Genomic DNA, 55,328 nt, shown 5'->3' on the forward strand with positions numbered 1-55,328 from the left:
GCTGGCCACGGTCGATCAGCGCGTGATAGGCCGTGCCATGCGCGGCGAGGAAGGTCGCTCCTTCAGCATAATCGAACGTCGACGGCATCCGCGTGAGCTGCGACGGCGCAGCCACCGCCTCGTCGCTGAAGGCGCCATGGCGCATCTTCACGATGACCTTGTCGCCAACCCTGACGTGACCTGCGTCATTCACCTCGACCACGTCGCCGGCGGCCTCCATGCCCGGCGTGAACGGCAATGGCGGCTTGAGCTGATACTCGCCCGCCGCCATCAGCACGTCGGGAAAGTTGATGCCCGCGGCGTGGATCGCGACGCGCACCTCGCCCGGCTTCAATGGTGCGGACGAAAATGTTTCCAGCCGCAAGCGCTCGGGCGGGCCGAGCTCGCGGCAGACGACGGCTCTCGGCATCAGGCTGCCCGCTCCTTCTTGCGCTCCAACGCCTCGCGGATCAGCGGCAAGCGGTCATTGCCGAAATACATGTCGGTCTTGTCGATGAAGATGGTCGGCGAGCCGAAGCCGCCGCGCGCCATCACTTCGTCAGTGTTGGCCTTGAGCTGGTCCTTGATCGCCTGCTCACTGACGCCGGCGAAGAATTTTGCCGGATCGATGCCGACCTTGTTGCAGATCTCGGTCAGCACCGCATCCTGCGAAATGTCCTTGTCGTCGCCCCAATAGGCCTCGAACACCGCGCGCGCGAATGGCAGCATCTTGTCGTTGCCGAGCCAGATGCAGCCGCGCATCGCCTTGACACTGTTCACGGGAAATACAGTCGGCGGCATCTTGATCGCAAGGCCAGCCGAGCGTGCCCAGTCGGAGAGGTCCTTCTTCATGTAGCGCGCCTTCAGCGGCACCGGCGTTTCACGCGAGGCATAGACGCTCGGATTGACGGTGTTGAAGATGCCGCCGACCAGGATCGGCCGCCAGGAAATCTCGGTGCCGAACTCCTTTGCCAGCGGCTGGATGTTGTGGAAGGCGAGATAGGTCCAGGGGCTGGAGCAGTCGAAGAAGAATTCGATCATGATGGCGTTTCCTGTTGTGATATCGCTTGTGTCCATTTTCGTCATTCCGGGATGCGCCGCAAGGCGCAGGCCCGGAATCCATTGATCCGCATACACCAACCGCGAAATGGATTCCGGGCTCGCGACTTCGTCGCGCCCCGGAACGACGGGTAGTGACTGCTTCCCCAACATCTCCTTGGCGCGCTGGCCGAACATGTTCTTGCGCGCGTCCTCGTCGAACGGTTCCTTGACGAACTTGCCGATCGCGAGCCCCGCCTGCACCTGCGGCCGGGCGCGCACCAGGGCGTACCAGCGCTTGATGTTCGGGTAGTCGTCGAGCGTAAAACCCTGCGCCTTGTGGGTCATGGTCCAGGGAAAGCAGGCGATGTCGGCGATCGAATAGTCGCCGGCGATGTAGGCGCCGGTCTTGCCGAGCTGACGGTCGAGCACGCCATAGAGCCGCGCCGCCTCGTCGCGGTAGCGCTCGATCGCATAGGGGATCTTTTCGGCGGCGTAGAGCGCGAAATGGCCGTGCTGGCCGAGCATCGGCCCGAGCCCGCCCATCTGCCACATCACCCACTGGATGACCCCCGAGCGGCCGCGCATATCCGTGGGCAGGAAGCGGCCGGTCTTCTCCGCCAGGTAGATCAGGATCGCGCCGGTCTCGAACACCGAGAACGGCTCGCCGCCGTCGGCGGGCGCATGGTCGACGATCGCCGGAATCCGGTTGTTCGGGCTGATCGCCAGAAATTCCGGGCGAAACTGCTCGCCGGCGCGGATATTGACGGGGATGACCTGATAGGGAAGCCCGAGTTCCTCCAGCATGATCGAGATCTTCCAGCCGTTCGGCGTCGGCGCGTAGTGGAGGTCGATCATGGTTTCCCCAAAGGTCCCGTCATAAAGACGTTTGTTGTTCTGTACCTCGATCATAAGACATGGCAGACAGGCGCTCAATCCGAACCGAGGGAGGCCAGACATGCTGTTTCCGACCACGATCGCAGGCTCCTTGCCGAAACCGGAATGGCTGGCCGAACCCAACACGCTGTGGGCGCCGTGGAAGTCGCAAGGCGACGAGCTTGTGCGCGCCAAGCGCGACGCCACCCTGCTGGCGCTCAAGCTGCAGGAAGATGCCGGAATCGATCTCGTCACCGAGGGCGAGCAGGCGCGCCAGCATTTCGTCCACGGCTTCCTGGAAAAGGTCGAGGGCATCGATTTCGCCCACAAGGTCGAGATGGGCATCCGCAAGGACCGCTATAAGGCCATGGTGCCGCAGGTGGTCGCGCCGCTGCAGCTCAAGGGCCGTGTCCATGCCGATGAAGCCAGCGTCGCCCGCACCCACACGACGCGCAAGCTCAAATTCACCCTGCCCGGCCCGATGACCATCATCGACACCATCGCCGACAAATATTACGGCGACCGGGTCAAGATGGCCTTCGCCTTTGCCGAGCTCCTGAATGAGGAGGCGAAGGCGCTGCAAGCCGATGGCGTCGACATGATCCAGTTCGACGAGCCCGCCTTCAATGTCTACATGGACGAGGTCCGCGACTGGGGCATCAAGGCGCTGGAGCGCGCCGCCGAGGGACTGACCTGCGAGACCGCCGTGCACATCTGCTACGGCTACGGCATCAAGGCCAATACCGACTGGAAGGAGACGCTGGGCAGCGAGTGGCGGCAATATGAGGAGACCTTTCCTGTGATCGACAAGAGCGCGATCCAGCAGGTCGCGATCGAATGCCGCAACTCGAAGGTGCCGATCGAACTGCTCGCGCTGCTGCCGGGCAAGATCGTCCAGGCCGGCGTGATCGATGTCGCAAGCGACGTGGTCGAGACCGCGGAAGACGTGGTCGCGGTGATCGAGGCGGTCGCGAAATTCGTGCCGAAGAGCAACATCGTCGCCACGACCAATTGCGGCATGGCGCCGATGCGGCGCGACATCGCGGAAGCCAAGCTGATGGCGCTCGGCGCAGGCGCCAAGCTGGCGCGGCAGCGGCTCGGCTGATGCAGCCCCGTAGCCCGGGTGAAGCGCCAGCGTAACCCCGGAACGCTCGTAGACGCGGACGCGGCTGTCCCGGGTTACGCGTTCCGCTCCACCCGGGCTACGGGTTGTGTCGCGCTCGGATGCAGCACGGGCTGATAGCCGGCGGCGAAGGCACGAACCGTCGATGGCGGCGTCAGCAGCAGCGCAGCATCCGTATCGATGTTGCCGCGCGCGTAGCCCGCAAACGACCAGCGCAGCGGCGCGCCGCTCACGACCAGATAGCTCTCCTCACCGGCCTGCACCATTGCGCCGTCGGGGAGTTTCGCGAGCGGCGTCGGCAGCGGATGCAGCCGCTTCCGGCCGCGGTCGAGGCGCTCACGGTGCAGCACGGCGTCGATCTCGAACGCGTGGATGTCTTTCGCGCCATTGCCCTGCTCCCACGCGGCGCGAAACCGGTTGGCATCATCGCGGCGGCAGAAGAAGCATGGGCGATGGCCGGCCGCAAACGCAGTCGCTTCATCGAGAAAGAACAATTCGGTCCAGCTTCGCCCGCCCATCACCTTGCGGCGCCGGCCGCGGAATTCGCACACGCATGTCAGCCACGCCGGGCTTGACCAGCGCTTTTTCAGGAGTGTCCTGGTGGCGGGATCATGGATGATGCCGCGGTTGCCGGTGAACAACCCGCGGTGCGGCGTGGTGACGATCTCGCCCGTTGGGGTGACGCGGTTCTGCAGGGGCATTGGAGCGCTCACGATACCGCAATCATTTCTGGTGGCGAATGGCGAGTAGCGAATGGCGAATAGTCCCCCTATTCGCCATTCCCCATTCGCTATTCGCCTTCCATCACGCCGCGCCGTCGCGGATCGGAGGTTGGAACGAGAGCGCGGTGTCCCAGGGGAAGAAGATCCAGGTGTCCTGCGACACCTCGGTGATGAAGGTGTCCACCAGCGGCCGGCCCTTCGGCTTGGCGTAGACGGTGGCGAAATGGGCGTCGGGCAGCATCTCGCGCACCATCTTGCCGGTCTTGCCGGTGTCGACGAGATCGTCGACGATCAGGAGCCCCTTGCCGGTGCCATTGCCGAGCTTGGCGGTTGTTTCCGAAATGCCCTTCAGAACCTGAAGGTCGCCCTGCTTGGTGTGGTCGTAGCTTGCGATGCAGACGGTGTCGATCACGCGCACGCCGAGTTCGCGCGCCACGATCGCCGCCGGAACCAGGCCGCCGCGGGTGATCGCGATCACCGCCTTGAACGGCCCGACCTCATTGAGCCGCCAGGTCAGTGCCCGGCAGTCCCGGTGGAACTGGTCCCAGGACACCGGGAAGGCCTTGCCTGCCCGTTCCTGCGCGCTCAGTGCGTCCCCTGTCATCGGGTCCTCCTATGTCTTCGGATCTAGGCGCGATTGTCGATCGCGGTATTACGTCTCCTGGCGATCAACAACACGATCAAATCGAATGCTGCCACGATCAGCCAAGTGAGCATGAGAGGGACGGTCAAGAAATGCAGAGCAACGCTTACCAGAAACAATCCAGCTGCCTTGCTGCCGCATCCCTCCCATTTTAAATCAATCACGACGCAGCCGCCGAACCAAGCGTGGATCGCAAAACCGGCTACAACAAGTGAAGGCAGGAGGAGAACGACAAGGAAAATCCTGCGAACCCATATCATCGCCTTGCACCGCTCGATCGCCGGATCGGCCGACTACCTGACCACGTTGAGTCCTGCCAGCATCTCCTTCACTGCGCCCATTGCGGCGGCGAGCTTGTCCGGGTCGCGGGAGCGGACGACCAGATTGGTGTTCGGCCGCTGCTCTTCGTCCATGAACGGATAGCTGCCGATGATGGTGTCGGGATGGGCGATGGCGATCTCCCTTAAGGGCCCGCCGATGTCGCCTTCCCGCGCGTTGGCGCGGACCGAATCGGACAGCATCCGCACGCCCGATTTCAGCCTCGGCGCGACGATATCCATCATCGCTTGCATGATGGTCGGGATGCCCGCCATCACGACGACATTGCCGAGCTTGAAGCCGGGCGCGAGGATGGTCGCGCTCTGGATCAGTTCGGCGCCATCAGGGATGCGTGCCATGCGCAGCCGCGCCTCGTTCAGGTCCTGGTCGCTCCAGCGCTCGCGGAAGCGCGCCACCACCTCCGGATGGTGATCGATGCCGACGCCGAACGCCTTTGCCACGGCGTCGGCGGTGATGTCGTCATGGGTCGGGCCGATGCCGCCGGTGGTGAAGACGTAGCTATAGCGATGGCGCAGCGCATTCAGGGCTGCGACAATATCGTCCTCGTCGTCGGCGACGACGCGCACTTCCTTCAGGTCGATGCCGATATTGGTCAGGTATTCGGCGATGAAGCCGATATTCTTGTCCTTGGTCCGGCCGGACAGGATCTCGTCGCCGATCACCAGAAGGCCCGCCGTGACGATCTCGCTCATGGTCTCTTCCTCACCCTTTTCCGCCCCCGGGCCCCGCCGACGCAGCGCCTTGAAGTCGCGGGTCTTTGCTGCCGAAATAAGCAGGTGGCAGCCGGTTTTTCGAGCAGCCCCTTGAGACACCCATACCAAATGTCGCCAGCCAATGCATATCCCGCTGGCCCGCCCCTTGCTACCATCCCGTCAAGTCATGCACTGTGGCGTATGGCTTCGGAGGACGTTCGGGATTTATGGCAGTTGCATTCGATGAGATGAACGGCCAGGGCGGCGCCGAAATCCGCCAGGCCTACCAGGAGCTCTCCCGCTGGTTGTCGGAGACGCCGCCGGATGCGCTGGAATATCGCCGCCAGGAGGCGGAGCTCCTGTTCCGCCGGATCGGCATCACCTTTGCGGTCTATGGCGATGCCGAAGCCCAGGAGCGGCTGATCCCCTTCGACGTGATCCCCCGCATCCTGTCGGCCAAGGAATGGACGCTCCTGGAAAAGGGGCTGAAGCAGCGCGTGCTCGCCCTCAACATGTTCCTGCGCGACATCTATCACGGCCGCGACATCCTGCGCGCCAACATCATCCCGGAAGACATGATCTTCCAGAATCCGGTGTTCCGCCCGGAGATGAACGGCCAGGACGTGCCGCACGATGTGTATGTGCATATCGCCGGCATCGACATCATCCGGACCGATCCGGAAAACTTCATCGTATTGGAGGACAACGCGCGCACGCCCTCGGGCGTGTCCTACATGCTGGAAAACCGCGAGATCATGATGCGGCTGTTTCCGGACCTGTTCGCCCGTCACCGTGTCGCGCCGGTGGAGCGCTATCCGGACGAGCTGTTGGCGGCGCTGCGCTCGGTCGCGCCGCGTGGTGCCGCGGCCGAGCCGACGGTGGCGCTGATGACGCCCGGCATCTACAACTCAGCCTATTACGAACATTCTTTCCTCGCCGACAAGCTCGGCATCGAACTCGTCGAAGGGCGCGACCTCATCGTCAAGAACGATGAAGTCTTCATGCGCACGACCGAGGGGCTGAAACGCGTCGACGTGATCTACCGCCGCGTCGATGACGATTTCCTCGACCCCCTCACCTTCCGCCCGGACTCCGCGCTCGGCGTGCCCGGGCTGATGTCGGCCTATGCCGCCGGCAATATCACGCTCGCCAATGCGGTCGGGACCGGGATCGCCGACGACAAGGCGATCTATTCCTACATGCCCGACATCGTGAAATTCTATCTCTCCGAAGAGCCGATCCTGAAGAACGTGCAGACCTGGCGCTGCCGCGAGCCGCAGGATCTTGCCTATGTGCTCGACCATCTCGACGACCTCGTCGTGAAGGAAGTGCACGGCTCCGGCGGCTACGGCATGCTGATCGGGCCGGCCGCGACGAAAGCAACCATCGAGGCGTTCCGCGACAAGCTCAAGCGCGAGCCCGAAGGCTTCATCGCCCAGCCGACATTGGCGCTGTCGACCTGCCCCACCTGCTCCGAAAAAGGGCTGGCGCCGCGCCATGTCGATCTGCGCCCGTTCGTGCTGACCGGCAGCGAGCGCGTCACCATCGTGCCGGGCGGGCTGACGCGGGTGGCGCTGAAGGAAGGCTCGCTCGTGGTCAATTCCAGCCAGGGCGGCGGCACCAAGGACACCTGGATATTGGACGAGTAGAGGGTTTAGCTTTCGCATGCTGTCGCGCACCGCCGAAAACCTGTACTGGCTCGCCCGCTATGTCGAGCGCGCGGAATATCTCGCGCGCACCATCGACGCCACCTTGCGCGTCACGGCGCTGCCGGCCGCCTATATCGGCAAGACCAACGAATGGGATTCGGCGCTGATGACCGCCGGCGTCGGCCAGAGTTTTTACAACCACTACCAGGAAGCCAACGAGGCGAACGTCGTCGAATATCTGTCGTTCGCATCAGACAATCCTTCCTCGATCAAGAACTGCATCGAGGCGGCCCGGCTCAATGCGCGCTCGGTGCGGACAGCGCTGACCAGCGAGATGTGGGACACCATCAATGCCGCCTGGATCGAGCTGCAGGCGGTCTGGTCCAAGGGCACCGGAAGTCGAGAGGATCTGGCAAAGTTCCTGCGCTTCGTGCAGGAGACATCGCTGCGTTTCGACGGCTCGGCCTATCGGACCATGCTGCGCAATGATGCCTATTGGTTCTCGCGGCTGGGCGTGCATCTGGAGCGCGCCGACAACACCGCGCGCATTCTCGACGTGAAATATCACGTGCTGCTGCCCGAGGAGGAGCATATCGGCGGCCCGCTCGACTATTACCAGTGGACCTCGATCCTGCGCTCGGTGTCGGCGCTGACGGCCTATCACTGGGTCTATCGCGAGACGCTCAAGCCCTGGCTGATCGCCGACCTGTTGATCCTCAACGACACGCTGCCGCGGTCGCTGGCGAGCTGCTACGGCAACCTGGTGCGCAACCTCGACCAGATCGGCGTCGCCTATGGCCGCCAGGGTGCCGCCCAGCGCCACGCCCGCGGCATCCGCAACAGGCTCGAGCACAGCCATATGGACGATATCTTCCAGCACGGCGTGCATGAATTCATCCAGGAGTTCATCGCAGACAATTCACGCCTGGGTGAGATCATAACGAGGCAATATCTGATTTAATGGGCTAAGATGCCCGCAGCCACACGCCCGCCCGTCATGGCCGGGCTTGTCCCGGCCATCCACGTCTTGCTATGCCGGCCAAGTGATGAGGACGTGGATGCCCGGGACAAGCCCGGGCATGACGATCCCAACCTGATGTTGGTACGCCATGCGCCTGCGAATTGCCCACACCACGACCTATCGCTACGAGCCCCAGGCTTCCGGCGTGATCCAGATCCTCCGGATGACGCCGACGAGCCATGACGGTCAGTACGTCGCGGACTGGCAGATCGACGTCTCGACCGACAGCAGGCTCGACACGCATGAGGATGCGTTCGGCAATGTCACGCATGTGCTGACCCACGGCCCGCTCGCCGACCTCACCATCCATTGCGAGGGGCAGATCGAGACCCACGACACCGGCGGCGTGCTGCGCGGCACCGACGAGCGCTTTCCGCCAAGCCTGTTCCTGCGCCCGACCGCGCTCACCGAGGTCAATCCGGCGATGGCCGCCCTCACCCGCGAGTTGCGCTCGGAGGCCGATGGCGATGTGCTCGGGTTCCTGCATGCGCTGATGGTGCAAATCTACGAGGGCTTGGCGTTCGACGAGGACCCGACCAACAGCGGCACCACGGCGGCGGAAGCGTTCGCGCTGAAGCGCGGCGTGTGCCAGGACTACGCGCATATCTTCATCACCTGCGCGCGCTCCGGCGGCGTGCCGGCCCGCTTCGTCTCCGGCCACTTCTTCCGTTCCGACGGCACGGTCAACCAGGCCGCCGGCCATGCCTGGGCGGAAGCCTATGTGCCTGGTCTCGGCTGGATTGGCTTCGATGCCGCCAACGGCATCTGCACCACCGATGCCCACGCCCGCGTCGCCGTCGGTCTCGACTATCTCGGCGCCGCCCCGGTGCGCGGCACCCGTTATGGCGGCGGCACCGAGACGCTCACCGTCGCAGTCAAGGTCGAGCAGGCCGGCCGTCCCGGCCAATGGCAATCGCAATCGCAGTCGCAGTGAGAGACGCAGGCAGGGCCTCATCGATTCGCGCATCGTTGAACTACTCTCGCGCGACCAAGATTTCCCGCGATAGCTACCAACTATTCCCAACCAGATAGTTGAAATGGGCATAGCGATACCTGCAAGGCAGCAAAGTGTTGCGGTCAATTTGCAACAGCTTGCGGCATTTCAGCGCGATTGTATCTCGTCTGATGTTCTCGCGTGCGAGTACGTGTGTGCCAGATTCAAAAGCATCGCCGATCAGTTAGCCGATATATTCGAAGCCTTCTAAGAATCATCCCGCATCCGGTTTCGAAAGATTCAAAAGCGCGACAACTCGACGCGGACAGTGTCGACACCTAAGACGCGTGCGGGTGCGAACGTCGCGTGAGGTCAAGGATCAACTCCGCCAGCGCAGCGATCGCCGGATGGGGCACTGACATGCATTGGACTGCACACGATCTCGCACGTCGTGTTATTTTGTTTTCGCAATTTAACGTATTCAATGGTTCTGCAAGCATGCTGGCGCTCGGCGCCCTGCTGCTCTCGGGTTCGCCCGTGGACGCGCAGACCGCCGGCCAATCCGGAGCGTCTCCATTGCCGCCCGTGACGGTCGATGCGCCGACGCGCCCGCAGCGCGCGGCACCGCAACGCAGGGCGGCCGCTTCGCGGAGTGGAGCGAGCCAGCGCCGCGACCGGCAAGCCGCCAATCCTTCGGCGCAATCGCAGTCAAGGCCTGCGACGGTCTCAACCGCGGAGCGCGTCAACGCCGGCACCAACGGCTTCGTCGCAAGCCGGGCCTCGGGCGCCACCAAGACCGACGCGCCGATCATGTCGACGCCGGGCTCGGTCGCCGTGATCACCCGTAGCGAGATGGATGTTCGCCAGGCGCAGAGCATCCGCGATCTCCTGCGCTACGCGCCCGGCATCTATTTCAGCAACGATACCGACTTCCGCTACCAGCAAGCTAACGCACGCGGATTCGCCGTCGAGCAATATCTGGACGGCCTGCGCCTGCAGGGCGGGCCGTTCGGCGCGCCGCGCATCGATCCCTATCTGCTCGAGCGCGCCGAACTCATCACCGGCCCGGCGTCGATCCTTTACGGCGCGGCTTCGCCCGGCGGCATCCTCAACCTCGTCAGCAAGCGCCCGACCGAAAATCCCTTCGGCGAGGTCCAGCTGCAAACCGGCACGTTCGACCGCATCCAGGGCGCGTTCGACGTCGGCGGCCCCGTGGACAAGGAAAAGACCCTGCTCTACCGCGTCACCGGCATCGGACTTAGCGCCAACACCCAGGTCGACAATATCGGCGAGGAGAAATACGCGATCGCGCCGGCCTGGACCTGGCGGCCGGATATCGACACCACCATCACCTTCCTCACGAGCTATCGGCAGGACCCGAAGGGCGGCGCCTTTGCGCTGCTGCCGATCCAGGGCACGCTGGTGCCGGGCACCTATGGGCAAATTCCCCGGAACTTCTTCGCCGGCGACTTCAACTATGAGAGCCTGAAATACAAGCAGGCGACCATCGGCTACGAATTCGAGCACCGCTTCGACGACATCTTCACGGTGCGCCAGAACGTGCGCTATCTGCACAACGAGCTCAATTACATCGAGGTGCAGCCCAGCGCCTTCACAACAACGGGCGCCGGCCCCACCCTCCGCCTGGCCGACGGCCGCACCATCAGGCGAAACTATTTCTCCACCAACGAAAACCTCAACACCTTCGCGGCAGACAACCAACTGCAGGCCAAGTTCAACATGGGCTCGCTGCAGCACACCGTGCTCGCGGGCTTCGACTATCAGCGTTTCGACTTCAATAATCTGGCACGCTTCGCCCCCACCAACACGCTCGACATCGTTGCGCCAAACTACACCCAGAACATCGCGGTCCCGACATCGGCGTTCCAGAACCTGGACCAGCACCTCGAGCAGCGCGGGGTCTATGTGCAGGACGAGGCGAAGCTCGGCAAGCTGACCGTGCTCGGCGGCATCCGCTACGACTGGGCCGAAGGTAATACGCTCAATCTCGGCACCCGCGTCCTCAACAATGACGAGAAGTCGAGCGGCCGCATCGGCGCGATCTACAATTTTGACGTCGGGGTTGCTCCTTACGTCAGCTATTCGACCTCGTTCCAGCCGACCAGCGTGGGTGTGCTGTCCAACGGCCAGCCCTATAAGCCGACCACGGGCGAGCAGGTCGAGGTCGGCGTCAAGTACCAGCCGGTGGGCTACAACCTGATATTCACCGCCGCGGTCTACGATCTGAAGCAGCAGAACGTGGTGAGCGCGATTGCCGGCCCCGGCATCCCGCCCAACTCCACCGCCCAGGTCGGCGAGGTCACCTCGCGAGGCTTCGAGGGATCGGTGGTCGGAAGCCCCCTGCCCGGCTTGAGCCTGCGCGGGCAATACTCCTACCTCGACAACCGGATCACCGCGCCACTGGACGTCGACTACGGCAAGGTGCTCGCCAATACGCCGATGCACACGGCCTCGCTGTGGGCCAACTACGTGGTGCAGAATGGTCCGGCGGTCGGCTTCGGCTTCGGCGGCGGTGTCCGCTACATGAGCGACATGTACACGACCAACGCCAACAATCTCACCGTGCCGACCATCGTCGCAAACAGCCCCCTGCTGGCCAACATCATTCCCGCCAGCACGACCTTTGACGCGGCGCTATCCTATGATTTCGGGATGCGGTTCAATGAGCTGAAGGGGTTGAGCGCGGCGCTGAACGTCAACAACGTGTTCGACCGTAGCTACGTCTCGCTCTGCACGGCGGGCGGTTGCCGCTGGGCGGTCGGCCGCACGGTGTTGGCAACAATGACCTACCGATGGTGATGGGATGACCGCGCAGTCCGTGAAATGGTGGTCGCTGGTCCATAAATGGACCAGCCTTGTCTGCACGCTGTTCATGCTGATGCTGTGCATCACGGGTCTGCCGCTGATCTTTCACGATGAGATCGACGACCTTTTTAAGCCGGAGATCGCCGCGCGCGAACTTCCACCCGATACCCCGGAAGCCTCGCTGAGCAGGCTGATTGACGCGGCAAAGGCGCGCCATCCGGAACGCTACGTCCAAATCCTGAACTGGGACGACGACCACGCCAATGTCGTCAACGTCTTCCTGTCGCAGACGCCGGTGCCACCGCCGGGACAGCGCTTCTTGAAGCTGTCCTTCGATTCGCGGACCGCCGAGATCCTCGGGGAAGACGCGCAGCAAGGCGGGCTGATGCGGACCATCCGCATCTTCCACCGCGACATGCTGATGGGACTGCCGGGCGAGTTGTTCCTCGGCGTCATGGGCCTGTTGTTCGTGGTCGCCGTCGTCTCCGGCGTCATGCTCTACGCGCCCTTCATGCGCCGGCTCGATTTCGGCGAGGTGCGACGCGCCCGCGCGCGGCGGACCAAATGGCTCGACCTGCACAATCTGATCGGCGCGGTGACGCTGGTGTGGGCGTTCGCCGTCGGCTTCACCGGCGTCATCAATACGATATCACTGCCGCTGTTCAACGCCTGGCGTGCGCAGGTGATGCCGGAATTGATCGCGCCGTATCTCGGCAAGCCGCCGCTCTTGAAATTCGCTTCCATCGATGACGTCGTTGCCACCGCGCGCCAGGCGCTCGGCGACAACACGCCCGTCAGCCTCGTGCTGCCGACCGAAGCGCCGTTCGGCACGCCGCGCCACTTCATCGTCTGGACCAAGGGATCGACGCCGATCACCTCGCGCTTGTTCACGCCGGTGCTGGTCGATGCAGAGACCGCGCAACTCGTCACCGCGAAGGGATTGCCGTGGTACTTGCGGACACTGCAGGTGTCGCGCCCGCTGCATTTCGGCGATTACGGCGGCCTGCCGCTCAAGATCATCTGGGCGCTGCTCGATCTCGCCACCATTGTCGTGCTCGCGAGCGGCATCTATCTCTGGCTCGGCAAGCGCAGGCCGGCTGGTGCGGCAAGGCAAGCTCCATCCTCGCCGGCCGCCGCGGCGGCATCGCTGGCGGGTTCGTGAATCGTCTCCGGCGGAGCGTCGACCGCGCTGATCGAGATCGCCGCACGCCCCACTCGCGGAAACGTTAGCGCCGCGTTACAGCCGTAATCCAGAGCGACCTCGCTGAAACCATGCGGTAGCGCCGCGTCTCCATTCTCTCGTGCGACACCTTTACCGCAAGAGAGGTCGAGACAAATGCTCCATCAAGACCAATTTCGTGACCTTCGTACCCTGACGGCGCCGGACAGCAACAAGACCGTGCTGGCCGGCATCCGGAACCTGACTCCCGAGATCACGGCTCGCGCCGCCGAGATCGAAGCTGCCCGCCGCATTCCGCCCGACCTGGTCGATCGGCTCAAATCGATCGGCATCTTTCGGCTGTTCGTGCCGAGGGGCTATGGCGGAATGGAACTTGCCTTGCCGGAAGGGTTGGAGGTCATCCGGGCTCTGGCCCGGCTTGACGGTTCGATCGGGTGGATCGCGATGGTGGCTGGCGGGGGCAGTCTTTTCGCGACCTGGGGAGCACGTGAAACCTACGAGCGCATCTATCGGAACGGACCGGACGTACCCATCTGCGGATCCGCGCAGCCGGCTGGAACGGCCGAGCCTAGGGCGGGCGGCTTCCGGGTGAGCGGCCGATGGCCATTCGCGAGCGGCTGCAAGCACGCAGAGTGGATGGCTGGGTTCTGCATCATGACCGACGAAAACGGCAAACCGCTCGCCGGTCCGCACGGGCAGCCGGTGGTTCGCGGCTTTGCGTTGCCGGCGCAGAACTGGGAAATCGAGGATACCTGGCATGCGGCCGGTCTGAAGGGAACCGGCAGCCATCACATTGTGCTGCGCGATGTACTGGTTCCCGAGGCCAACTTCTTCGATGTCGAACGCGGCATGCCTTGCGTGCCGGGTCCGCTCTATCCGGCGGTCAGGCAATTGGTGCCGATATTTCACGGTGCGGTCGCCGTCGGCATAGCTGAAGGCGCCGTCGACGAATTGGTGGCGCTGGCCCATACGGGACGGCAGCAGTTCCGGGCAATCACGCCGATGCGCGACTCCGAGATATTCCAGTTCGAGCTTGGCCGCATTTCCGCTGATGTCAGGGCAGCGCAGGCCTTTTGCGAGGCGCAGACCGCAAGCCTTTGGCACCACGCTTTGGCGGGAACGCTGAACGACGAAGGCCTTGTTGTCGAGAGCACGCAGGCCGCGACTTGGATCGCCGCCACCTGCGTTCGGATAGTCGACGCGTGTTTCGCGCTTGCCGGAAGCAGCGCGGTCTATGAGACTTCGCCGCTGCAGCGGCGCCTGCGCGACGCGCACGTCGCCGCGCAGCACGCCGCTGTGCAACAACGGCAGTATGTTGCTGGCGGCAAACTGCTCCTTGCAGGCTCGGCGCAGGATGCCGGACAGGCATGATGATGATAGGCTACGCTAAACCATATTTGCCGTCACCATCTGGCTGAAGGGCCCCGGGAGCGCGCATCGATCATGAATCTGAATCGACGTCACTTCGTCATCGCCGCTCTCGCCAGTCTGGCGTCGCTCGACCGCGCCGCCGCAGTCGAGCGATGGCAGACCCTGCCGGCGACACCGGCACCAGTTGCCGGGCGCAGCGCGCAAGCGCAGGTGAACGGTATCAGCCTGTATTACGCCGAACTCGGCGAAGGAAGCCCGGTGGTCTTTCTCCATGGCGGGCTTTCCAATTCCGATTACTTCGGCCTGCAGGTGCCGGAGGTCGCGCGCAGGCATCGCGTCATTCTGGTCGACAGCCGCGGCCATGGCCGCAGCACGCGCAACGCGCAGCCGTTCGGATACGACCTGATGACGGATGATGTCGTCGCGCTGCTCGATCACCTGCAGATCCCGCGCGCGGCGATCGTCGGCTGGAGCGACGGCGCCATCATCGGATTGGATATGGCGATGCGCCATCCCGATCGGGTCAGTCGCGTGTTTGCGTTCGGCGCCAACACCCAGACGTCAGGCTTGAAGCCGGACGTCGACAAGGACCCGACCTTCGCGCAGTTCATCGCGCGCGCAAAGACCGAGTATGAGCGCCTCTCGCCGACGCCTGGGGAATTCGACCAGTTCCTGCACCAGATCGAGAAGATGTGGGAGACCCAGCCGAACTGGACCGACGAGCAGTTGCGCGCGATCCGCACCCCCGTGCTGATCGCGGACGGCCAGTATGACGAGGGCATCAAGCGCGAGCATACCGAATACATGGCCGCGACCATTCCCGGCGCCGGCCTGCTCATCCTTCCCAATGTCAGCCACTTCGCGTTCCTGCAGGATCCTGCGCTGTTCAACGCGGCGCTGCTGGATTTTCTGGAAGGCTAGCGCGACGTCCTCACCTCCCCTGGGGAGGTCGGATCGCATCGCCAGATGCGATCCGGGTGAGGGCTCTCTCCCCACGGAAAGTCCCATCGTGGAGACACCCTCACCCCCGGCCCTCCCGGAGCGAGCTTTGCTCGTCTCTCCCGCAAGCGGGAGAGGGAGAGCAGCTTCCATCGCGGAGGCAATGCCGTTCCCTGGGGAATTGGGGTTGGATCACATCCCGAAATTGGCTACTAGTTTGGCGCCGAGACGTTCGGACTTTCGGGGACGGAAATGACCTATTGCTGCGGAATCCTGGTGCGCGATGGCCTCGTCATGATCGCCGACACCCGCACCAATGCCGGTCTCGACAACGTCTCGACCTTCCGCAAATTGCACATCTTCTCCCAGCCCGGCGAACGGATCATGGCGATCGCCAGCGCCGGCAATCTCGCCATCAGCCAGTCGGTGCTGTCGACGCTGACGGAAGGCATGGAAGACCCTGAAACCGGAGAGGTCGAGACGCTCCTGAACGCGCCGACCATGTTCCAGGCCGCGCAGCGCATCGGCCGTGCCATCCGCGCAGTGCACGCGACCGAAGGCGAGGCGCTGAGGTCGGAAGACGTCTCTTTCGATGTCTCGTTCTTGTTCGGCGGCCAGATCAAGGGCTCGCGGATGCGGTTGTTCATGATCTACACTGCCGGTAACTTCATCGAATGCACCACCGACACGCCCTACCTGCAGATCGGCGAACACAAATACGGCAAGCCGGTGCTCGACCGCGCCATGCACTACGATGTCGAGCTCTATGAGGCGCTGAAGACCGGATTGATCTCGATGGATTCGACGATGCGCTCCAACCTCGGCGTCGGACTGCCGATCGACGTGCTGGTGGTGCGCAACGACGCCTGCGAGGCCGACCTCAATCACCGGATCGAGGCGGGCGAACCCTATTTCCACGATCTCCGCTCGCGCTGGTCGGCGGCGCTCCGCGCGGCGCATCGGAATATCCCGAGACCGCCGTACAAGACCGAAACTGAATCCAAGAAACAATAAGGAAGGAAACGATGGCCGAAGCAGGAAAGAGAATAGCTGTGGTTACCGGAGCCGGCACCGGCGTCGGACGCGCGGCATCGCTGGCGCTGATCAATGCCGGCTTCACCGTGGTGCTGGCCGGCCGTCGGCTGGACATGCTGCAGGAGACGCAGAAGCTCGGCGGCGATGCCAGCAAGAGCCTGTGCGTGCCGGCGGACATGACCGATCCCGCCTCGATCGCGGCCCTGTTCGCCAAGGTGACGGACACCTATGGCCGGCTCGACCTGCTCTTCAACAATGCAGGCATGGGCGCGCCGCCGGTGAACTTCGAGGATTTGCCGCTGGCGCAGTGGCAGGCGGTGCTGAACACCAACCTCACCGGCCCGTTCCTGTGCACCCAGCACGCCTTCCGCATCATGAAGGACCAGACCCCGCGCGGCGGGCGCATCATCAACAACGGCTCGATCTCCGCGCACGCGCCGCGGCCGTTCTCCGCCGCCTACACCGCGACCAAACACGCGATCACCGGCCTGACCAAGGCGTCCAATCTCGATGGCCGCATGTACGACATCGCGGTCGGCCAGATCGACATCGGCAATGCCGCGACCCCAATGACCGACCGCATGGTCGACGGCGTGCTGCAGCCCGACGGCCGCAAGATGCCGGAGCCGCGGATGGACGCGAAGGCGGTCGGCGATGCCGTGGCCTACATGGCCAACCTGCCGCTCGACGCCAACGTGCTGTTCATGACGGTAATGGCAAGCAAGATGCCGTTTGTGGGGCGGGGTTAAGCGCCCCCGCTCTCACCGTCATTGCGAGCGAAGCGAAGCAATCCACCTCTCCACTCGCGGAGACAGTGGATTGCTTCGTCGCTTTGCTCCTCGCAATGACGGTGGCGGAAGCGGCGTCCACAGAAACAACATCCAGAACAAAGGAAGTTCACCGCACCCGAACGGAGCGGCATTGCACTTGCAGATCGTGCTGCCATAATCGTTCGGGAGATCTGTGAATGTTACAACTGCAATCGGCGTTCGGGGTGGTGGCGCTGCTCCTGATCGCCTGGGCGTTCAGCGAGAAGCACCGCGCGGTGTCGGTCCGGCAGGCGATCGTCGGACTAATCGTGACGCTGGTCACCGCGCTGGTGCTGATCAAGGTGCCGCTGGTGGCATCGGCGTTCGGCGCGATCAACGAGGCCGTCGGCGTCATCGCCGCTGCCTCGCGCGCCGGCACCTCCTTCGTGTTCGGCTATATCGGCGGCGCGCCGCTGCCGTTCGACCTCAAGGCACCGGGCGCGGACTTCATCCTCGCCTTCCAGGCGCTGCCGATCGTGCTGGTCATGAGCGTGCTGACCACGCTCCTGTTCTACTGGCGTGTGCTGCCGCCGATCGTGCGCGGCATGGCCTGGCTGTTGGAGCGGACGCTCGGCGTCGGCGGCGCGGTCGGGCTCTCCACCGCAGCCAACATCTTCCTCGGCATGGTGGAAGCGCCGCTGTTCATCCGGCCCTATCTTGCACAGCTCACCCGCGCCGAATTGTTCCTGGTGATGACGGGCGGCATGGCCGGGATCGCCGGCACCGTGCTGGTGCTCTACGCCACCCTGCTCGCGCCGCTGATCCCGGATGCCGCGGCGCATTTCGTCATCGCCTCCGTGTTAGGGGCGCCAGCAGCGATCCTGGTCAGCCTGATCATGGTGCCGGAGACGTCCGATCAGCGCACCGGCGGATCGCTCGAACCCGGAACCTCCAGCGATCCCGAGATGCACGCGTCCTCGACGATGGATGCCATCGTCAAGGGCACCGCGGCCGGGCTTGAACTGTTGCTCAACATCGTCGCGATGCTGCTGGTGCTGGTGGCGCTGGTCTATCTCGTCAACGCGATGCTCGGGATCCTGCCTGAGATCGGCGGCGCGAAAATTTCGCTGCAGCGCCTGCTTGGCTACGTCATGGCGCCGGTGTGCTGGCTGATGGGCCTGCCGTGGTCGCAGGCCATCACCGCGGGAAGCCTGATGGGCACCAAGACCGTGCTGAACGAATTGATCGCCTATGTCGATCTGTCGAAGCTTCCAACCGGCGCGCTGGATCCGCGCTCGCGCCTGATCATGCTCTATGCGATGTGCGGCTTCGCCAATTTCGCAAGCCTCGGCATCATGATCGGCGGCCTCAACACGATGGCGCCGACGCGGCGCGAGGAGATCAATGCGCTCGGCCTGAAGTCGATCGTATCGGGCACGCTGACGACCTGCCTGATGGGCGCGATCGTGGGGATGTTGACCTGACCTGTCATTCCGGGGCGTCCGAAGGACGAACCCGGAATCCATTTCACCACTTGCGCTTGCGGCCCGATGGATTCCGGGTTCGCGCTGCGCGCGCCCCGGAATGACGGCGGTGGTTAGGTCGTCAACTCCACCGTCTTGAACTCAGCCGGCAGGATGATCTCGAGCAGTTCGACATCATCGGAATAATCGAGGATCATGTGCTTGATCTTCGGCGGCTGGGTCCAGGCGCTGCCTTGCTGCATCAACGTCTCGCCCTGCCCTTCCATGTAGGTCTTCACCCAACCCTTGAGCACATAGACCATCTGGAATTGGACGTCGTGGTAATGCAGCTTCGACACCTCTTCCGGATTGCACGGCCCGACCAGCCGGATCACATGCGCCTGCGCGAGCCCGTGCGAGGCGTCAGCAATTCCGAGATCGCGATATTGCGCATAAGCGCGTAGCCCATCGGCCTTGAAGTCTTCCTCGCGATGATGGCTGATCGCGATGCGCTGCTTCGGCCGCGCCTTGTGCGCCGCCTTGGATACGCGGCCCTTGGACTTGATCGCCTTGCGGGCGGTGGATTTGGCGGCGGTCTTGTGGCCGATCCACTTCTTCCGGACCGCCGTCTTGGCTGCGGGTCTTGATGCCGCCTTCTGTTTAGCCATGGCGTGCCTCCCTATTGCAGGCGTCCGCGACGCGGACGCGTCGGAGGGAACGTTACCACCGTTCCGCCCGGCGGCAATCGGTCTTGGCGCCTTACTTGGCGTCTCAGTGCAACCGAAAGACGCCGTCGACGGCGCGCAGCTCAGCCGGCTTGATCAGCTTGGAATGCGCGACGGTCACCGAGTGCAGCGGCCCCTCAAGCTTCTCCTGCCAGAAGGCAAGGAAATCCTGCAGCGCCGGGAATTTCGGGAAGAGATCGTAATTCTGCCAGACGTAGGTCTGCAGCAGCGAAGGATGGTCCGGCATCCGATAGAGGATCTGCGCCGTCGTCAGCCCGTACCCCAGCATCTGCTTCCGGAAATCGTCGGAAACAACCCCACCAACCCGCGAGACCATATGCCAACCTCCGCTTTCGAAGGAGCGCATTCACGGGATGGCTTTCCTGCCGGAGCCACCCCGGCGGAGATGCGCTCACATGAGAGAAATGTGACGCATGCGACCAACTCATCACAAGCCTAAATGTTTAACGGGCTGTTGAAAAATCGTGCGTTAGCAGCAACTTAGCGCACGTGCTAATACGGGTCTCGCCGCTCGCCCGGAGATCAGTTAATGATGATAAACGATACTGGCAGGCGGCAATTTCGAGTGCCAATTTTTCTGCTAGAAGCCCTTGCCCCCACGCAAAGTCTGGCCTATTTCCATCGCAGCTAGCTTGGCACTCGCCAAGGTAGACTGCTAACGCTCCAGAATTCTACAGCATCCAGAATAGCTTAGGAGGACTGCATGAGTTTCCGTCCGCTTCACGACCGCGTCGTGGTCAAGCGCATCGACGCCGAAGAGAAGACTGCAGGCGGCATCATCATCCCAGACACTGCCAAGGAAAAGCCCTCGCAGGGCGAAGTCGTCGCCGTCGGCCCAGGCGGCCGCGACGAGGCCGGCAAGCTGATCCCGATCGACCTCAAGGTTGGCGATCGCGTGCTGTTCGGCAAGTGGTCCGGCACCGAGGTCAAGATCGACGGCGTAGATCTGTTGATCATGAAGGAAAGCGACATCATGGGCGTCCTCGACGTCCCCGCTTCCAAGAAGAAGGCGGCCTAAGGCCCTCCCTCCCAGGATAAATCCCTCAAGGAAAAACACACATGGCAGCTAAAGAAGTCAAATTCTCCGTCGAGGCGCGCGACAAGATGCTGCGCGGCGTCGACATCCTCGCGAATGCGGTGAAGGTCACCCTCGGCCCGAAGGGCCGCAACGTCGTGCTCGACAAGTCGTTCGGCGCTCCCCGCATCACCAAGGACGGCGTCACCGTCGCCAAGGAGATCGAGCTCGAGGACAAGTTCGAGAACATGGGCGCGCAGATGGTGCGCGAAGTCGCCTCCAAGTCCGCTGATGCGGCCGGCGACGGCACCACCACCGCCACCGTGCTGGCGGCTGCAATCGTCAAGGAAGGCGCCAAGTCCGTCGCCGCCGGCATGAACCCGATGGACCTCAAGCGCGGCATCGACCTCGCGGTCGAGGCTGTGGTTGCGGACCTGCAGAAGAACTCCAAGAAGGTCACCTCCAACGACGAGATCGCCCAGGTCGGCACCATCTCCGCCAACGGCGACGCCGAGATCGGCAAGTTCCTCTCCGACGCCATGAAGAAGGTCGGCAATGAGGGCGTGATCACGGTCGAGGAAGCCAAGTCGCTGGAGACCGAGCTCGACGTCGTCGAGGGCATGCAGTTCGACCGCGGCTACATCTCGCCCTACTTCGTCACCAACGCCGACAAGATGCGCGTTGAGATGGACGACGCCTACATCCTCATCAACGAGAAGAAGCTCTCCTCGCTGAACGAGCTGCTGCCGCTGCTCGAGGCCGTGGTGCAGACCGGCAAGCCGCTCGTCATCGTCGCTGAGGACGTCGAAGGCGAAGCCCTCGCCACCCTGGTCGTCAACCGCCTCCGTGGCGGCCTGAAGGTCGCAGCCGTCAAGGCTCCGGGCTTCGGCGATCGCCGCAAGGCCATGCTGCAGGACATCGCGATCCTGACCGGCGGCCAGGCGATCTCGGAAGACCTCGGCATCAAGCTCGAGAACGTCACGCTGCAGATGCTCGGTCGCGCCAAGAAGGTGATGATCGACAAGGAGAACACCACGATCGTCAACGGCGCCGGCAAGAAGGCCGACATCGAGGCGCGCGTGGCGCAGATCAAGGCGCAGATCGAGGAGACCACCTCGGACTACGACCGTGAGAAGCTGCAGGAGCGTCTCGCCAAGCTCGCGGGCGGCGTCGCGGTGATCCGCGTCGGCGGCGCGACCGAGATCGAGGTGAAGGAGCGCAAGGATCGCGTTGATGACGCGATGCACGCGACCCGTGCAGCCGTCGAAGAAGGCATCGTTCCGGGCGGCGGCGTCGCCCTGCTCCGTGCTTCCGAGCAGCTCAAGGGCATCCGCACCAAGAACGACGACCAGAAGACCGGCGTCGAGATCGTGCGCAAGGCGCTGTCGGCGCCGGCCCGCCAGATCGCGATCAACGCGGGTGAAGACGGCTCCGTCATCGTCGGCAAGATCCTCGAGAACAAGACCTACGCTTACGGCTTCGACTCGCAGACCGGCGAATACGCCGATCTGGTCAAGAAGGGCATCATCGACCCGACCAAGGTCGTGCGCGCCGCGATCCAGAACGCAGCCTCCGTGGCGGCGCTGCTGATCACCACCGAGGCGATGGTCGCCGAAGTGCCGAAGAAGGGCGGCGCCGGCCCCGCAATGCCTCCGGGTGGCGGCATGGGCGGCATGGACTTCTAAGCAGTCCTCGCTTCCAGCGATCCACGACATGCAAAACCCCGGCAGCAATGCCGGGGTTTTTGTTTTTGCCGGTCTTGATCTTCCTCATAAGCCAACCGTACCATCCGGTGTCATTCCGGGGCGGCGCGCAGCGCCGAGCCCGGAATCCATTTCGCCGCTTGCGCAGAGCTCTCCGCTCGCGCCGGATCGCGAATACCGAGCGTTCTGCCGGCGCAACTCATTTTGGCGGCTGCAGCTCGACATCGTAGCGCGCGTAGATACGGGCGAGCGTGCCGTCGGCCAGCAATGCCTCCAGCACAGCGTCGATGCCCTGTCGCAGCTTTTCGTCTGGGCTGAGCATCCCGACAGCGACATTCCAGTTCAGGTCCGGCTCGTCCTCGAAGGCTGGGATGCGGCGGACGCGTGCATTGGGATGGTTGTGATTGAACCAGCCGATTGCGGCGGGCGTGACCGCCGCGGCATCGATCTCGCCGTTGGCCAGCGCGTCCATGATGTCGTCCTCGAACGCGAATGGCGAAGCCTTGATCCCTCGCTTGCCGAGCGTCATGGACGCGATCGAGCCGACCTGCACGCCGACCCGCTGCTCCGATCCCAACTCCGCCAGCGACGCCACGGTGGAGTTTGCTCCAACCGCCAGCGCGACGCCGCTGCGGTGATAGGGCCGCGACATGCGTAAGCCCACCTCTGCCAGCACCGCGCGGTCGGCGATCGCATCGAGGATGACGTCGCAATCGGCGCGGCGGTACTGAAAGCTGTTGATCACCCAGTGCTGCTCCAGCGAGACCTCGAGCCGTTTCGCCAGCTCCCTGGCGATTTCGACCTGGAACCCTGGAACGTCACCGTGCCTGCTGGCGAACGGCAGCGCGTTGGGGTGCGCGCAGAGCGTGAGCGCACCGCGCTGGTGGATCGCTTCGAGCGAACGCGCCGTGGCATCGCTGGCGCCGCACAAGGCCAGCAGGCTTGCGAGAACAACAAATCGCATCGCCGGCATCACTCCTCGAGCGCGCGGATATACGCCACGATCGCCATGATCTGGCTCTCCGAAAAGGCGCCACCGAAGGCCGGCATGGCGCCGGGCTTGCCCTTCCTGATCCGCTCCGCGAGAAAATCGTCGTCGCGTTTCGTGCCGGCGAGCTTCGGTCCCTTGCCGGCGGCGCGGCCACCGTTCTGGTGGCAGAAGCCGCATGAGGTTGCGAACATTGTGCCACCCTCGATGTCGCTCTCCTTGGCCGACTGATCTTGGTTGGGAGCCTGGCTTTGCTGCGCGCGGACGCCCAACGGCCACGAGGACTGCAACAACAGCGCAATGCCAGTGGCGAGAAAAATTGATTTCGACATTCGCATCAGGATTGCAGCGGTGGGACGCAACAGCATCCCACCGCCTCCCCGTTATGATTGTTACTTCAGCGAAAAGACGACGAGCGCGCCGGCATCCTTCGGCATGCTCTTGTAGGGTTCGCCGAACAGCGCCGGAAATTCATCGGCCACCATGCCGCCCCATCCGGCCGGCACCGCGATGTACTGCTTGCCGCCAGCGGTGTAGCTGATGATGCCGCCATTGTGGCCGACGCCATTATAGTGCGACCACAATTCCGACCCGGTCTCGGCATTGTAAGCGTGCAACACGCCGCGCGAGTCCGGCACGAACACCAGATTGCCGCCGGTGGCGAGCACGCTGGCGAGCGGCGGCTCGCTGAAGGTGACCTCCCATTTCTTGTCGCCCGTCACCGGGTCGCGGGCACTGAGGTGTCCGCGCGCCGGCCCGTCCGGCGGCGGGACCAGCTTGAAGTTGGCGCCGATGTTGAGCTGCGCCATCGGCTCGGTGATTGGCGTGGTCTTCACCACGTCCACGTCCATGCACCATTCCTGTCCGAGCTTGTACCAGAGGCCAGTCTTCGGGTTGTAGGAGCCCGCGTTCCAACTGATGCCGCCGGCGATCGCCGGGCAGAGCGGCGAGCTCGTCTGGCCGAGCGACAGATCGCGCCGACCGATCAGTTCGCCGGTCTTCGGGTCGATATCCTTCACGAAGTTGATGTTCTTGGCGAGCCGCCAGACGTTCTGCACCTTCCCGTTAGTGCGATCGTAGACGAAGACGAAACCGCCCTTGTTCGGATGCACGACGAGCTTGCGGCCGTCACGGTCGATCATCAGGAATTCACCGACCGCCGAGTCGAAGTCCCAGGCGTCATGCGGCAGCTCCTGGTGATAGAACTTCAGCTTTCCGGTATCGGGGTCGAGTGCGATCACCGAGGTGGTGTAGAGGTTGGTGCCCGGCCGCGGCCCGCTCTTTTGCCAATCCGCGCCGGACCAGTCGTAGAGCGGCGCGGGATTCGCCGTGCCCCACCAGATGGTGTTGGTCTCCAGATCGTAGCCGCCCGGCATCCACGCGCCGCCTCCGCCGGTGCGCCAGGATTCATTGCCCCAGGTCGCCTTGGCGTCCTCGGTGCCGGCCACGGTGAAGAATTCCCATTTCTTCTGGCCGGTCTTGATGTCGACGCCGAACAGCGGGCCGCGCGAGGTCCACTCGCCGCCCTGGCTGCCGATGATGACGGTGTCCTTCACCACCAGCGGCGCGCCCGTGAAGCCGACGGTGAGCTTCTTTGAGTCGACCAGGCGCGTGTCCCACGCCGGCTTGCCCGTCTTCATGTCGAGCGCAATGAGACGTCCGTCGACGGTGCCGACGAAGACCTTGCCATCGCCGAGCGCGACGCCGCGATTATACGGCGAGTGCGTTTGCATCGCCACCAGTTGTTCGTCGAGCTCGGGGAAATACGACCAGATGAGCTTGCCGGTCGCGCCATCGAGCGCGTAGACGCGACTGTAGGAGCCCGAGTAGTACAGCACGCCGTCAGCCGCGAGCGGCATCGACTGCAACCCGCGCGTCGAGCGTCCCGGCATATGGATCCAAGCGACCTGAAGATTCTTGACGTTATCAGCGTTGATCTGATCGAGCGCGCTGTAGTGATACGACTTGTAACCGCCGTGGTAGGTCAGCCAATCGTTGGGCGTTTGCTCGGCTGCCTGTAGGCGCGCCGGATCGATCGCCAATGCGGGTGGCGCAACAGCCACAGCGGCCAGCGCGAGTGCCGCACCGCACGTAAGGTACTTGATACCGATTGCCATTGGATTCCTCCCCTTTGATTTTTCATTTTCATGTCAACGGAATTGCATCCCGCCTGCTTCTCGCAGCGGTCTTGTCCTCCCTCTCGTGATTGCCGATTTGTCGTCGCGGCGCGTGCATAGCTCTCCCTCTTGGCGGAGAATGTCGAAGCGCACCCGTGGATAGAAAATAGCCTAGAATGCCCTCTCGAACTGTCAAGCTTCAACACGGCCCCTGGGCGCGGCCTTTTGTGTTCCCCCGCCGAAAGGCGATCGTCTCGGAGTGGATCGATTTTGCCCGGAAATTGCGACCTGTGTTCTCGGATGAATGGATTCCGGGCTCGATGCATCGCATCGCCCCGGAATGACGAGGGATAGACTCTCCTCTCGTCATTCCGGGGCGGCGCACCGCGCCGAACCCGGAATCCATTTCACCGCTTGCGCGGACCTATCCGTTCCGTTCCGCGCAACGACGTAAGGAAGGGCCGCCCGTGGGCGGCCCTTCCTCTCACGCACTCTCCGCGGGCTTCAGGCGAACCAGCCTGGTGAGCAGGGCATCAAAGCCCTGCCCGTCGCCCGCATGCAGGTCGATGCGGCCGACCTTCTCCACCAGTCGCTCCAGCGACTCCAGTTCCTTGAGCCGGAGCAGCAGAGGGTTCTCCTCCATCAGGCGGGCGGTGTTCAGGAGCGAACGCGTCGCCGCGGTCTCCTCCTGCCGGCGGATCAGGTTCGCCTTCGCGACCCGCTCCGCCTCCACCACCTTGTTGACGAGCTCGCGGATCTCGCCGGGCAGGATCACGTCCTTCACGCCGAGCTCCGTCACCTCGACACCAGAGTCCGCGACACGCTCGCGGACATAGTCCCGAAGCTCCGCATCCAGCACCGCCTTCGCCGACAGCACCTCGTCGAGCGTGCGGCCGGCGACCGCCTCGCGGATCGCGAACTGCACCAGGCGGTACAGCCACGCATCCACGTCAGGCACCGTCGCCACCACCCGCTCGGGGTCGACGATCCGGCGAAACGCCGTCAGCGTCACCCGCAGCGCGATGCGATCCTTGGTCAGCATCTCCTGCGCGGTGATCTCGATCGCCTGGGGACGCAGATCGAGGCGCTTCACCTCAATCTTGCGACCGGCGATCCAGAAGGCGTGCCGACCGGGCGCCAGCCGCTCCACCAGACGGCCGTCGACATAGAGCAGGCCAGCCTCGTGGTTCTCGACCACCGCCTCGGTGATGACGCCGATCCGCTGACGCTCGATCATCGCCAGATGCCGCGCGTCGACGCGAGGATCGACCGCCACGTCGATGCGCTCGACGTCAACAGCGGTTGCGACCTTCCAGTAGACGCGCACCTGCCAGGGCGTCATCAGGTGCACGGGACGCCCGTCGAGGCTGACGATCGCGATCTCGTTCGCCTTGGTCTCGACCGCCTCGAACAGCTCCGCCGCAAGATCAGGCCGCGCAGCCTTCAGCACCGCGTAGCGATCCGCGGGGAATTCGGTGCGGACGACGTTGAACATCTCCGCCGTCAGGTGGCCGAAGGGATCGAGCAGGCGATGACGACCGGGCTCAAGCACGCGCTCGAGCCTGCCGTTGCGCGTCAGCAATGCGCGCTCACCATCCTTCACCGTCAACTGCGTCGTCAGCAAATGCCAGGTCATGGCACGCCTCCATCATTGGCGCTCCGGCCTTGCGGCCACAGAGCGGATTTCATCTGCAAAGGATGTCGAGGACGCGGACGCGACTTCCTGAGAGATCGGCGGGCCGAGGTTTGAGCTTGCACGATGACGGGCGCACGCGCGCGAACGCTCGACGCGTGTCGAGCGATCGAACGGAGCCACCCGGCATCAGCGCAAGCGGTATCCACCGCGGCGCAAAGCCGGTTCTCACAGTGTCTAAGTTCGGACGAAAAGCCCTTTTGGGCGATGCGGCCGGACTGCGACTGAAGCGCGCGTCCGGTCCCCTTTCAGAGGTATCAGCGTTTCAGGCTGAAACGGAGCGCTGGAGCGGGATTCGAACCCGCGACCCGATGAGTAATAGTCACCTGCTCTACCAAACTGAGCTATCCTTTGTTGGTGCAAGAGATCGGAATCGAACCGATGCCTTCGGGTGTTACCCCGACGCTCTCCATGAGCCACATCCTGCGTCTTCATTCGGCGGAACACGAAACCGGAAACCGGCCCGCGCCAGTCGGGTCTCAACGAGCCCGAACCCATGGCCTAGCGAAGGAGCGCGCTAATAAATCAAACATCTCCAAGTTGCAAGAGCGCGCGCGAGATTTTTCGTCATGCTGCAGCCGCTGTAGCTCCGCGACCACACAATGAGGTACGGCAATACGGCGACGCTCAATGCACGCGCGAGCCTATGCGCTCGGTGCGGACAATGCCCGTGGGTGAGCGGGAGTAGAAGATCAGCCCGGCGCGACCGATGATGTTTTCGAGCGGGATATAGCCGACGGCCGACATCACGCGGCTGTCGGTCGAATTATCGCGATTGTCGCCGAGCATGAAGAAATGGCCGGCAGGCACGGTGTAGATGCTGGTATTGTCGTAGAAGCCGTTGTCGATACAGTCGAGCGTTTCGTAGCTAACGCCGTTCGGCAGCGTTTCACGCCAACGCCGTGTCGGCTTGGCATTCGGACCATTTCCGCAAGGATCTTCGCCGACGGAATCCGGCAGGCGTTCCCGCGCCATGGCCACATCATTGTTATAGAGTTGCCCCGCCTTCATCTGGATGCGGTCGCCCGGCAAACCCACGACACGTTTGATGTAGTCGACGCGGTCGTCCTTCGGCAGACGGAAGACAACCACGTCGCCGCGCGCAGGGTCCGATCCGAAGATGCGTCCTGAAAACAGCCGGGGAGAAAACGGGAAGGAATAATGCGTGTAGCCGTAGGCGAACTTCGAGACGAACAGGTAGTCGCCTTCCAGCAGCGTCGGGGCCATCGAGCGCGCGGGAATGCTGAAGGGTTGAAACAGCAAACTTCTAAACACCACCGGGGAGAGGATCGGAATCGCGAGCACGACTGCCGCGACGATCAGCAATATCTTACCCCACCGCCGACTTCTTCGGCCCGTTTCCTGCACCAACGTCATGCCCCGCCCCATTCCGACATGTACGTTTTCGAACATACACGGGGCGAAGTTCCGCGCAATTGCTTTGCACGGGACGTGCTATGGATTCACGGTTCGCGCCTGAAATACCATTGAATCGCGCTTGACGCGCGTCCGCGTCACTGCACCCTCGCCAGCACCGCGAGCCGGCGGATGCCCTTATTCCGGTACGCATCCAGGAACGCGTAGTAGTTCTTGAAGGAGACGCACCCGTTGGAATCGCCGTTGGGCCCGAGCATGTAGGTGTGCGCGAGCAGGCCGGAGCGGCCGTAGATCTTGTCCTCGCCGCCGATCGGCGTCAGGCGCAGCGCGGGCACGCCGTGGAACAGCGCTTCGCGCGGCTTGAGCTCGTAGATGTGCGGCGGCGTCACGCCCTGCATGCGGACATGCGCGTAGCGGACGTCGTCGATCTTGGAGCCGAGGCCGGAATGCGCCTCGAGCCGGGTGCCGTCGGGCAGATACACGGTCTTGGTGGCGATGTCGTAGACGGCGGTCTGGCGGTCATAGGGTGGCGAGCCGCCGTTCATCGGGTTCTGGCTCAGCGTCGAGGGAATGCTGGCGGTGACGTTGGCGTCAGCGGAGGCGAACGACAGCAGCGAGCCCGAAGACTCGCGCTTGCCCCAGAGCTTCTCGACGATCGACTGCCTCTCGCCTGAGGCGATCGACATCACCGCCGCCTTGGCGCGCGCCGCCATGTCGCGGACGCCCGACGATTTTGCGGCGGGCTTAGTGTCAACCGGCGCGGCCGGCGTGTTGAGCGCGACCTGCAATGAGGTCGCCGCTTCCTTCTTCGCCGCTTCAACCCCCTTCGGCGCTGCACCTGACTTGGCTTCGGCGAGTTTGGCTGCGGCGGCTGGCTTCGGCGCTTCCGCGATCTTCGGCGCTTCCGCCGGCGGTGCGGCCTCGGCCGCCCGTGACTCCACGCCCTCCGGAGCGGCGGCCGCAAACCTTTCGTTAAACATAATCGAAGCCGAGCTTGGCTCAGGCTTCGACAAGGTCGGCGGCGGTGGCGGCAGCGACGCGAACACGTCGTTGAAGGACGGCGTCGAACGCGCGGCGACCGCAGCCTCCCGCTTCACGACAGGCGCCTCATAGGCGGCACTGCCCATCGAGGGATAGACGTTCGCCGCGAAGATATTGGTGTAGACGGTCCAGGCGCAGCCGACCACGAGCGCCGCGACCGCGGCGCTGCCAATGAAATGGTGAGGGAGGACTTTCCGGGAAGATTTTTTGCGGGAGGGCGCCGCAAAGCCAAACGCACCGGTACTCGTACTCATTCGCCTTGCGTCCAGAACAGTTCCACTTCTTCCTCGTGTGAGAGTGCAGGACAATCGCCGGAGCATCTCGCAGAGGCGCGGAGCGTCATTAAGGCGACTTTTAGTTAAATGCGGATTAAACGCGGGCAGATCTGAGGCGTGAGAAACGGCAGGAAATTTCCTTACCAATTACCCCGTATTGTTGCGGAAATTGGGCATGATTTATCCCTGTCCCAAAGCGGGATTCGGTTTGCCGGGATCACTCGCTTCCAGGTCGCGTGCCAGGCGTGTACTCACGAATCCCGCGCCGCAGATCAGGGTGCGTATGAGGTCCGCTGTGCCCCTGTTAGCGGCGCGATAGCAGACCTCACCAGAGGTCCGAGTTGGGCCACAAGCCGAGGTCGGATTGGCATGTCGAGGTTATCCGGCAACGTTGTCCATCGCCGCAAGCGTGTGACGCGGCCCGAAGGTCGTCTCGGTCAGCACGCAAACCGGTGTGAGCTTCATGGGCCATGGAAGCTCGGGGTCCGACCCGCGAGCTACGGATTGCGGGGAAACCAAAGGTCCGTGGTCAGTCTCTGAAGCCATTCCAGATGCCCTGAGACAACCTGATTGCGAACTTACCAATGCCGAATATGAAGTATCCTGCGAACACCAGGAAATATATCACCAGCAAGCCGCCGATGAGTTGATAAACAACTTCATCGTTTCGGTCCCAAGCTTGCACGATCATGTAAACAACAGCGGAACCAATCACCACTGCTAGTGTGACAACGAACCGAGCGAGCAGCCAGCGCGCTAACGCGCGCGCATTGTCTTCTGGAAAATAAGTCCAAGCCTCGTCCCAATAAATCGACAGCCTATAAAGCCAGTCTCTAATCATGGTGCAGCTGTTATCATGGCGGGGGCGGTGAGCATGGCGGGACCGTCGACTTTCGAAAGCTTTGGATGCTATCCCAAAGACCCAAAGCCCCAAAAACGAAAATGGCGACGACTACGAGGACACTGTGGGCCCTTTGAAGATCTTGAAAGACGGCTTCTGAACGCATCACTTTTTCTGTGAAGGACCCGAGCCCTTTTGCAATCGCCACAACCAAACCACCAACGATGGCATCAAGCGAGAGCGCGAACGTAACCCGTGTCAGCTTGACACAAAATCTGCAAGTTTGGTTCCGCAAAAACAGCCGAAAAGTCATATCGACCCCCACTTGCAAACTCGAAAAATAGCACTCTAAGATTGTTTTGGACAGCTTAATCTTCTAGGCCGTCCCAAGGTCAGCTCCGGGTCACGATCGGTAATACACTAACTGTTCGTAAGATCTCCGCTTGGCCATCAGAAGCTGACATCGACGTCTTTATGAGTACACGCCCTAATAATTCAACTTCGGATACCAGTCCGTGCCGCGGCCCTCCGGCGTGGTGTCGAGGATGGTCCAGAGCGGATCGATATCAGGCGCGCCGCGCGGGTCCTGGCCGGGGTCGGACATCTTCGGTCCCATCTCGCCCGACCAGAAATGGCGGATGGTGCCGTCGCGCCGCGTGAAGACGTTGTAGCCGGGCGCATCGGCATCGGCCGCGCTGACGTAATCGCGCGTGTAGTCGCCGGACATATCCGAGAAGATCCTGTGCTGCGTCCAGCCGCGCGCCTGCTTCGCCGCGACCAGCCGCTCGATCGGCGAGCGCGCCACGAACACGAAGGCGATGCGCTGCTCGACATCGGGCAGCTTGGCTTCCCAGGTCCCCATGAACGAGGTGCACATCGGACACGGCTTCTCACGCTGCGGCCCGAACATATAGCTGTAGATCACGAGCGTCTGCTTATCGCCGAACAGCTCCGGAAAACCGACCTTGCCGCCCTCGCCGATGAACTCGTAAGCCTTCGTCACCTCGCCGCCCGGCGGCAACGCCCGGCGCAGCTCGGCGACACGCGCGATCTGGCGGCGCAGCTCGATTTCTTCGATGAGCAGCGCCTGCCGCGCTAGGCGATATTCCGCGCTCTCATTCGGGTGGCGCGCGGTGTTGGTGGCGGCAAGCTCGGCGGCGGGTTTCAGGATGGAACTGGTCATGACGGAACCTCGCTGGTTGGCGATATCTCGTAGAAGACGTTCCTGGAGGCGCGAAGACGACATGCTTGCTAAAAAATTCTGCTCGTCGTCACCCGCCACCGGGTCGGCGCGTACGCGCCGCCCGATGACAGGCTCCGGCGGGTGACCCAGTATTCCACAGCGGCAACTGGAGCCGAAGCGCCGCTGCGTACCCGCATGCGCGGGGTATGACGCCATCGTTTGCGGCAAGAGCGCGCTACTGCAGTTCCGGCGGCGGCGAGCGGTCGAAGACGTCGCCCTTCGGTCCTTCCAGGAGATAGAGCGCGTAGGTCTCGATCACGAGCGGGCCGCGTTTGCGCTGCACCTCGGCGATCCTCTCCGCATGGGAGAACATCTCTCTCAGGAACGGCGGATCCTCGGGCCGGGCTTCATGGACATAGAGCAGTTTTCCGGCAAGCTCGCTCGCGCTCGGCTCCGGCATGTTCACCCAGCGGATGCGCTGGGTCGGCTGCGCGACGCAGGTGCCTTTTGGCAGATAGAATGCGAGCCAGCCCGTGGTGCCGTAATCCGGCGCCAGCACGCAGGTCGCGCCGATACGCGCGCGCGCCGCTTCGATTTCCGCCGCCGTCTCGCGCCAGCCGACGCCGACGCTGCGCACGGTGGCATCGCGGCGGTAGAGCGTGAGCACGCCGGTATTGGCCTGCACGATCAGCAGCACGAACATCACGATCCCGGTCGGCGCCGCCCAGCGGCGGCAGAAATCGGCGAGCCGATGCCAGCGTCCCTCCCACGGCACCATCGTCGCCGCCACCGCGGCCGCGACCATGAAGGGCGGATAGACCGGTGCGAACCAGTTGGCCTCGACACGCGCATGCAGCGAGTGCCAGATGAAATAGACCACGATGATCCAGAACATCAGATTGACGAGCAGGCGCGAGGCGAAGGCGCCAGTGCGGCGGAACGCCAGCGCATGCAGCCCCATCGCACCGAGGATGAAGACCAGCGGCGTCGCGAACGCGATCTGGGTCGGGATCAGTTCACCGATGAAGGCCAGCCTGAAATCCTCGATACGCGCCCGCCCCATCTGCTTGATGAAGGAGACCCAGTGGTGGTCGGCATTCCAGAGGATGACCGGCGCGAACATCAGCAGCGCGAGAAGGCCGCCGAGATAGAGCCAGGGCGACAACAACCAGTGCCGCAGCTTCGGCACCGCGGCGAGCCAAATCAGGATCGCAGGACCGAAAAACAGCGCGGTGTATTTTGACAGGAGCGCAGCGCCGGCGGCGGCGCCGACTGCAAGCCACCATGCGCCCTGCCCGGTCTCCAGCACCTTGGCGAGCGCGAACAGCAGCAGGCTTGCGGAGACCAGAAGCGGCGCATCCGGGGTCACGATCATGGTGCCGACCGCGGCCAGCAAGGTGGCGTTGAGCAGGATCGCCGCGCTCGCCGCCACACGCGTGCCGCCGAACAGGATCTCGGCCGCGCGATAGACGGCCCAGCTCATCGGCAGCGCCAGCAGGATCGAGACCAGCCGCACGCCGAGCTCGGTATCGCCGGCAATCAGCGTGCCGGCGCGGATCACCAGCGCAACCATCGGCGGATGGTCGTAATAGCCGCCGGCCAGATGCTTCGACCACATCCAGTAATAGGCTTCGTCGAAGGTGATTGGCGTAACGGCGGCGGCGAGAAGCCGCAGCAGGACGAGCCCGACGACGGTCACGACGGTCGTACGGACGAGACTCGCCTCGTTCGGATTCATGTCCCGATCATCGCTTGCGCCAGACGAACAGTCCGGACATCGCGTAATTCCAGACCACGCCCATCAGCGCGCCGGCCGCGCCCGCAAGCCACCAGATCGGCTCCTGGTCATAGACCGAGAAGGCGACGCCGACATTGGCGAGCAGGCCGACGCTGCAGACGAGATAGAACAGCAACAGGCCGCGCAGGATCGCAAAGCCCTTCAGCCGCTGGTCGCGATAGGTCAGGAAATTGTTCAGGACGAAGTTGCTGGTCATCGCGACGATCGCGCCGGTCGCCTGCGCCTCCGGAAACGGCGCGCCGAATACTTCCAGCGCGACGTATAACGCGGCCAGATGCACGAGCAGGCCGAGCGAGCCGACCAGGCCGAACAGCACGAAGCGGAGCGAGATGACGTCGTGGGTCAGCTTCGCAAGCACGAGGCCGAGGAAATCCAGCGCGACCATGGAATCGAGCTTGCTCTCGCCGTGCTGCCGCGAACCGAACGTATAGGGAATCTCCACCGCGCGCAGCTTGCCCTGCGCGGTGGCGACGACGTCGAGCAGGATCTTGAAGCCTTGCGTCGAGAGGTCTGGGGCCAGCTCCTCGAAGCGGTCGCGGCGGATCGCGAAGAAGCCGCTCATGGGATCGGCGATGTCGACCCGCAGCAAACGGCGCGCGATCTCGGTGGCGAAGGCGCTGGCGCCAGCGCGCTGCTTGTCGAACCCCTCGGCCCGGTAGCCCTCGATATAGCGGCTGCCGACCACGAGATCGGCCTTCCCGCTCCGCAGCAGATCGACCATCTTCGGCAGTTGCGTCTCGTCATGCTGCAGGTCGGCGTCCATCACCACGGCATAGGGGGCGCTGGAGGCCAGGATGCCCTCGATGCAGGCGCCGGAGAGCCCGCGCCGCCCGACCCGGCGGACGCAGCGCACGCGCGAATCCTGCCGCGCCAGGCCGCGCACCACCTCCCAGGTTCCGTCCGGGGAATTGTCGTCGACGAAGACGACCTCCCAGGGGATACCGGCGAGCGTCGTCTCCAGCCGCCGATACAGGACGGTGACGTTGTCACGCTCGTTGAAGGTGGGGACGACAACCGAAAGAAGCGGCAAACCAACGGCCTGCGACGGGATTTCGGGGCCCGGTTTGATGGCGTCATTCATGGCGGCCAAGCGTATATCCGCGCCGCCGAGCCGCGGGAAGCCCTAAACGCCGGCCAGAATGCGGGAAAAAGGGCCTGGAGACGCCCAAAAATGCCAACGACCACGAACAACAGGCGCGCGTACATCCGGCGCTGCCTTGCTATTGCGTGGTCGTCCCGACGCCAGAGCCCTTTCAGACTGCGACGGCGCCGTTAACAACTAGATAGGAACCGCTGTACGCTTCCGCAAGGGGCTGTGCGGGGCGCTCACGCTAGTTCGGCACCTCCCGAATCACCGGCCCCCTCGGGGCCGGCTCGGCGGGTGCCGGTTGCGCTGTGGCCGCCGGCGGCTGCGCCGCGGGCGGTTTGGCGGGCTTGCCCATCTGCCCGATCGGCCCATACACGACCGCCGCCCCCAACACGATGACCGCGACGATGGCGCCCAACAGGCCCCCGACCGATTGCGATGTCATACCCGATTGTCCCCGCAACTGATGCGCGATCTCGGCCAAGCGCACTTTTGGCCGGATCACACGCCAACGGCCGGTGATATCACGAAAAACGGCAATCAAGGAATAGGATTGCGGGTCGCTCCCTCCCCGTCATTGCGAGCGCAGCGAAGCAATCCATCGCGCCACTTGCGGAGGCATGGATTGCTTCGTCGCTATCGCTCCTCGCAATGACGGCCGGGGCGCTCTGGTAGCCTATTGCTTGCTGTTCGCCGCCGCCTTGCGTCGGACGAAAGCGGTGACGATGTCCTTCTGCGCAAGGTCGATGGCGCGGTTGGCGGTGCCGAGATGCGCGCTCGCGTCCTCGTTCGGGAATTGCTCGGTGAGGAAGCCGATCAGCGAGGCCCGGAAATTCTGCCGCTCCGAGGGACACGCACTCGCCATCAGGGAAGCGAACTCCTGGTCCGACATGGTCTTGTTGCTGTCGCGGGGATATTCGCGGGCGAGGCAATTCCAGTAGGCGTCGCGGCCGATCACGGCGAGCTTGTGCGCATCGTCGAGATCGTCATCGGCGATCGCGGCGGAGGGTATCAGAACCAGAAGGACCGCGATCATCATGCGCATTGTTGTTCTCCTTTTTGGGGTATCCTAACGCGGATGGCCTGGATCGATAAGCGTGGAAAGCTTGACGCCGGCCAACTGGCCAATCACGATTTATTTGACTACTCTCGGGTGGTCCCCTCCTCACGATGAGTTCTTCTCGTGGCCAAAGCCCCAAAGAAAACTGCAGGCAGCATCTATATCGGCATCGGCGGCTGGACCTTCGAGCCGTGGCGCGGCGTGTTCTATCCGGACAAGCTCGCGCAATCGAAGGAGCTGTCCTATGCCGCATCGAAGCTGACCTCGATCGAGATCAACGGCACCTATTACGGCTCGCAGAAGCCGGAGAGTTTCCGCAAATGGGCCAGCGAAGTCCCCGACGGATTCGTGTTCTCCGTGAAGGGCCCGCGCTTTGCGACCAACCGCCGCGTGCTGGCGGAAGCCGGCGACTCCATCAAGCGCTTCTATGATTCCGGCGTGCTGGAACTCGGCGACCGACTCGGGCCGGTGCTCTGGCAATTCGCACCGACCAAGAAATTCGACGGCGCGGATTTCGGCAAGTTCCTCGAGCTCTTGCCGCGCAAGCTCGACGGCCGCGCGCTGCGCCATGTGGTCGAAGTCAGGCACGACAGTTTCTGCGTGCCCGACTTCGTCGCGCTGATCCGCGAATTCGAAACGCCGGTCGTGTTCGCCGAGCACGGCAAATATCCGGCGATCGCCGATGTCGCCAGCGATTTCGTCTACGCGCGGCTGCAGAAGGGCAATGACGAGATCAAGACCTGCTATCCGCTGAAGCAGCTTGACGCCTGGGCCAAGCGGTTCGAGGAATGGGCCGGCGGCGGCGATCCGGACGACCTACCGCATGTCGAGAAGACAAAACCGAAGAAGATGCCGCGCGACGTGTTCGCCTATGTGATCCACGAGGGCAAGGTGCGCGCGCCGGCCGGCGCGATGGAGTTGATCGAGCGCGTGAAGTGATCGGGACGCCGGATGGCCAGGAAACTCTTCACGATCGGCTACGAGCAGACACCGCCCAAGGCGGTGCTCGATGAGCTCGAGCAGGCCGGCGTGAAGCTTCTGGTCGATGTCCGTGCCGTGACGTCATCCCGCCGGCCAGGCTTTTCCAAGAATCAGCTTGCGGCAGGGCTCGACGAGCGCGGCATCGCCTATGTCCATCTCGCGGCGCTCGGCACCCCGAAGGAGGGGCGGCTCGCCGCGCGCAGCGGCCAGCATGAGCTGCTCCGCACGATCTATGGACAGCACCTGAAAACGTCGCAGGCGAAAGAACAGCTCGACGAATTGTCGTCGCTGGTGAAAAAGGCGGGACCGGTGTGCCTCATGTGCTACGAGCGTGACCACACGCATTGCCACCGCCAGATGATTGCCGAGATCATCGAGGACCGCGACGGCGTGAAGGTGGAGAATCTGGTCGCGCCGCAGGTATAGGTCCGTAGCCCGGGTGGAGCGAAGCGTAACCCGGGTATCTGCATCCGCATCGCGAGCGGCCCCGGGTTGCGCTTCGCTCCACCCGGGCTACAAGACTTCCTTTCATTCCGGGGCGCGCGTAGCGCGAGCCCGGAATCCATCGAGCCACGGGTGCAGGTGGATAAATGGATTCCGGGCCTGCGCCTTCGGCGCATCCCGGAATGACAGGGGAGCGTGGATTACCCCTCCAGCCACAATCTCCCCTCCATCATCTTCACGCAGCCGCCGCCGACATGCACGGACGCGACAGTGCCACCCTGTTTGCGGACGCGGGTGAGCAGGAGGCTCGGCCGGCCCATGTCGACGCCCTGGCCGATGCGCAGCCTCAATTCGCCGTCGCGCACCTCGTCGAGATCGGCAAGGAATGCGGCGGCGGCCGCCGTGGCGCTGCCGGTCGCGGGATCCTCCGAGAGGGCACTCGAGCCCGGATGGAACATGCGCGCCTGCAGGTCGAGCGGCTGCTCGGCTGCGGGCACGTCGCGGGTGTAGAAATAGACCGCATCCGAACCGTCGCACGGAAACGTCCGCGCGAAGGCCACGGCATCGGGTCGTGCCCGTTTCAGCGCGTCGCGCGAGGCGAGCTCGACCATCAGGAACGGCAGGCCGACCGAAACGATCTGCGGCAGATGCCGGTCCGTCTTCACGTCACTCGCCAACAGCGACAAGCAGGCCGCGGCCTGTTCGGTGCCGACGTGGGACAGCCGCTGCAGCGGCTGCGGCGCGGTGAGCTCGGCGCCCGTGACCCTGCCCTGCTCGGTCAGGATCTCGACCGGCACGAGCCCCGCCTTCTCCTCAAATCTCAGCCGCACCGGCGGCTTTTGCGCGAGCGTCGCCAGCACGAAGGCGGTGCCGACATTGGGATGACCGGCGAAGGGGATTTCCGAGCGCACGGTGAAGATGCGGACCTGCGCATCGTTCGCACTGTCCTGCGGCGGCAGCACGAACGTCGTCTCGGAATAGTTGAACTCGGTCGCGATCGCCTGCATCTGCGCGGTCGAGAGCCCGCCCGCCTCGAGCACCACGGCGAGCGGATTGCCGCCGAACGCGCGATCGGTGAAGACATCAACGGTGACGTAGCGACGCTGCATGAAATCCTCCTATCCCAGTTGCCACACCGCAACCGGCTTCTCGTAACCGCGGATCGGCACCTCACCGCGCGGCACCGCATCGTGCGCCGCCTCGCCGAGCGCCTCGCGTACTTCGGACGAGATCAGGAACTGCGAGTTCAGCTCCTTGTTGAGCGCCTCCAGCCGCGCCGCAAAATTCACGGTGTCGCCGATCACCGTATATTCCTTGCGCCTGGGTGAGCCGATACTGCCGGCGACGACCTCGCCGATATGGATGGCGATGCCGATGCGCAGCGGCCAGCTCGTGGTCTTGTTGGTGTGCTCATTGGCGATCAGCATCTCGCGCGCCGCAGCCACCGCCTGATACGCGGCGTCGTCGGCTTCAAGCGGCGCGCCGAACAGCGCGAGGAAGCCGTCGCCCAGAAACTTGTTCACGATGCCGCCATGGCGGTCGAGGATATCGACCAGCACGGCAAAGGCGCCGTCGAGCCGGTCGACCACCTCCTGCGGCGAGCGCGTCCGCGCGCCCGCGGTGAAACTGCGGAAATCGACGAACATCACAGCGACGCGGCGGATATCGCTGTCGGTCGACGCGCCCTCCGTCATCAGCCGCTCGACAACCTGCGGCGAGACGTGCTGGCCGAACAGATCGGTGATGCGGTCGCGCGCGGTGGCAGCCGCGATGCTGGCCGCAAACTGCCGCCGCAACTGGACGCCGACCGCGCCCGCAAGCATGCCGCAGATCAGCACGATGAAGCTGCGCGCCGCATGATAATAAAGGTTCGGCTCCGGATCGGTGCCGCCGTTCGGATGAAAGAACATCGCCAGATAGAATAGCTGTGCCGCGGCAACGAACCCGGTGAAGGTCGAGAGCCAGAAATCCAGCCGCAGTGTCGAGAGGATGATGAAGATGAAATAGAGGAACGGTGCCGCGAATCCGAGCGCAGCGACCGATCCCATGCTCTGGATATGCAACGCCAGCGCGACCGTCGGTAACGAGGTCTCGATCAGCGCGCCGATGTAGCGCCGCACCACGGGCAGGTCGCGACCGTTCCGCATATGTCGGGTGATCGCGCCATGCACCCACAATTCGAACAGGATAAACGGCAAGGTGATGTAAAAGATAAATGATACCCTGAGATTGCCGTGCCAGACACGGCTTACGGCCTCGGGCGCAAGGAAGTCGATGCCCAACCCGATGAGGGCAAGCACCACCGCTGTCCCGATCAGCGCCTTGATCCGGAGCAGCTCGGTCGTCATCACCTCGTGCATCAGCGCCTGGTGGAAATCGGCGGATACCGCCGAAGCCTGCCCGTCTGTCTTCCTGCCCCAGAATCCGGCCATGCCCTTGCCCTGGAATGACGCCGATTAATCGGACTGAATATAGCCTCAATCGAGCGTGCGACGGAAGCGTGTCACGGCGATCGTCATCGCCACCAGCATCAGTACAATGAGTGCAATCGTGTCGTATTGCAGGTTGGCAAGGCCGGCGCCCTTCAGCATGATGGCGCGGACGATGCGGATGTAATGGGTCAGCGGCAGGCCCTCGCCGAGATATTGCGCCCATAGCGGCATGCCCGCGAACGGAAACATGAAGCCGGAGAGCAGGATGCTCGGCAGAAAGAACATCATCGAGAGCTGCATCGCCTGCAACTGGTTCTGCACGATGGTGGAGAACGTATAGCCGATCGACAGATTGGTGGTGATGAACAGCGTGGTCAACGCGGCCAGCAGGAGCACGCTGCCGAGGATCGGCACGCCGAACAGCAGCACGCCGATGCCGACGATCAGCGAGGCCTGCACGAAACCGACGATGACATATGGAATGATCTTGCCGAACATCACCTCCACCGGCTTGATCGGCATCGACAGCAGGCTCTCCATCGTGCCGCGCTCGATCTCGCGCGTCACCGACAGCGCGGTGAAAATCAGCATGGTCATGGTCAGGATGGTACCGACCAGGCCGGGCACGATGTTGAGCCGCGACTCGGCGGCCGGGTTGTAGCGGGCGTGCGTCCTGATCTCGAACGGCATGTCCGGGGGATCGCCGACGTGCAGATCGTGCGCCAGCGCGGTCTGCACCAGGGCGCCGAGAGCGCCGAGCGCCGCGCTTGACGCGATCGGATCGGTCGCGTCGGCCGCGACCAGCAGCGCCGGCCTGTCGCCGCGCCTGACCGCACGCTCGAAGCCGCGCGGGATCTCGACGCCGAACAGCACCTTGCCGGATTTCAGGAGGTCGTCGAACTCGGCGACATCGTGCACCTCGCGGGTGAAGCGGAAATAGGCGGTGTTTTCCATCGCCTTGAGGATCGAACGCCCGAGATCGCTGTCCTCCTGGATCAGCACCGCCGTCGGCAGATGGCGCGGCGTGGTGTTGATGGCGTAGCCGAACAGCAGAAGCTGCATCACCGGGATCATCACGATCATGGCGAAGGAGACGCGGTCACGGCGGAGCTGGATGAATTCCTTCACCAGCATCGCATAGCTGCGCCGCCAGAAGCCGAAGGCCGGCTCCCTTGCCTCGACCATAGGATGGACTGCGTCGATCGCGCTCATTGGAATTATCCCTGGAAATTATCCTTGGAACGCCCCATGAGATCGATGAAGACGTCTTCGAGCGACGGCTCGCTGTCCTGCCAGTGCCAGCGCGGATCGTCGCGATAGGATGCAACGGTCGCGTCCAGCGCCGCCTTGTCGCGGCCGGACACATGCAGGCTGGTGCCGAACGGCGCCACCATGTCGATGCCGCCCTTGCCGGTGAGCTCGGCGGTGAGGACGTTGAGATCGTCGCCGGTCACCGTATAGGTCGAGAGCGCCGAGCCCGCGATCACCTCTTCCACCGTCCCATGCGCCAGGAGATGGCCATAGGCGATGTAGGCGATCTCATGGCAGCGCTCGGCCTCGTCCATGTAGTGCGTGGAGACCAGCACGGTCAGGCCGTCGGCGGCGAGCGCGTGGATCTCGTTCCAGAAATCGCGCCGCGCCTTGGGGTCGACGCCGGCGGTCGGCTCGTCGAGCAGCAGAAGTCTCGGATTGGGCAGCGTGCAGGCGCCGAGCGCAAGCCGCTGCTTCCAGCCACCGGAGAGATTGCCGGCAAGCTGCTCCTCGCGGCCCTTCAGCCCGATGCGCGCGATCATCTCGCGCGTCGCACTCCGTGCGTCAGGAAGGCCGTAGAGCCGCGCGACGAATTCCAGATTCTCGCGCACCGAGAGATCCTGGTACAGGCTGAAGCGCTGGGTCATGTAGCCGACCAGGCGCTTGATGCGGTCGGCATCGCGGCGGATATCGTAGCCGAGGCAGGTGCCGTTGCCGCTGTCGGGCGTGAGAAGTCCGCAGAGCATGCGGATGGTCGTGGTCTTGCCGCTGCCGTTCGGCCCGAGGAAGCCGTAGATCGTGCCGCGCCTGACCTGCATCGACAGATCATGCACGACCTCGCGGCCGCCGAACGATTTGGTCAGGCCATGGACATCGATGGCGATGTCGGGCGTATGGTTTGCAACCGTGCTCATCGCCGATCCGCCACCGGCGTCTTCGGATTGAGATAGACGCTGATCGGCTGTCCGACGCGCAAGGCATCGGGCCGGCTCGGCCGCGCCTGGATCAGGTAGACCAGCTTGTTGCGCTCATCGAGGCTGTAGATCACGGGCGGCGTGTATTCCGCCGTGGTCGCGATGAAATAGATCTTCGCCGTGAGATCGGCAGCGCAATTGTCGCAGACGACGCGCACCTGGTCCCCGATCGAAAGCTTCGGCAGTTCGGCCTCGGGCACGAAAAAGCGCAGCTTCATGTTGCCCGGCGGCATGATCGAGAGCACCGGCCGCTGCGCCGCCACCATCTCGCCCTCGCGGAAATAGATCTGCTGGATGGTGCCGGCGACCGGTGCAAAGCCCTTGCGCCGCGCCAACCGCGTCTCCGACGTGTTGACCTTTGCCTCGGCCACGCGCAGCGCCGAGACGGCGGCGTCAAGATTGGCCTGCGTGCCTGCGCCCGTCCCGCGCAAGGAAGCGGCGCGGTCATAGGTCTGCTGCGCATTGGCAAGCGTGGCCTTGTTCTGGTTGAGATCGGCCTGCTGCAGGTCGTCGTCGACGGAGTAAAGGAGATCGCCGACCTTCACCTCGTCGCCTTCGCGCACGTTGAGCTTGACTACGCGGCCGGCTTCATCCGGGCTGACGAAGATCATGTCGGCCTCGACCCAGCCCTGGAAGCCGGGATCGCGGCGCTCCTGGCAACCGGCCAGTGCCGCCGCCAGCGCCACCATCGCCAGTATCTTCACCAGGCGCGACGAAGTCATGTCGTCCTCCGCTCGCCGAAGATCAGATCGAGATGAACACGAAACATCTCGATCGCATCCAGTGGCGAATGCCGGCTGAACAGGCTCTGCCAGATCACCGCGATCAGTGCCGGCGCGATCATGATCTGCGGGTAGCGCGCCAATTCCTTGTTGCGGATCTCGCCGCGCGTGATCCCAAGCTCGATCAGGGCGCGCATGCCGGCCATCCCGCGCGAGACCACTTCACGGAAATAGAAGTCGGCGATTTCGGGAAAGCGCGGGCCCTCGCTGACGATCAAGCGCACGATGTCGCCGCGCGACGTGGAAGCGACCTCCCGGATAAACATTTGCGCAAAGCCTTCCACCGCCTCGCGCACTGATCCATGCAGCGGCGCCGGCGATGCCATGCGGTCGATCAGCGGCACCAGCGCAGTGCGGATCAATTCCTCGAACATCGATTCCTTGTCCTTGAAATGCAGGTAGATCGTGCCCTTGGCGACGCCGGCGCGCTTGGCGATGTCGTCGAGCCGGGTCGCGGCAAAGCCGCGCGCGACGAACTCTTCCATCGCCGCCTCCACAATCGCAGCCCGCCGCTCCGCCGCTCGCTCGGCGCGGTTCGCCCCGCCGCCTGCGATCTTCGGCGAGACCACTTTTGACACTTTGGCGCGCGCCGCCGTGCTGGCGGGTCGGCAGGCCTTGGATGGAATGGATGGTTCGGGGCACTGTTTCATGATCAGATCATGACTGACTGGTCAGTCATTGTCAAGATAAGCTTTCGGTCCGTAGCCCGGGTGGAGCGGAACGCGTAACCCGGGGAAATCTGTATCCGCAGCGGTGCCGGTTCCCAGGTTACGCTGACGCTCCACCCGGGCTACGAGGCTAGCCCCGGGTGGAGCGGAACCCGTCATTCCGGGGGCGTGCGCAGCACGAACCCGGAATCCATCGTGCCACGAGAGCAAGCGGAGAAATGGATTTCGGGCCTGCGCCTTCGGCGCATCCCGGAATGACGAGGATGGGCCCTAACCGAACTCCAGCACCATGCGGCCGTCGATCTTTCCGGATTTCATCCGGTCGAAGATGTCGTTGATCTTCTCGAGCGGCGCCTTGTTGATCTCGGCGTGCACCTTGCCGTCGGTTGCGAAGGCGATGGCTTCGTCGAGATCGCGGCGGGTGCCGACGATCGAGCCGCGCACGGTGATGCGCTTCAAGACGACGTCGAAGATCGGGGTCGGGAATTCGCCCGGCGGTAGGCCAACGAGGCTGACCGTCCCCTTGCGGCGGACCATCTTGAGCGCCTGCGCGAACGCGGCCGTCGACACCGCCGTCACCAGCACGCCGTGCGCCCCTCCCCCGGTCGATGCCAGCACCTTCTCCACCGCCCTGTCGGACAGCGCATTGACGGCAAGATCCGCGCCGGTGGTGCGTGCAAGCTCGAGCTTGTCCTCGGCGATATCGACCGCGGCAACCTTGAGCCCCATTGCCTTGGCATATTGGATGGCGACATGGCCGAGCCCGCCGACGCCGGAGATGACGACCCACTCGCCCGGCCGCGCTTCAGTCTCCTTCAATCCCTTGTAGGTCGTGACGCCCGCGCACAGGATCGGCGCCACCTTTGCGAAATCAACATTGGCCGGCAATCGCGCGGCGAAGGCGGCCGACGCGATCACATATTCGGCGAAGCCGCCGTTCACGCTGTAGCCGGTGTTGTGCTGGTGCTCGCACAGGGTTTCCCAACCGGTCTCGCAATATTCGCAGCGCATGCAGGCGTCATGCAGCCAGGCGACACCGACGGCGTCACCGACTTTGAGATTGGTCACGCCCGGGCCGAGTGCCGCGACAATGCCGGCGGCCTCATGGCCAGGAATGAACGGCGGAACCGGCTTCACCGGCCAGTCACCGGATGCGGCGTGCAGATCGGTGTGACACACGCCGCAGGCTTTCACCTTGACCAGAACTTCGCCCGGCCCCGGTTCCGGCACCGGCACATTCTCGATCTCGAGTGGCTTGCCAAAATTTCGGACAACAGCGGCTTTCATGGTCGGCATCTGTCTACTCCTTCGCTTTGGAACGCAGACTAGCGGTGACCGCCCTCTCGCCTTTTGATCGGTGTCAAAGGGCGCGCCGAATGTGCGCGCGCGACAGCGCGATGACAACTGCGACAATCTGTAGCCCGGGTGGCGAAGCGCAACCCGGGAAGCTGCACCAGCGGTTCAAGCGCCCCGGGTTACGCTTCTCGCTCCACCCGGGCTACGACGCTACAACGGCCGCGCTAACCCTTGGCGTCGCAGGCCCAGGCGCGGATCACGCATTCCTTGCCGCCATATTCGTAGCACTTGCGCGTAGCGGCGTTGAGTGAGCGCGAGATCTTCGGCTCCACCGCGTAGCCGTGGGCGCCGCAGGGATTCATCATGTCGATGGAGAGCGCAGCGCAGGCACGCTTCATCGTGACGGTGGTGCACTCGCCCTTGCATTGCTTCAGCGCCGCGGCGCGCGCCTCTGCTTCGGCGGCATAGTCGTAAGCCTGGCCATAGGCGCCGCATTTGCCGACCGCAAAGGCACCCGCCGCCCAGCTCTCGGTGATGAAACGCGTAGCAGCCAACAGCAGCGTCAGCGCAAGAATGAACAACGCGCGGCGTTGCGCGCGCCTCGTCGAGACGATCACTTTCCCCACCCCCAAGACAGCCGGCGGAACTCTAGCCGCCGGACGTTTCCACTTGGTGAACGGGAGGTTGAGAGCGGCGCAAATCGCCGCAACCGTCATTGCGAGCGCAGCGAAGCAATCCATGCCTCCGCAAGCGGCAAGATGGATTGCTTCGCTCCGCTCGCAATGACGAGGAGAGAGCGAAGACCCGCACGTGATTGCATAGGGTGGGCAAAGCGGAGCGTGCCCACCATCAAGAGCAGAGCGTGTGTTGCTGGGCACGCGGAGCCTGTCATCGCGCGCGCGTTCGCGCGACCCGTTGGCTTTGCCCACCCTACGCAGCGGCGCTTATCCGCCGCGCGCGGCTTCGAGGGCTTGCGGGGTGTCGATGTCGAGGAAGGCGCTCTGGCCGTCGACGGGGACTTCGGCCACGGCTTCGGCGTGCTTGGCGATCAGGTGGCGGGCACCGATGTCGCCATCGAGCGTCATCAATTCCTTGAAGAAGCGCCGCGACCACAGCACGGGATTGCCGCGCCTGCCTTCGCTGACCGGCACCGCGATCAAATGACCGCGGTCGGGCGCAAAGGTCTCGATCAGCCGGTCGATCAAGGACGCGTCGATCAGCGGCATGTCGCCGAGGCAGATCACGGCGCCGTCGACGCTATCGGACACTGCGGAGATGCCCGCCTTCACCGAGCTTGCGAGCCCGCCGGCAAAATCCGGATTGCGCACGAATTTCACCTTCAATCCCTGCAGCGCCTGCTCGACCAGTTCGGCCTGATGGCCGGTGACGACGATCACCTCCGAGGCCTTCGAGGCCAGCGCCTGCTCGGCCGCAATGCGCGCGAGCTTCTTGCCGCTGATCTCCGCGAGCAGCTTGTTGGGGCCCCCCATCCGCGTCGAGCGGCCGGCGGCGAGTACGATGGCTGCGACGTTGCGATTGCCTTCGGTGTCGGAGCCCGTGCGTGGCTGCGGCCGCGTCACGATCTCCATCAAGAGCCCGCCGACGCCCATGCCGGTGAGCTCGGCCCGCGTGACCTTGATCCCTGCAAGCAGGCGCATCAGCACCCAGTCAAATCCGTTCTCGACCGGAGAGCGCGCGCAGCCGGGCGCACCCAGCACCGGCACCTTCCCTGCGCTGCCGATCAGGAGCAGATTGCCCGGATCGACCGGCATGCCGAAATGCTCCACCGCGCCGCCGATCCCGGTGATCGCCGCCGGGATCACGTCACGCCGGTCGGCGATCGCGGAAGCGCCGAACACGATCACGAGCTCAGCGCCAAGCGCGAGCAATTCCTTGATCGAGGCGGCCAGCACCTTCTCTTCGTGGGGCACGCGGCGCTCGGCGATGATGCTGGCGCCGGCGGGCGCGAGCCGCTCGGTGGTGACGCGCAAGGTCTTCTCGATCACCTTCAGCGACAGGCCGGGCAGCATCGTGGAGACCACGCCGACCTTCTTGATGACGTAAGGCGCAACGCGCAGCGTCTCGCGGCCGGCCACCGCGACCGCGGCGTCGCGCAAGCGCGATTCGACACCAAAAGGAATAAGCTTGACGGTGGCGATCATCTCGCCTTCGACCACCGGCTTGAAGGCGGTCAGCGTGGCGAGCGTTATCGCCTCGTCGACGTCGTTGATGCGATCGACCGCGGCGCGGTCAACCACCAGCACGCCGGCGCGTCCCGCGAACAAATTGGCACGGCCGGTAAAGGCGCGTTCGACATTGACGCCATCGCCGGCAATGGCCTGCGCGATGCTGGCCGCGGCAACATCTTCGGAGACGTCGCCCTCATCGAGCCGCACGACGACGATTTCCTTCACTCCGGCCTTGTTCAAGGCTTCCACTTCGGCAGGGCCGATCGTGGTGCCCTTCTTCAGCACCAGCGATCCCTGCCGCAGTGTGTGAACGGTGACGCCGCCAATCGCGTCACGCGGACTGGCAGGCCCGAACTTCATGCTGCAACTTCTTTCTCTTTCGGCGGCAGCCGCAGCGTCGCGGTGATCTCCGCCATGATGGCGACCGCGATCTCCGACGGCGATACCGCACCAATGTCGAGCCCGATCGGCGCATGGATGCGCGCGATGTCGCTCTCCTTTGCCCCTTGCGCGCGCAACCGTTCGCCGCGCTTGGCATGTGTCTTCCGAGAGCCGAGCGCCCCGATATAGAAGCACTCGCGCTCGAAGGCGTGCAGCAGCGCGGGATCGTCGATCTTGGGATCGTGCGTCACCGCGACGAAAGCGGTGTAGTGATCGACATTGAGCGGCGGCAGCGCGACGTCAGGCCATTCCGCGACCAGGGGCACGTCGGGAAAGCGCTCGGGACTCGCAAACGCCGTACGCGGATCGACGACGGTGACGTCATAATCCAGCGACCGCGCCAGCGGCGCCAGCGCCTGGCTGATATGGACGGCCCCGATGATCACGAGCTTTGCGGTCGGCGCGTAGACGTTGAGGAACAGCTTGTTGCCGCCGACCTCGACGTTGGTGCTCTTGCCCATCCGCAATGCCTTGGAAAGCTCGGCGTTGAGCGGATCGGCAGCAAAGTCCTTTGCCTTGACCAGGCGCTGCTCGCCATTGGCGGTGTCAGTGATGACGATCACCGGGCGCCGCGCGGCGCGCTCGGCATTCAGCTCTCTCAGCGTTTCGAGCTTCACGGCTAGCCTACCTTCTCGACGAAGACGCGAATGGTGCCGCCGCAGGACAGGCCGACATTCCAGGCAGTCTCGTCAGCCACGCCGAATTCGAGCATCCTCGGCTGGCCGCTCGAGATCACGTCGAGCGCCTCGGTCACCACCGCGCCCTCAACGCAGCCGCCGGAGACCGAGCCCAGGAATGTGCCCTCGTCGTTGATGACGAGGCTCGAGCCGGCTGGACGCGGCGCCGAGCCCCAGGTCTCCACCACGGTGGCCAGCGCCACCCCGTGGCCGGCCTTCTGCCAGTCCTCAGCCGCCTTCAGGATGTCTTCGTCGCGATTGAGCATTTGAAAACCCTCTTCAAGCTACGGAGCGGATCAGGCTGCGATGATGAGGCGGTGGCGGGGCCGAAAGCGCCTCGATCAGCCCCTTGATGGAACTCAAGTTATGCACCGGGCGGAATTCGTCAACGTGGGGCAGCATCATTTTGATGCCCTGCGCCTTGGGCTCGAAGGCGCTGTAGCGCAGTAGCGGGTTGAGCCAGATCAGGCGGCGGCAGGAACGATGCAGCCGGTCCATTTCGAAGGCGAGCTTGGCGTCCGCCTCGCGCTCCAGCCCGTCGGAGATCAGCAGCACGATCGCGCCCTGCCCCAGCACCCGCCGGGCCCACAGCTTGTTGAACGTATGCAGCGAGGTCGCGATCCTGGTGCCGCCGGCCCAGTCCTCGACGCTCGAGGAGCAGCTTGCCAGCGCCTCGTCCGGATCGCGCTGGCGGAGCGCCCGCGTCACGTTGGTCAGTCGGGTGCCGAACAGGAACACCGAGACGCGCTTGCGCGCGTCGGTGATGGCATGCAGGAAATGCAGGAACAGGCGGGTATATTCGCTCATCGAGCCGGAGATATCGAGCAGCGCCACGATCGGCGCCGGCTTGTCGATGCGGCCGAGCTTGCGGATGTCGACGATCTCCCCGCCGGTGCGCAAGGAATTGCGGATGGTGCGGCGCATGTCGAGCCGGAGGCCGCGGGCGTCCGGCCGGTAGCGGCGCGTCTCCAGCTCGGCCTGCGGCAACCTCATCTTGGCGATGGCGCGGGTGACCTCGGCGATCTCGGCCGCGCTCATCTGCGCAAAGTCTTTCTTCTGCAATATCTCGCGGTCGGAGACTGAGAGCTTGAGTTCCTGCGCCTGCTCCTGCGGCCGCTCCTCCCGGCTCGCGGGCTGCGACAGCGCCTCCTGCACACGCCGCGAGGCCGGCGGCGGCTTCTTCTTGGCGTGGTCCGGCAGCGGCACCGAGTCCAGCATGCTCTTCCATTCCTCCGCGGCGCGGAAGAACAGGTCGAAGGCCTGGGCAAAGATCAGCGCGTGCTCATGGCGCTTGACGAAGATCGCCTCCAGCGTGGCGTAGAAATCGGCGCGGCTGCCGACTTCGATGAGCTGCAGCGCATTGAGCGCATCGATCACCGAGCCCGGTCCGACCGGCAGCCCGGCCGCCCGCAACGCACGGGCAAAGCCGACGACATTGTCGGCCATGTGCCCGGTCGGCGGCGCAAGGTGGTTGATGGGCATCTATTCTCAACTCGTCATTCCGGGGCACGCGAAGCGTGAACCCGGAATCTGGAGATTGCGGCGCGAGGTTCCGGGTTCGCTACGCGCGCCCCGGAACGACGGAAGCGCGCGCGAGCGATCACGTCTCGCTCGTCGCTTCCTTCAAAACCTTCTGCAGCGTGTCGCCCTGCATGCGCGCGATGTCGTCCTGGTACTTCAGGAGCGCACCGAGGGTGTCGCCGACCACTTGCGGCGTCAGCGAGCGGGCATCGAGCTCAGAGAGCGCGGTGGCCCAGTCGATGGTCTCGGCGACGCCGGGCGACTTGTAGAAATCCTGGTCGCGCAGCGCCTGCACGAAGCGCACCACCTGCTGCGACAGCTTGGCCGAAATGTTCGGCACCCGCGACTTGACGATCGCCAGCTCGCGCTCGGCTGTGGGATAGTCGACCCAGTGATAGAGACAGCGCCGCTTCAGCGCGTCATGGATCTCGCGGGTGCGGTTGGAGGTGATGATCACGATCGGCGGCGCCGGCGCCTTCACGGTGCCAAGCTCGGGGATCGTCACCTGGAAGTCCGACAGGATCTCCAGAAGATAGGCCTCGAACGCCTCGTCCGCGCGGTCGAGCTCATCGATCAGGAGCACCGGCGGGCCGGCGACGTCAGGCTCCAGCGCCTGCAGCAGCGGCCGCTTGATCAGGAAACGTTCGGCAAAGATGTCGCTCGCAAGCTGGTCGCGGTCGGTATCTCCGGAGGCTTCCGCGAGGCGGATCGCGATCATCTGCGCCGCGCTGCTCCACTCGTAGACCGCGGAGGCGACGTCGAGACCCTCATAGCATTGCAGGCGGATCAGCTTCCGCCCGAGCGCTGAAGACAGCACCTTGGCGATCTCGGTCTTACCGACGCCGGCCTCGCCCTCCAGGAACAACGGCCGGCCCATGCGCAGCGCGAGATAGGTCACGGTCGCGAGCGACCGCTCGGCGAGATAGCCGCGCGAGGTCAGGAGCTCGAGCAGCACATCGACGGATTTCGGGAGCGCCGATGCGGTCATGGGAAAGCCGGTGTTGGAGCCAAAGCAGCCTGCACTATCACGCTTTAGCGTTAGCAGCTTCGACCGCCCGGCGCGCCAGCACCCCGATCAAATGCGCGCGATATTCGGCGCTGCCATGCAGGTCGCTGTTCAGCCCTTCCGGCGGCACGTTGATTCCCTCCAGCACCTTGGGGGAGAAGCGCTTCTGCAGGGCCTCCTCGAAAGCGGTGACGCGGAACACGCCGTCCGAGCCGGCGCCGGTGACGGCAACGCGGACGTCCGACGGCCGCCGTGCCACGAACACGCCGACCAGCGCATAGCGCGAGGCCTGGTTGCGGAACTTGACGTAAGCCGCCTTCTTCGGAACCGGAAACTGCACCTTGGTGATGATCTCGTCGGCTTCGAGCGCGGTCGAGAACAGGCCCTGGAAGAACTCTTCCGCCTTGAGCCGCCGCTTGTTGGTGACGATGGTCGCGCCCAGCGCCAGCACGGCGGCCGGATAGTCCGCGGTCGGGTCGTTGTTCGCCAGCGAGCCGCCGATGGTGCCGCGATGGCGCACGGCGGGATCGCCGATCCCACCTGCGAGGTCGGCGAGCGCCGGGATCGCCTCGCCGACGACGGCGGAGCTGGCGACCTCGGCATGCTTGGCGGTAGCGCCGATCGCGAGCGCGCGGCCCTTCATCTCGATGGTGTCGAGGCCCTCGACATGGGAGAGGTCGACGAGATGCGGCGGGCTCGCGAGCCGCTGCTTCATCACGGGCACCAGCGTGTGGCCGCCGGCGATCAGCTTGGCGTCCTCGTTCTTCACCAGCAGATTGGCGGCCTGTCGCACGGTCGCCGGACGATGATATTTGAATTCATACATTGGAATGTCCCGGAATTTTCAAACCGCGATCGCGATATAATGCGCTGAGGTTCACGCGAGATCGGACTTCGCCATCGCCTTCGCGCCGGCGGCGATCGAGGCGACGATGTTCTGATAGCCGGTGCAGCGGCACAGATTGCCTTCGAGCTCTTCGCGGATCACCTCGTCGGAGAGGTCGTTACCCTTGCGGTGCACCATGTCGACGGCGGTCATGATCATGCCGGGCGTGCAGAAGCCGCACTGCAGGCCATGATTCTCGCGGAACGCTTCCTGCATCGGATGGAGCGGCCCGCCATCCGGCGCCAGTCCCTCGATGGTCTTGACGTCATGGCCGTCGGCCATCACCGCAAGCGTGGTGCAGGATTTCACGGCCTTGCCGTCGAGATGCACGACGCAGGCGCCGCATTGCGAGGTGTCGCAACCGACATGGGTCCCGGTCAACCGCAGGTTTTCACGAAGGAATTGGACGAGAAGGGTACGGGGGTCGACGTTAGCGGTGACGGGATTGCCGTTCACGATCAGGGAAATCTTGGCCATCAGCACTCTCTTGATCTGCTCTGCCGCATATCGACAGAACAGGCGTTTATAACCGTTCCAAAGCCATAATATGGGCCATCACCGCAATGGGCAACCTCGCCGCTCGCATGGCCGGATGACCGAGCGTTGTTCTGGCGCCATTGTGCAGCGCCGTCAGTCTTTATCTTAGAGACGGCCGTGTCAGTGTCAGCCTTGCACGGCCTTGGCGAAATTCGCGAAGAACTCATCGGCCAGTTTCTTGGCCGCGCCGTTGATCAGGCGCTGGCCGAGCTGGGCGAGCTTGCCGCCGATCTGCGCCTCGACATTGTAACTCAGGAGTGTGCCGCCATCCTTCTCGGCAAGCGCGACCGTCGCGCCGCCCTTGGCGAATCCGGCAACCCCGCCCTCGCCTTCGCCCGAGATCTTGTAGCCGTTGGGCGGATCGAGATCGGACAGCATGACCTTGCCCTTGAAGCGCGCCGAGACCGGGCCGACCTTCATCTTGGCAACCGCGCGAAAGCCGTTGTCCTCGGTCTTCTCCAATTCCTCGCAGCCGGGGATGCAGACCTTCAACACCTCGGGATCGTTGAGCTTGGCCCACACGGCCTCGCGCGGCGCCGCAAGCTGGACCTCGCCGTTCATCGTCATTGCCATGAGAGCCTCCGCGATCGCATCAAACCAACACCCAAGTAAAGCACAGCCGCCACAAAGGAAAGACCGGCATCCGACCACGAGCGATGCATATTCGCAGCGCAGCAAAACGGAGGCCACCCTTGTGACGACGCCGGGCTCAATCCAGAAGGGCCATTGGCAGCGGCGGCCGACAATGATTAGGTCGCGCGCGATGAGCACATCCCTTTCCCCGCTGCTGGCACCGATGCTGTCAAGCGCCGCGATGCGCGCGGTGTGCGACGACGCTGCCACCTTGCAGAATATGCTCGATTTCGAGGCAGCACTGGCGCGCGCCGAAGCAGCGGTCGGCGTGATTCCGAATGCCGCTGCCGGCCCGATCGGCACGGCCTGCAAAGCCGAATCATTCGACCGCGCGGCACTCGCGGAAGCCGCTGTTCGGTCAGGCAACCTGGCTATTCCGCTGGTCAAGGCGCTCACCGCCGAGGTCGCCAAAGCCCATAAGGAAGCCGCGCGCTATGTGCATTGGGGCGCGACCAGCCAGGACGTCATCGACACCGCGACGATGCTCACCTTGCGCGCCGGCATCGATGTGTTGCTGGCCGAACTCGATCGGGCCATCGCGGGCTTTGCCAAACTCGCCCGCCAGCATCGCGACACGGCGGTGGTCGCGCGCACCTGGCTGCAGCACGCGCTGCCGATGCCGTTCGGCCTCAAGCTCGCCGAATATGCCGCAAGCCTGCACCGCTCGCGCAAGCGCCTGCAGCGTCTGCGCCGCGAGGCGTTGGCCCTGCAATTCGGCGGCGCGGCCGGGACGCTGGCTGCGCTCGGCGACAAGGGCATGGCGGTCGCCGAAAAGCTGGCGCAGGAACTCGACCTGCCGCTGCCGGAGGCCCCCTGGCACACCCACCGCGACCGCATCGCGGAAATCGCCTCCGCCTTTGCCATCATCGCCGGTAGCTGCGGCAAGATCGCCCGCGACGTGTCGCTGATGATGCAGACCGACGTCGCCGAGGCATTCGAGCCGTCGGGCGAAGGCCGCGGCGGCTCCTCCACCATGCCGCACAAGCGCAATCCCGTTGCTGCCGCAACCGCACTCGCCGCCGCCACCATGGCCCCCAATCTCGCCGCGACGATCCTTGCCGCGCAGGTCCAGGACCATGAGCGCAGCGCCGGGCCGTGGCACGCGGAATGGCCGACCTTGCCGACGCTGATGCTGGTCACCTCAGGCGCGCTCGCCGCCACCGTCGAACTCGCCGAGGGCCTGGAAGTCGACGCCGCGCGCATGCGCGTCAACCTCGATGCGACCAAGGGGCTGATCATGGCCGAAGCGGTGTCGATGGCGCTCGCCGAAAAGCTCGGCAAGAGCGAAGCGCATCATCTGATCGAAGCCGCCAGCAAGAAAGCCGTCGCCGAGCAGAAGCACCTGCGCGACGTGTTGAAGTCCGATCCACGGATCACCGCGCAGCTTGCCGCGGACAGAATCGAAAAACTGTTCGAGCCGATGTCCTACCAGGGCGTCTCGCAGGCCCTGATCGACCGCCTGCTCGCCTCGCTCAAGGATTTGTCGTAAGACGGGAAAGAAATGAGGGAACGCAGACCATGCCGATGATCGACGCCGACGGATGCCTACTCAACGTCCAGGTGGAAGGCCGCGATGGCGGACCGACGCTGATGCTGTCGAATTCGCTGGGCTGCACGTTGCAGATGTGGGAACCGCAGATGAAGGCGCTGACGCAGGTGTTCCGCGTCATCCGCTACGACCGGCGCGGCCATGGCAAGTCGCAGGTCCCTCCCGGCCCCTATTCGATGGAGCGTTTCGGCCGCGACGTGCTGGCGATCCTCGACGATCTCAATATCGAGAAGACGCATTGGTGCGGCCTGTCGATGGGCGGCATGGTCGGGCAATGGCTAGGGGCCAACGCGCCCGAACGCTTCGGCAAGATCATCCTCTCCAACACCGCCTGCTACTACCCGGACCCGACCAACTGGCACAACCGCATCAAGGCCGTGAAGGAAGGCGGCCTCGCCGCGGTCGCCGACACCGTGATCGCGGGCTGGCTGACGGCCGATTTCCGCGAGCGCGAGCCGCAGATCGCAGCCCGGATGAAAGCGATGCTGTTGGCCTCGCCTGCCGAGGGCTACATCGCCTGCTGCGAAGCCTTGAGCACGCTCGACCAGCGCGAGCTGCTGCCTGACATCAAGAGCCCGACGCTGGTGATCGCCGGCCGTCACGACATGGCAACGCCGATCGCCGCGGGCGAATACATCCGCAGCCGCATCCCCGGTGCGAGCATGACGATCCTCGATGCCGCGCATATCTCCAACGTCGAGCAGTCGCACGCCTTCACCGAAGCCGTGGTCGGCTTCCTGACGCAACGCTAAACGAGTGCCGTCATTGCGAGCGAAGCGAAGCAATCCATAGTGCCGCTTGTGGAGATGTGGATTGCTTCGTCGCTTCGCTCCTCGCAATGACGGGAGGAGACAATCATGGACGACGACAAGCGCCGCGACGAGGGCATGACCCAGCGCCGAAAAGTGCTCGGCAATGAATGGGTGGACAAATCGATTGCCAACCGCAACGCCTTCAACACCGACTTCCAGGACCTGATCACGCGCTATGCCTGGGGCGATATCTGGACGCGGCCGCATTTCGACCATCGCACGCGGCGCGTGCTTGTCATCGGCACCATGGTCGCGCTTGGGCAGTGGGACGAATTCCGCCTGCATGTGCGCGCAGCCCTCACCGAAGGCGGCTTTTCGCCCGACGACATCAAGGAGATCCTGCTGCAGCAGGCGATCTATTGCGGCGTGCCGGCCGCCAACCATGCGGTGAAGGAAGCCTCCGCGATCGTCGCGGAACTAGGGTTGCTGAAGAGATAGTTCGCCGGCGGGCACGCTCGCATCAACATTGTTGCGCACTTCGGCCACCCGCGGCGCGGCGCCCTCGACCAGCAGCACGATGCCGATGCCGAGCAGCATCAACAGTTCGGTCGCATGCAGCCGCAGCGCCTCGGCCTCGCCGACCACGGACGCGGCCAGCATGCTGACGAAGCTGAGCACGCTGCCGAGCACGAGCGCCATGCCGAGCGTCTCATCGCCGCCGCCGCGCTCGCGGACCGAGCGAAGCGAAAGCAGCACCAGGTACAGCGCGAAAAAGGCAACCGTGGTGATCCGCACGAGCGCCAGCA

55 protein-coding genes, 2 tRNA genes and 1 pseudogene (2 of these 58 only partly in view) are annotated in these 55,328 nt (G+C 64.1%); 18 read left to right on the plus strand and 40 right to left on the minus strand.

Going from position 1 to position 55,328, the window contains the following annotated elements; all coding sequences use genetic code 11:
• The 3 genes and pseudogenes from OZ411_RS06280 to OZ411_RS06290 all read right to left on the minus strand — a co-directional run.
• Positions 1-409, minus strand: partial view of an NADPH:quinone oxidoreductase family protein gene (locus OZ411_RS06280; RefSeq protein ID WP_282527219.1) — the 5' end (the start) only. It extends 566 nt beyond the left edge of the window; 409 of the gene's 975 nt are visible here — the first part of the coding sequence; its start codon is at positions 407-409; the stop codon falls past the left edge of the window.
• Positions 409-1,020, minus strand: coding sequence for a 2-hydroxychromene-2-carboxylate isomerase (locus tag OZ411_RS06285; protein WP_282527269.1), 612 nt, complete (start codon positions 1,018-1,020; stop codon positions 409-411). Before OZ411_RS06285 ends, OZ411_RS06280 begins: the two co-directional genes overlap by 1 nt.
• A gap of 156 nt (positions 1,021-1,176) precedes the next feature.
• A pseudogene (locus OZ411_RS06290) lies at positions 1,177-1,875 on the minus strand (glutathione S-transferase N-terminal domain-containing protein); the annotation flags it as partial.
• A gap of 100 nt (positions 1,876-1,975) precedes the next feature.
• Between OZ411_RS06290 and OZ411_RS06295 the strand changes: the two are divergent.
• Positions 1,976-2,998: a methionine synthase gene (locus OZ411_RS06295; RefSeq protein WP_282527220.1), complete on the plus strand. Its 1,023-nt coding sequence runs from the start codon at positions 1,976-1,978 to the stop codon at positions 2,996-2,998.
• A 74-nt stretch (positions 2,999-3,072) separates the two neighbouring features.
• Here the strand turns inward: OZ411_RS06295 and OZ411_RS06300 are convergent, their stop codons facing one another.
• From OZ411_RS06300 to OZ411_RS06315, 4 genes are all read right to left on the minus strand, one after another.
• On the minus strand, positions 3,073-3,717 hold the full coding sequence (locus OZ411_RS06300) for a hypothetical protein (protein WP_282527221.1): 645 nt from the start codon (positions 3,715-3,717) through the stop codon (positions 3,073-3,075).
• 103 nt (positions 3,718-3,820) lie between these two features.
• Positions 3,821-4,342, minus strand: a complete 522-nt coding sequence (gpt, locus tag OZ411_RS06305) for a xanthine phosphoribosyltransferase (RefSeq protein WP_282527222.1) — start codon at positions 4,340-4,342, stop codon at positions 3,821-3,823.
• Positions 4,343-4,365: 23 nt separating this feature from the next.
• Positions 4,366-4,641 carry a hypothetical protein gene (locus OZ411_RS06310; protein WP_282527223.1) on the minus strand — a complete coding sequence of 92 codons (276 nt, stop codon included), beginning with the start codon at positions 4,639-4,641 and terminating at the stop codon, positions 4,366-4,368.
• Positions 4,642-4,674: 33 nt separating this feature from the next.
• Positions 4,675-5,412, minus strand: a complete 738-nt coding sequence (locus tag OZ411_RS06315; RefSeq protein WP_282527224.1) for a molybdopterin-binding protein — start codon at positions 5,410-5,412, stop codon at positions 4,675-4,677.
• Between the two features lie 227 nt (positions 5,413-5,639).
• Here OZ411_RS06315 and OZ411_RS06320 point away from each other — a divergent pair, with 227 nt between their 5' ends.
• The 10 genes from OZ411_RS06320 (at position 5,640) to OZ411_RS06365 (ending at position 18,600) form a co-directional block, all read left to right on the plus strand.
• Positions 5,640-7,061 carry a circularly permuted type 2 ATP-grasp protein gene (locus tag OZ411_RS06320; RefSeq protein ID WP_282527225.1) on the plus strand — a complete coding sequence of 474 codons (1,422 nt, stop codon included), beginning with the start codon at positions 5,640-5,642 and terminating at the stop codon, positions 7,059-7,061.
• A gap of 16 nt (positions 7,062-7,077) precedes the next feature.
• Positions 7,078-8,022 (plus strand): alpha-E domain-containing protein, encoded by a 945-nt coding sequence (locus OZ411_RS06325; protein WP_282527226.1) that lies wholly within the window; start codon positions 7,078-7,080, stop codon positions 8,020-8,022.
• Positions 8,023-8,170: 148 nt separating this feature from the next.
• Positions 8,171-9,016: a transglutaminase family protein gene (locus OZ411_RS06330; RefSeq protein WP_282527227.1), complete on the plus strand. Its 846-nt coding sequence runs from the start codon at positions 8,171-8,173 to the stop codon at positions 9,014-9,016.
• Between the two features lie 498 nt (positions 9,017-9,514).
• The gene (locus OZ411_RS06335; RefSeq protein ID WP_282527228.1) at positions 9,515-11,836 is read left to right on the plus strand and encodes a TonB-dependent siderophore receptor; all 2,322 of its coding nucleotides are present in this window, start codon (positions 9,515-9,517) and stop codon (positions 11,834-11,836) included.
• 4 nt (positions 11,837-11,840) lie between these two features.
• Positions 11,841-13,004, plus strand: a complete 1,164-nt coding sequence (locus OZ411_RS06340; protein WP_282527229.1) for a PepSY-associated TM helix domain-containing protein — start codon at positions 11,841-11,843, stop codon at positions 13,002-13,004.
• Positions 13,005-13,178: 174 nt separating this feature from the next.
• Positions 13,179-14,393, plus strand: a complete 1,215-nt coding sequence (locus OZ411_RS06345; protein WP_282527230.1) for an acyl-CoA dehydrogenase family protein — start codon at positions 13,179-13,181, stop codon at positions 14,391-14,393.
• 72 nt (positions 14,394-14,465) lie between these two features.
• Positions 14,466-15,314, plus strand: a complete 849-nt coding sequence (locus OZ411_RS06350; RefSeq protein WP_282527231.1) for an alpha/beta hydrolase — start codon at positions 14,466-14,468, stop codon at positions 15,312-15,314.
• 270 nt (positions 15,315-15,584) lie between these two features.
• On the plus strand, positions 15,585-16,346 hold the full coding sequence (locus tag OZ411_RS06355; protein WP_130581799.1) for a proteasome-type protease: 762 nt from the start codon (positions 15,585-15,587) through the stop codon (positions 16,344-16,346).
• An 11-nt stretch (positions 16,347-16,357) separates the two neighbouring features.
• Entirely contained in the window at positions 16,358-17,116 is a 759-nt protein-coding gene (locus tag OZ411_RS06360; protein WP_282527232.1) for an SDR family oxidoreductase, read from the plus strand.
• A 218-nt stretch (positions 17,117-17,334) separates the two neighbouring features.
• Complete coding sequence (locus tag OZ411_RS06365; protein ID WP_282527233.1) at positions 17,335-18,600, plus strand: nucleoside transporter C-terminal domain-containing protein; 1,266 nt, start codon at positions 17,335-17,337, stop codon at positions 18,598-18,600.
• 113 nt (positions 18,601-18,713) lie between these two features.
• Here OZ411_RS06365 and OZ411_RS06370 read toward each other — a convergent pair whose 3' ends face one another.
• Together OZ411_RS06370 and OZ411_RS06375 are read right to left on the minus strand one after the other, a co-directional pair.
• Positions 18,714-19,247 (minus strand): cupin domain-containing protein, encoded by a 534-nt coding sequence (locus OZ411_RS06370; protein ID WP_282527234.1) that lies wholly within the window; start codon positions 19,245-19,247, stop codon positions 18,714-18,716.
• 103 nt (positions 19,248-19,350) lie between these two features.
• Positions 19,351-19,641, minus strand: a complete 291-nt coding sequence (locus tag OZ411_RS06375; RefSeq protein ID WP_282527235.1) for an usg protein — start codon at positions 19,639-19,641, stop codon at positions 19,351-19,353.
• Positions 19,642-20,028: 387 nt separating this feature from the next.
• On the opposite strand from OZ411_RS06375, the gene OZ411_RS06380 reads away from it, so the two are divergent.
• A complete protein-coding gene (locus tag OZ411_RS06380) occupies positions 20,029-20,343 on the plus strand; it encodes a co-chaperone GroES (protein ID WP_130581725.1) in 315 nt (104 codons plus the stop codon).
• A gap of 41 nt (positions 20,344-20,384) precedes the next feature.
• A complete protein-coding gene (gene groL / locus OZ411_RS06385) occupies positions 20,385-22,025 on the plus strand; it encodes a chaperonin GroEL (RefSeq protein ID WP_130581724.1) in 1,641 nt (546 codons plus the stop codon).
• A 217-nt stretch (positions 22,026-22,242) separates the two neighbouring features.
• Here groL and OZ411_RS06390 read toward each other — a convergent pair whose 3' ends face one another.
• The 14 genes from OZ411_RS06390 to OZ411_RS06455 form a co-directional block, all read right to left on the minus strand.
• A complete protein-coding gene (locus OZ411_RS06390; protein WP_349016980.1) occupies positions 22,243-23,007 on the minus strand; it encodes a transporter substrate-binding domain-containing protein in 765 nt (254 codons plus the stop codon).
• Between the two features lie 8 nt (positions 23,008-23,015).
• Positions 23,016-23,399, minus strand: a complete 384-nt coding sequence (locus OZ411_RS06395; RefSeq protein WP_245476612.1) for a cytochrome c — start codon at positions 23,397-23,399, stop codon at positions 23,016-23,018.
• 24 nt (positions 23,400-23,423) lie between these two features.
• Entirely contained in the window at positions 23,424-25,148 is a 1,725-nt protein-coding gene (locus OZ411_RS06400; protein WP_282527237.1) for a PQQ-binding-like beta-propeller repeat protein, read from the minus strand.
• A gap of 484 nt (positions 25,149-25,632) precedes the next feature.
• Positions 25,633-26,784: an SPFH domain-containing protein gene (locus OZ411_RS06405; RefSeq protein ID WP_282527238.1), complete on the minus strand. Its 1,152-nt coding sequence runs from the start codon at positions 26,782-26,784 to the stop codon at positions 25,633-25,635.
• 341 nt (positions 26,785-27,125) lie between these two features.
• Positions 27,126-27,191 (minus strand) — tRNA-Asn (locus OZ411_RS06410).
• A 5-nt stretch (positions 27,192-27,196) separates the two neighbouring features.
• Positions 27,197-27,268 (minus strand) — tRNA-Leu (locus OZ411_RS06415).
• Between the two features lie 200 nt (positions 27,269-27,468).
• The gene (lepB, locus tag OZ411_RS06420; protein ID WP_282527239.1) at positions 27,469-28,218 is read right to left on the minus strand and encodes a signal peptidase I; all 750 of its coding nucleotides are present in this window, start codon (positions 28,216-28,218) and stop codon (positions 27,469-27,471) included.
• Between the two features lie 137 nt (positions 28,219-28,355).
• Positions 28,356-29,513, minus strand: a complete 1,158-nt coding sequence (locus tag OZ411_RS06425; RefSeq protein WP_282527240.1) for a DUF2778 domain-containing protein — start codon at positions 29,511-29,513, stop codon at positions 28,356-28,358.
• 550 nt (positions 29,514-30,063) lie between these two features.
• On the minus strand, positions 30,064-30,375 hold the full coding sequence (locus OZ411_RS06430; RefSeq protein WP_282527241.1) for a hypothetical protein: 312 nt from the start codon (positions 30,373-30,375) through the stop codon (positions 30,064-30,066).
• 487 nt (positions 30,376-30,862) lie between these two features.
• The gene (locus tag OZ411_RS06435; protein WP_282527242.1) at positions 30,863-31,558 is read right to left on the minus strand and encodes a DUF899 family protein; all 696 of its coding nucleotides are present in this window, start codon (positions 31,556-31,558) and stop codon (positions 30,863-30,865) included.
• Between the two features lie 235 nt (positions 31,559-31,793).
• Positions 31,794-33,296 (minus strand): glycosyltransferase family 39 protein, encoded by a 1,503-nt coding sequence (locus OZ411_RS06440; RefSeq protein ID WP_282527243.1) that lies wholly within the window; start codon positions 33,294-33,296, stop codon positions 31,794-31,796.
• Positions 33,297-33,303: 7 nt separating this feature from the next.
• Positions 33,304-34,437, minus strand: a complete 1,134-nt coding sequence (locus OZ411_RS06445) for a glycosyltransferase family 2 protein (protein WP_282527270.1) — start codon at positions 34,435-34,437, stop codon at positions 33,304-33,306.
• A gap of 250 nt (positions 34,438-34,687) precedes the next feature.
• Positions 34,688-34,888 (minus strand): hypothetical protein, encoded by a 201-nt coding sequence (locus tag OZ411_RS06450; RefSeq protein ID WP_282527271.1) that lies wholly within the window; start codon positions 34,886-34,888, stop codon positions 34,688-34,690.
• Between the two features lie 231 nt (positions 34,889-35,119).
• Positions 35,120-35,488, minus strand: coding sequence for a hypothetical protein (locus tag OZ411_RS06455; protein WP_282527244.1), 369 nt, complete (start codon positions 35,486-35,488; stop codon positions 35,120-35,122).
• Positions 35,489-35,626: 138 nt separating this feature from the next.
• Here OZ411_RS06455 and OZ411_RS06460 point away from each other — a divergent pair, with 138 nt between their 5' ends.
• Together OZ411_RS06460 and OZ411_RS06465 are read left to right on the plus strand one after the other, a co-directional pair.
• Positions 35,627-36,442, plus strand: coding sequence for a DUF72 domain-containing protein (locus OZ411_RS06460; RefSeq protein ID WP_130580269.1), 816 nt, complete (start codon positions 35,627-35,629; stop codon positions 36,440-36,442).
• Between the two features lie 12 nt (positions 36,443-36,454).
• Positions 36,455-36,910, plus strand: coding sequence for a DUF488 domain-containing protein (locus tag OZ411_RS06465; RefSeq protein ID WP_130580268.1), 456 nt, complete (start codon positions 36,455-36,457; stop codon positions 36,908-36,910).
• A gap of 218 nt (positions 36,911-37,128) precedes the next feature.
• Here OZ411_RS06465 and OZ411_RS06470 read toward each other — a convergent pair whose 3' ends face one another.
• The 16 genes from OZ411_RS06470 to OZ411_RS06545 all read right to left on the minus strand — a co-directional run bounded on the left by OZ411_RS06470 (position 37,129) and on the right by OZ411_RS06545 (position 52,161).
• Positions 37,129-38,037 carry a PhzF family phenazine biosynthesis protein gene (locus OZ411_RS06470; RefSeq protein ID WP_130580267.1) on the minus strand — a complete coding sequence of 303 codons (909 nt, stop codon included), beginning with the start codon at positions 38,035-38,037 and terminating at the stop codon, positions 37,129-37,131.
• A 9-nt stretch (positions 38,038-38,046) separates the two neighbouring features.
• A complete protein-coding gene (locus tag OZ411_RS06475) occupies positions 38,047-39,360 on the minus strand; it encodes an adenylate/guanylate cyclase domain-containing protein (RefSeq protein ID WP_282527245.1) in 1,314 nt (437 codons plus the stop codon).
• A 45-nt stretch (positions 39,361-39,405) separates the two neighbouring features.
• Positions 39,406-40,572 (minus strand): ABC transporter permease, encoded by a 1,167-nt coding sequence (locus tag OZ411_RS06480; protein ID WP_282527246.1) that lies wholly within the window; start codon positions 40,570-40,572, stop codon positions 39,406-39,408.
• A gap of 5 nt (positions 40,573-40,577) precedes the next feature.
• Positions 40,578-41,525 carry an ABC transporter ATP-binding protein gene (locus OZ411_RS06485; RefSeq protein WP_282527247.1) on the minus strand — a complete coding sequence of 316 codons (948 nt, stop codon included), beginning with the start codon at positions 41,523-41,525 and terminating at the stop codon, positions 40,578-40,580.
• Positions 41,522-42,307, minus strand: a complete 786-nt coding sequence (locus OZ411_RS06490) for an efflux RND transporter periplasmic adaptor subunit (RefSeq protein WP_282527248.1) — start codon at positions 42,305-42,307, stop codon at positions 41,522-41,524. The genes OZ411_RS06485 and OZ411_RS06490 overlap by 4 nt, the downstream gene beginning before the upstream one ends.
• Positions 42,304-43,017: a TetR/AcrR family transcriptional regulator gene (locus OZ411_RS06495; RefSeq protein WP_282527249.1), complete on the minus strand. Its 714-nt coding sequence runs from the start codon at positions 43,015-43,017 to the stop codon at positions 42,304-42,306. The genes OZ411_RS06490 and OZ411_RS06495 overlap by 4 nt, the downstream gene beginning before the upstream one ends.
• A 288-nt stretch (positions 43,018-43,305) precedes the next feature.
• Positions 43,306-44,331 (minus strand): alcohol dehydrogenase AdhP, encoded by a 1,026-nt coding sequence (gene adhP / locus OZ411_RS06500; RefSeq protein WP_130580262.1) that lies wholly within the window; start codon positions 44,329-44,331, stop codon positions 43,306-43,308.
• 224 nt (positions 44,332-44,555) lie between these two features.
• The gene (locus tag OZ411_RS06505; RefSeq protein WP_245476376.1) at positions 44,556-44,948 is read right to left on the minus strand and encodes a DUF4189 domain-containing protein; all 393 of its coding nucleotides are present in this window, start codon (positions 44,946-44,948) and stop codon (positions 44,556-44,558) included.
• A gap of 327 nt (positions 44,949-45,275) precedes the next feature.
• Positions 45,276-46,880: a molybdopterin-binding/glycosyltransferase family 2 protein gene (locus OZ411_RS06510; RefSeq protein ID WP_282527250.1), complete on the minus strand. Its 1,605-nt coding sequence runs from the start codon at positions 46,878-46,880 to the stop codon at positions 45,276-45,278.
• The gene (locus tag OZ411_RS06515) at positions 46,877-47,578 is read right to left on the minus strand and encodes an XdhC family protein (protein ID WP_282527251.1); all 702 of its coding nucleotides are present in this window, start codon (positions 47,576-47,578) and stop codon (positions 46,877-46,879) included. Before OZ411_RS06515 ends, OZ411_RS06510 begins: the two co-directional genes overlap by 4 nt.
• Before the next feature lie 2 nt (positions 47,579-47,580).
• Positions 47,581-47,904: an XdhC family protein gene (locus OZ411_RS06520; protein ID WP_027582816.1), complete on the minus strand. Its 324-nt coding sequence runs from the start codon at positions 47,902-47,904 to the stop codon at positions 47,581-47,583.
• Between the two features lie 13 nt (positions 47,905-47,917).
• Positions 47,918-49,120 (minus strand): VWA domain-containing protein, encoded by a 1,203-nt coding sequence (locus tag OZ411_RS06525; RefSeq protein WP_130580259.1) that lies wholly within the window; start codon positions 49,118-49,120, stop codon positions 47,918-47,920.
• A 118-nt stretch (positions 49,121-49,238) separates the two neighbouring features.
• The gene (locus tag OZ411_RS06530; protein ID WP_130580258.1) at positions 49,239-50,147 is read right to left on the minus strand and encodes a MoxR family ATPase; all 909 of its coding nucleotides are present in this window, start codon (positions 50,145-50,147) and stop codon (positions 49,239-49,241) included.
• Between the two features lie 37 nt (positions 50,148-50,184).
• Positions 50,185-50,991: a xanthine dehydrogenase family protein subunit M gene (locus OZ411_RS06535; protein WP_130580257.1), complete on the minus strand. Its 807-nt coding sequence runs from the start codon at positions 50,989-50,991 to the stop codon at positions 50,185-50,187.
• Between the two features lie 51 nt (positions 50,992-51,042).
• Positions 51,043-51,528 (minus strand): (2Fe-2S)-binding protein, encoded by a 486-nt coding sequence (locus OZ411_RS06540; RefSeq protein WP_130580256.1) that lies wholly within the window; start codon positions 51,526-51,528, stop codon positions 51,043-51,045.
• Positions 51,529-51,714: 186 nt separating this feature from the next.
• On the minus strand, positions 51,715-52,161 hold the full coding sequence (locus tag OZ411_RS06545) for a carbon monoxide dehydrogenase subunit G (RefSeq protein ID WP_130580255.1): 447 nt from the start codon (positions 52,159-52,161) through the stop codon (positions 51,715-51,717).
• Positions 52,162-52,351: 190 nt separating this feature from the next.
• On the opposite strand from OZ411_RS06545, the gene OZ411_RS06550 reads away from it, so the two are divergent.
• From OZ411_RS06550 to OZ411_RS06560, 3 genes are all read left to right on the plus strand, one after another.
• Positions 52,352-53,710 carry a 3-carboxy-cis,cis-muconate cycloisomerase gene (locus OZ411_RS06550; protein ID WP_282527252.1) on the plus strand — a complete coding sequence of 453 codons (1,359 nt, stop codon included), beginning with the start codon at positions 52,352-52,354 and terminating at the stop codon, positions 53,708-53,710.
• 29 nt (positions 53,711-53,739) lie between these two features.
• On the plus strand, positions 53,740-54,522 hold the full coding sequence (gene pcaD, locus OZ411_RS06555; protein ID WP_282527253.1) for a 3-oxoadipate enol-lactonase: 783 nt from the start codon (positions 53,740-53,742) through the stop codon (positions 54,520-54,522).
• A 105-nt stretch (positions 54,523-54,627) separates the two neighbouring features.
• A complete protein-coding gene (locus OZ411_RS06560) occupies positions 54,628-55,020 on the plus strand; it encodes a carboxymuconolactone decarboxylase family protein (RefSeq protein ID WP_282527254.1) in 393 nt (130 codons plus the stop codon).
• Here OZ411_RS06560 and OZ411_RS06565 read toward each other — a convergent pair.
• Positions 55,000-55,328, minus strand: partial view of a hypothetical protein gene (locus tag OZ411_RS06565; RefSeq protein WP_282527255.1) — the 3' portion only. Its footprint extends 199 nt past the window's final position; 329 of the gene's 528 nt are visible here — the last part of the coding sequence; its start codon lies off the right edge, out of view — the gene reads right to left on this strand; it ends in the stop codon at positions 55,000-55,002. The genes OZ411_RS06560 and OZ411_RS06565 overlap by 21 nt on opposite strands.

This window comes from Bradyrhizobium sp. Arg237L (assembly GCF_029990105.1).
GTDB lineage: Bacteria > Pseudomonadota > Alphaproteobacteria > Rhizobiales > Xanthobacteraceae > Bradyrhizobium.

Bases quoted from the DNA above. Each gene is read 5' to 3' on its own strand.
- lepB (WP_282527239.1), bottom strand. From the start codon at position 28,218: ATGACGTTGGTGCAGGAAACGGGCCGAAGAAGTCGGCGGTGGGGTAAG.
- OZ411_RS06495 (WP_282527249.1), bottom strand. From the start codon at position 43,017: ATGAAACAGTGCCCCGAACCATCCATTCCATCCAAGGCCTGCCGACCC.
- OZ411_RS06425 (WP_282527240.1), bottom strand. From the start codon at position 29,513: ATGAGTACGAGTACCGGTGCGTTTGGCTTTGCGGCGCCCTCCCGCAAA.
- OZ411_RS06450 (WP_282527271.1), bottom strand. From the start codon at position 34,888: ATGACATCGCAATCGGTCGGGGGCCTGTTGGGCGCCATCGTCGCGGTC.
- OZ411_RS06440 (WP_282527243.1), bottom strand. From the start codon at position 33,296: ATGAATCCGAACGAGGCGAGTCTCGTCCGTACGACCGTCGTGACCGTC.
- OZ411_RS06530 (WP_130580258.1), bottom strand. From the start codon at position 50,147: ATGACCGCATCGGCGCTCCCGAAATCCGTCGATGTGCTGCTCGAGCTC.
- OZ411_RS06345 (WP_282527230.1), top strand. From the start codon at position 13,179: ATGCTCCATCAAGACCAATTTCGTGACCTTCGTACCCTGACGGCGCCG.
- OZ411_RS06535 (WP_130580257.1), bottom strand. From the start codon at position 50,991: ATGTATGAATTCAAATATCATCGTCCGGCGACCGTGCGACAGGCCGCC.
- OZ411_RS06325 (WP_282527226.1), top strand. From the start codon at position 7,078: ATGCTGTCGCGCACCGCCGAAAACCTGTACTGGCTCGCCCGCTATGTC.
- OZ411_RS06490 (WP_282527248.1), bottom strand. From the start codon at position 42,307: ATGACTTCGTCGCGCCTGGTGAAGATACTGGCGATGGTGGCGCTGGCG.
- OZ411_RS06390 (WP_349016980.1), bottom strand. From the start codon at position 23,007: ATGCGATTTGTTGTTCTCGCAAGCCTGCTGGCCTTGTGCGGCGCCAGC.
- OZ411_RS06340 (WP_282527229.1), top strand. From the start codon at position 11,841: ATGACCGCGCAGTCCGTGAAATGGTGGTCGCTGGTCCATAAATGGACC.
- OZ411_RS06545 (WP_130580255.1), bottom strand. From the start codon at position 52,161: ATGGCAATGACGATGAACGGCGAGGTCCAGCTTGCGGCGCCGCGCGAG.
- OZ411_RS06320 (WP_282527225.1), top strand. From the start codon at position 5,640: ATGGCAGTTGCATTCGATGAGATGAACGGCCAGGGCGGCGCCGAAATC.
- OZ411_RS06330 (WP_282527227.1), top strand. From the start codon at position 8,171: ATGCGCCTGCGAATTGCCCACACCACGACCTATCGCTACGAGCCCCAG.
- OZ411_RS06295 (WP_282527220.1), top strand. From the start codon at position 1,976: ATGCTGTTTCCGACCACGATCGCAGGCTCCTTGCCGAAACCGGAATGG.
- OZ411_RS06370 (WP_282527234.1), bottom strand. From the start codon at position 19,247: ATGGCTAAACAGAAGGCGGCATCAAGACCCGCAGCCAAGACGGCGGTC.
- OZ411_RS06315 (WP_282527224.1), bottom strand. From the start codon at position 5,412: ATGAGCGAGATCGTCACGGCGGGCCTTCTGGTGATCGGCGACGAGATC.
- OZ411_RS06550 (WP_282527252.1), top strand. From the start codon at position 52,352: ATGAGCACATCCCTTTCCCCGCTGCTGGCACCGATGCTGTCAAGCGCC.
- OZ411_RS06540 (WP_130580256.1), bottom strand. From the start codon at position 51,528: ATGGCCAAGATTTCCCTGATCGTGAACGGCAATCCCGTCACCGCTAAC.
- OZ411_RS06485 (WP_282527247.1), bottom strand. From the start codon at position 41,525: ATGAGCACGGTTGCAAACCATACGCCCGACATCGCCATCGATGTCCAT.
- OZ411_RS06470 (WP_130580267.1), bottom strand. From the start codon at position 38,037: ATGCAGCGTCGCTACGTCACCGTTGATGTCTTCACCGATCGCGCGTTC.
- OZ411_RS06335 (WP_282527228.1), top strand. From the start codon at position 9,515: ATGCTGGCGCTCGGCGCCCTGCTGCTCTCGGGTTCGCCCGTGGACGCG.
- OZ411_RS06360 (WP_282527232.1), top strand. From the start codon at position 16,358: ATGGCCGAAGCAGGAAAGAGAATAGCTGTGGTTACCGGAGCCGGCACC.
- OZ411_RS06355 (WP_130581799.1), top strand. From the start codon at position 15,585: ATGACCTATTGCTGCGGAATCCTGGTGCGCGATGGCCTCGTCATGATC.
- OZ411_RS06525 (WP_130580259.1), bottom strand. From the start codon at position 49,120: ATGCCCATCAACCACCTTGCGCCGCCGACCGGGCACATGGCCGACAAT.
- OZ411_RS06405 (WP_282527238.1), bottom strand. From the start codon at position 26,784: ATGACCTGGCATTTGCTGACGACGCAGTTGACGGTGAAGGATGGTGAG.
- OZ411_RS06350 (WP_282527231.1), top strand. From the start codon at position 14,466: ATGAATCTGAATCGACGTCACTTCGTCATCGCCGCTCTCGCCAGTCTG.
- OZ411_RS06520 (WP_027582816.1), bottom strand. From the start codon at position 47,904: ATGCTCAATCGCGACGAAGACATCCTGAAGGCGGCTGAGGACTGGCAG.
- OZ411_RS06380 (WP_130581725.1), top strand. From the start codon at position 20,029: ATGAGTTTCCGTCCGCTTCACGACCGCGTCGTGGTCAAGCGCATCGAC.
- groL (WP_130581724.1), top strand. From the start codon at position 20,385: ATGGCAGCTAAAGAAGTCAAATTCTCCGTCGAGGCGCGCGACAAGATG.
- OZ411_RS06395 (WP_245476612.1), bottom strand. From the start codon at position 23,399: ATGCTGTTGCGTCCCACCGCTGCAATCCTGATGCGAATGTCGAAATCA.
- OZ411_RS06445 (WP_282527270.1), bottom strand. From the start codon at position 34,437: ATGAATGACGCCATCAAACCGGGCCCCGAAATCCCGTCGCAGGCCGTT.
- adhP (WP_130580262.1), bottom strand. From the start codon at position 44,331: ATGCCGACCATGAAAGCCGCTGTTGTCCGAAATTTTGGCAAGCCACTC.
- OZ411_RS06365 (WP_282527233.1), top strand. From the start codon at position 17,335: ATGTTACAACTGCAATCGGCGTTCGGGGTGGTGGCGCTGCTCCTGATC.
- gpt (WP_282527222.1), bottom strand. From the start codon at position 4,342: ATGACAGGGGACGCACTGAGCGCGCAGGAACGGGCAGGCAAGGCCTTC.
- OZ411_RS06285 (WP_282527269.1), bottom strand. From the start codon at position 1,020: ATGATCGAATTCTTCTTCGACTGCTCCAGCCCCTGGACCTATCTCGCC.
- OZ411_RS06475 (WP_282527245.1), bottom strand. From the start codon at position 39,360: ATGGCCGGATTCTGGGGCAGGAAGACAGACGGGCAGGCTTCGGCGGTA.
- OZ411_RS06375 (WP_282527235.1), bottom strand. From the start codon at position 19,641: ATGGTCTCGCGGGTTGGTGGGGTTGTTTCCGACGATTTCCGGAAGCAG.
- OZ411_RS06310 (WP_282527223.1), bottom strand. From the start codon at position 4,641: ATGATATGGGTTCGCAGGATTTTCCTTGTCGTTCTCCTCCTGCCTTCA.
- OZ411_RS06300 (WP_282527221.1), bottom strand. From the start codon at position 3,717: ATGCCCCTGCAGAACCGCGTCACCCCAACGGGCGAGATCGTCACCACG.
- OZ411_RS06510 (WP_282527250.1), bottom strand. From the start codon at position 46,880: ATGAAGTTCGGGCCTGCCAGTCCGCGTGACGCGATTGGCGGCGTCACC.
- OZ411_RS06560 (WP_282527254.1), top strand. From the start codon at position 54,628: ATGGACGACGACAAGCGCCGCGACGAGGGCATGACCCAGCGCCGAAAA.
- pcaD (WP_282527253.1), top strand. From the start codon at position 53,740: ATGCCGATGATCGACGCCGACGGATGCCTACTCAACGTCCAGGTGGAA.
- OZ411_RS06400 (WP_282527237.1), bottom strand. From the start codon at position 25,148: ATGGCAATCGGTATCAAGTACCTTACGTGCGGTGCGGCACTCGCGCTG.
- OZ411_RS06430 (WP_282527241.1), bottom strand. From the start codon at position 30,375: ATGATTAGAGACTGGCTTTATAGGCTGTCGATTTATTGGGACGAGGCT.
- OZ411_RS06435 (WP_282527242.1), bottom strand. From the start codon at position 31,558: ATGACCAGTTCCATCCTGAAACCCGCCGCCGAGCTTGCCGCCACCAAC.
- OZ411_RS06455 (WP_282527244.1), bottom strand. From the start codon at position 35,488: ATGCGCATGATGATCGCGGTCCTTCTGGTTCTGATACCCTCCGCCGCG.
- OZ411_RS06465 (WP_130580268.1), top strand. From the start codon at position 36,455: ATGGCCAGGAAACTCTTCACGATCGGCTACGAGCAGACACCGCCCAAG.
- OZ411_RS06480 (WP_282527246.1), bottom strand. From the start codon at position 40,572: ATGAGCGCGATCGACGCAGTCCATCCTATGGTCGAGGCAAGGGAGCCG.